This is a genomic window from Acidocella aquatica, from assembly GCF_030160635.1.
Lineage (GTDB): Bacteria > Pseudomonadota > Alphaproteobacteria > Acetobacterales > Acetobacteraceae > Acidocella > Acidocella aquatica.
The window spans coordinates 1-54,947 of the sequence record NZ_BSOS01000025.1 but is presented as its reverse complement, the minus strand read 5'-3'; the positions used below and the strand labels follow the sequence as shown (position 1 = coordinate 54,947).

The window sequence follows — 54,947 nt, the reverse complement described above, 5'->3', positions numbered from 1 at the left end:
CGCGCGAGGCGAGAAGAATGTCTGCCCGGCCGGAGGATTTCGACCTTTGGGGCGCGGTGCCGGACGTTGTGGGGGCCAGCAAGCGGCCGCCATTCCTGACGTATGGATGATCTCGCTCAGCCGGTGAATGTTGCGGCGGCATCAAGCGGGTTATTCGGTCATTATAAAACGCTCGTCTGCGCATCAGGATGGCCAAACAGGTATCCCTGCATTTCGTCGCAGCCGAGTTCCATGAGGCTGAAGGCCTGTTCCATGCGCTCCACGCCTTCCGCCGTTACCTGAGCGCCGAGTTTGTGCGCCAGGCTGATCAGCGAGCCGACGATGGCGTGGCCCCGCGTGTCCTCGGGCAATCCGGCAACGAAGCGGCTGTCGATTTTCATGCGGTCGAAGCTGAAGCGGTGCATCATGTCCAACGAGGCGGTGCCGGTGCCAAAATCATCCAGCGCGATCCGCACGCCGAGCTTTTTCAGCTGGTGGAGCGTTATCAGCGCACCTTCACTGTCGACGGCTGGCTTGCTCTCGGTAATTTCAAGCTCCAGGCGCCCGGCCGGCAGGCCGCTTGCGGTAAGCGCCGCGCACACCTCGGCGAGCAGCTTGTTCTCGACGAGTTGCAGCGGCGAGACATTGACCGTGGTGCGTACGCCGGGCGGCCATTGCATTGCGGTGGTGCAGGCCGCGCGCAGCACAAATTCACCAAATATGCCGATCAACCCGCTCTGTTCGGCGATAGGGATAAAGACCGCGGGGGGAACGGGGCCATAAAGCGGGTGTTCCCAGCGCAGCAGGGCTTCATAGCCGGTCAGTTCGCCGTCCGGCGGGTTCCATTGCGGCTGGTAGACCACATGCAGCTGGTGCCGCTCAAGCGCGTGGCGCAGGTCGGCGTGGAGTTGCCGGTTGGCGATAATCTCCAACCCCGGCTCGTAGGCCTGGTGGCCGTGCCGGCCGCCGCGTTTAACGCTGTACATGGCGATATCCGCCTGACGCAGCAGCTCTTCCGGCCCTGTGCCGGGGTTGGAAAAATGCGTGATACCGACCGATGCCGAAACCCGGGTTTGCGATTGCCGCAGTTGCACCGGCACGGCGACCACCTCGCAGATTTCGGCCGCCACCCGCCGCGCCGCGTCTTGCAGGTTGAGCCCGCCGCGCAGAAGGATCCCGAATTCATCGCCCCCCAGGCGCGCCACTGTGTCTGAGGCGCGGACAGCCTCGGTCAGCCGCGCCGCGATCACGCGCAGTAATTCGTCTCCCGCCTCATGGCCGTAGGCGTCGTTCACGGCCTTGAAGCCGTCAAGGTCGATGAGCAGCACCGCGATATTATCCAGCTCCCGGTTGCTGTGGCTTACGGCCTCGCGCAGCCGTTCCTGAAACAGGGTGCGGTTGGGCAGGCCGGTCAACATGTCGTGACGGGAGTGAAAATGGCTCCGCGCGGCGGCTTCGCGGTAGATTGTCACATCATGAATGGTGCCCACGATAAACAACGCGCCCAGCCCCGGCCCCGGGCCCAGCCGCAGCGGGGTTTTGCGGATAACCACCTGCCGGTGCTCTCCTTGCGCATTGGTCAGCCGTTCCTCGCTTTCCACCGTTTCCCCGCGCGCGAACACCAGGTCATCAGTGCTCTGGAAGGCAGCGGCCTCATCCGGCGGAAAAGCGTCGTAGTCGGATTTGCCGAGCAGCGCGCTGCGCGGCTGCCCGAGCGCATCCTCCATGGCCCCGTTCATCAATACCCAGCGATGCCCGGCATCTTTCACGAAAACCGGGCTGGGTATGATGTCGATGATTTTTTGTAAGGCCTCGGCCGAGCCCAGCAGGCGTTGATGAAGCATGTGTCTTCGTAACGGGGAGCGGTTAACAGGCGCATAACCATTATGCCCCATGCGTGAGGCTCATTGTTGCTTCGCCTCTTGTCATGAGGGGCAAAACATCCGATTTAGATTGCAACCGGACCGCACTGGTCCAGATTGGATCGAGAGCAAACACATGTTTATTGAGACCGAAGGCACGCCGAACCCCGCAACGCTGAAATTTCTCCCCGGGCGGGAGATTTTAGGCGAGCTTACCGCCGATTTCGCCGATGCCGATGCGGCGCTGCTCTCGCCCCTGGCGGATGCGTTGTTTGGTCTGCCCGGCGTGGCGCGCGTGTTCCTGGGGGGGGATTTCGTCACGGTCACCAAAACCGCCGATGCCGAATGGGTAGCGCTGAAGCCCCAGGTGCTTGGGTTGTTGATGGAGCACCTGCTCAACAATCGCCCGATCGTGAACGAACATGCGCAGCTGCTGGCCGAGGATGTTGATCCGGCGGATGCGGAGATTGTGGCGCAAATCAAGGAGTTGCTGGACACGAGGGTTCGCCCGGCGGTGGCCGGCGATGGCGGGGACATCATCTTCCGTGGTTTTCGTGATGGCGTGGTCAGCCTGAAGATGCAGGGGTCCTGCGCTGGTTGCCCGTCCTCGACCGCGACGCTCAAACACGGCATCGAGAACATGCTGAAACACTACATTCCTGAGGTGTTGTCTGTTACACAGGCGGCCTGAAGAATAAGGAGTGGTCATGGTTCTGGACGACAGCGCGCTCGATATCCTGTTTCGCGGCGCCCGCACCAAGTGGGAATTTACCGAGGAGCCGATAACCGATGATGAGCTGAGGGCGCTCTATGATCTGGTGAAAATGGGGCCGACCTCGGCCAACTCCTGCCCTGGGCGCTTTGTGTTTATCCGCACAGCGGAGGGCAAGGAGAAGCTGAAGCCCGCATTGAGCGCCGGGAATCTGGAGAAGACCATGGCCGCCCCGGTGACTGTGATCGTGGCGCAGGATGCGTTGTTCTACACGCAGCTGCCCAAGCTCTATCCGCCGGCCGATGCAAAAGGATGGTTTTCTGGCAATCCGGACCTGGCGGAGGAGACGGCTTTCCGTAACTCCACGCTGCAGGGCGCGTATCTCATCATGGCGGCGCGCGCGATGGGGATCGATTGCGGGCCGATGTCGGGCTTCGATAAAACCATCGTGAACCGTGCCTTTTTCAGCCAGAACAGCTGGAAGGCGAATTTCCTCATCAACCTAGGCCACGCCAAGCCCGGCGAACATCCGTTCCCGCGCCTGCCCAAGCTCGACTTTGACGAGGCCGCGATTTTCGCTTGAGCATGCTGGCAATTGACGCATCGGGCGAGCGCGCCGGGATCGCCGTGCTGGCTGAAGACGGCAGCGTGACAGTTAGGCTTTTTGCGCCCGGCCGCCCGGGGTTGATCGAGACATTGCCGGTGCTGCTGCAACAAGCGGTGGCTGGGCGGCATATTACGCAGCTTGCGGTCACCATAGGCCCCGGCAGCTTTACCGGCCTGCGCACCGCTATCTCTCTGGCGCACGGCTTTGCCGCGGCGGCCGGCGTGCCGTTGATTGGCGTTACGGTGGCGGAGAGTTATGCGGCGGCGTTTCCGGTGTTGCACCGGCCGCTCTGGGTGGCAATCCGGGCGCGCAAAAACCGGATTTTCCTGATCCGTGATGGGGTTGCGCAGGCATTCGCCGATGCGGACCTGCCCCGGACCAAAAGCCCCGTGGCGGTGGCGGGGGATGCCGCCAATGAGGTGGCGGCGCTTCTGGCCGCGGCCGGGGGGGATGTGATGCTGACCAATGCCAGACGGCTGGACCCGGTGTGGGTTGCTCACGCCGCCATGGCACGGCAGGCGGCGGGGTTGCCCGCCCATTGCGTGCAGCCGGTTTATGTCGACCCGCCGGAGGCGAAGCTGCCCGCCGCTGGCCTGCGGCCGCCGCCGGTTTAACCATGGATGTGATCGAGGCAGGCCCCGCCTATGCGGCTGTTCTGGCGCGCCTCCATGCGGGGGCGTTCCCTGGTGACCCCTGGGACGAGCGCAGCTTTGCGACTCTGCTCGGCCAGCCCGGCGTGGTTTGTTTCGTCGACGAACGAGGCGGGTTTTTGCTGCTGCGCACTGTGCTGGACGAGGCGGAGATCCTCACCATCGGCGTCACCGCGCCCCGGCAGGGCATTGGCGGGGCGTTGATGCGCCAGGCGATTCGCGCGGCGGGCTGGCAGGGGGTTCGGACAATCCATCTGGAGGTCGCGGCGGATAATGCCGCCGCCCGCGCGCTGTATGCGTCGCTGGGCTTTACGCAAACGGGGTTTCGCAAGGCCTATTACCCGGATGGCGGCGACGCGCTGACACTTTGCCTGAAGCTGATAGGCTGAGCGGACCCGATATGCGCTTTTTTTGCAACAGCTACGCGAAATCTTCAACGCGGCACCAGTATTCACTGGCCCGGCGCGGGAAAACCTTGGTAGGTGCGTGTCATCAGATCGTAAGAAAAAATTCGCTGATCTGTCTGGGAGACTATTTTTTGCTTCGCTTTTTGCGCGGCCTTTGGCTTTTGGCAACTTTGTTGTGTGGGGGGACCGCGGCGCTCGCCGCCAGCGCCTCGCCCACCCCGCCTATTGGCAATTGGTTAACCGCCGACCATTCCGCCGTGATTCAGGTGGGCCCTTGTGGCGGCCAGCTCTGCGGCCGGATCGTAGGCATTGCTCTCAAGCATCAGACTGACCCGATGCCGGTGGATTGGCGCGGCCAGCCGCAGTGTGGAGAGGCAATTTTGCAAACAGCCTTGGTGCTGAACAATAGCGGCGCCAGCGCCTGGGTGGGCACAGTGCTCGACCCACGCAACGGCAATGTCTACCAGGCCAGCATCGCGCTGGATATGAGCCATCATTTGCGGATGCGTGGTTATCTGGGGCTGCCGATCTTCGGCCAGACTCAGACTTGGCTTCCCTATAACGGGCAGATACCCGTGGGCTGCAAACTCCCGCGCGCGCCCGGTTAGCGCTGATCGCTTTAAGTGCGATCAGGCGCTAGATCAATAGGCTCGAATTGACGCAGGAGCATCAACCCGAGCGGGTTAACTTATTGATAAGAAACTAATCCCCGTCGATGCTGACAGCCGCCATGCGGAAATCCACCGTCACGATGATCTGATACGTCCGCCCGGCAAAACCAGGCGGCGGGGCAGGGTATTGCGCAATCCGCGCGTCTTGCAGCGCGGCCGAATCCAGTAACGGATACCCGCTCGATTGCGTCAGCGCGATATTCGTCACCACCCCGTTCAAATAGGTGAACGTCAGCTTCGGTGAACCTGCTTCATGAGCCATCTGCGCGGCCTGCGGATACACCTCGTTGGCATGCGCCTGTAGCGCGGCCTTTATCGAGGCGCTGAACACATCGACATCACCGGCACTCGGCGCGGGCGGCACCACCGGTTGCGGCGGCACTACCGGCTGCGGCTTCACGGCCGGCGGCGGTGGAACCGGCTTGGGCACAGGCACATGCTGCACAACATGATGCGGTGAGGGTTTTGGCGGCGGCGGGGTGACATGTTTGGGCACCGGGGGCGCAATGGGCGTGGGCGGCACAGGCACAGGCACCGGCGGCGGCGGCGCGGGTTTGGGCGGCGGCGGCACCATCGAGAGTTTTACCACAGAGGGGGTCAGCGCCGGTGTTTCCTTATGGGCCATAATCGGCAGCAGCACGCCAAGTGCGGCCAGTTCCAGCAACAGTCCCACGCCCATGGCGGCGGCGAAGCTCCGGTTGCCCGTGCTTTGGTTCATCCAGGGGGAGTTCATCGTTTCAGACATTCGTACCAGATCTATTTGTTTATCGTTCGGGCTTCTAACGCATCAAGGCCCGGCTTACGCCGGGCCTTGACTTGTTCAGCCGCAGTTTCTCTAAACTGTCACAAAGTTCAGAAGTTGATCGGCACCGAGAGTGACACAAAAGCCGAGGTCCCGCCCAGTACATAATACCAGGTCTGGCCCGCCGCATCGGTGCCGTTGTCGAAGATCGCCTGTTTCTGATTGGTGATGTTGTTCACGTTCAGCTTCACCTTGATCTGGCTCAGGTTCGGGCTGAGATGGTTGAACGTATAGCCCGCCGCGAGGTTGACGACGTTATACGGATTGTACCAGCCGCCCGGGGACTTGCCGCCGGCCGGGCTGTTGGCATAAGCGCCGATTCCGGTGGTGCCGGAATATTCACCGCCGGTCCACTGGTCCATCACCGAGGCATAGATGCCGTTCTTGTCGTAGATCGCGCCGAAGTTGGAGGTGAATTGCGGCGCCTGCGTAATGTTGAGGTTGGTTGAGGTCTGATACGCCTGGTTATAGCCGGCGTTCACAAACAGGCTGAGGCCGTTATCGAAGCTGTAGGTCGTATCGCCCTCGATACCGCGATAGATCACGCCGCCCTGGTTGTAGAAGATCTTGTTGGTGCCGGAACCAGTGTGGTTGATGTAGTTCTGGAAGTGGATGTGATAGATATCCCCGCCCATCGCCAGATGCGGCCCCTGATAGGCGAAGCCGGCCTGCAGGTTGACGGTGTTTTCAGGCTTCACGCTGTTGAACGTGATCTGGTTGGTATAGAAAGTGTTCAGGTTCGGCGCCAGAAACCCTTCCGCCGCCTGCCCATAAACCGAGAGGTTCGGGTTGACGTCGTATTTTGCCTCGAAAGAGGGGAGCATCTTGTCGTAATTATGCTCAAAGCCCTGCGGTGACTGCGTGGTCTGGTTGAACGGCGCCTTCAGCGCGCGCTTGAAGAAAGCGTATTTCAAACCGGCGGTCAGGGTCAGCCCGTCAATCGGCTTGTAATCCACCTGCCCATAGGGCTGGAAGGTATAGAGCTGGTTATACTGCAAACGGTCGATGGTGGGCGCGGTGCCGTTGGCCAGATAGTTCGGCACATTGCCTGAGTTCAGGATCACTTCCTGCTGGAAGCGGGTGTTCACCTGATGGTCGAACCACAGGCCGGTCTTGATATCGCCCCAGTCGAAATCCTTCTGCAAACGCTGGATGGTGCCGACCGAGCGGTAATCCATCTTCATCTGCTGGCCCGGAACACCGGTGACCGCCGCGCCGGTCGGCGTGTAGGCAACCAGATTTGGAACCGCGCCGGCTGGCAGCGGCTGCCCCGGCAGGCCCTGGCCGTTGGCATCCGCGCCGTTCAGGCCGTGATGATAATAGCCGTAGGTGTAAATTTTGCCGTCATAGAGCCAGCCATCGCCGAAGTTCGACTGCACGTCGATGTAGTTCATATCGGTTACGATATGGTCTGCGTTGTATTTGTAGTAGTTCTGCTGGGTCGGGTCGCTGCTGTTGGAATAGCTCGGGCCATAATACCCGATCTGGTCAGAGGTCGTGCCGGTGGCAAAATTCTGGTACAGTTTCTGGTAGTCGGTCATCAGCGTCACGGTGGTGTTGTCGCCCACCGGGATCACGATTTTGCCGAAGAAATTGGTGCGCTCCTGGCCGGTAAAGGTCAGGCCGCCGTTGCTCTGGATGTGTTCGGCATCAACTACCGCCGCGGTGCCGTTGGCGGACTGGATCGAGCCGGTATCATAACGGATGCCGCCCAGGTTGGTATCATAGCTGCCCCATTCGCCATACGGCGTGAAGGTGCGCGTCGCCGCCGGGTCGATGGTGCGCAGCGAGATGGTGCCGCCGAAGGTGGCATCGCCCACGGTTTCCGCCGTGCCGGGGCCGCGGTCCACAATGGTCTGGCCGATCTGGCTGGCGGTGAAGAAGGAGGTCGAGTGATGCGTGAAGTCGTTGGAGTCACCAAAGGGGATACCATCGAAGGTCACGTTGTATTGGCCATCGGAGAAGCCGCGGATGGTCGGGCCGTTGGCTTCCTGCAGGCCGGGGCCGTTCGGGCTGATCGCGGAGACCGAGGGCGTGAGCTTGGCGATGTCGGCGAAGCTCTGCGTCCCGATGAGCTGGTTCTCGATGGTCTTCTTGCTCACCACCGAGGTCGGCTGCGTCGAGTGCAGCGGCGTCAGCGACGGCGCTTCATTCGGCGCGGTGCCGGGTGTGCTGGCCAGCAGGGCGGTGTCGGCCGTGCCGGTGGCGAGCACGGCGCCGAGATCGAGGTTCACCGGCGCGGTGCTGGTTTGCGCGTGCGCGGTTGCGGTGGCCAAGGCCAGCCCGGCCAGGGCGAATGCCAATGCCCGGTGCGATGATGCCCGGCGCAAGGCGCGCCGGAACGTGTTTGCGGAATTCATTGTTTAAAGCCCCTGTTTTATAATCGCGCCCGTCCCAATGCGAGCGGCGTAGATACACGGGGAGGCCGATACCCTACCACGGGGTAAAAAGCGGTGTCAGTTTTGCGAACAATCCGTGACCCTTTTGTGTCACTCAAATCGCAACAAAAAACCCGCCGGACCAAACGGCCGGGCGGGTTTTTTTTAAGTCAGTAGCTCAACAAAACCTAACTTCCGCCAGGCACCGGCTGGGCGGCGATACCGATATCCGTAACCCCGGCCTTACGGGCGGCATCGATCACGCTCATGAAATCCTGAAACGGCGTGGTCTTGTCGGTGGCGATCGTCAGGTCGGTTTTGTCAGGCGCGCCGTCGGCCTGGAACATCGCCGTCAACTGGTCCGGCGTCATCACCTGGTCCTTCACCTTGATCGTCCCGTCGGGCAGCACGTTCACGGTGAATTTCGGATGCGGCAGTGTGTCGGCCTGGCTGGAGGTCGGCAGTTGCAGGTTCACCCCGGCGTCGGGGATCATCTGCAATGTCACGATGACAAAGAACACAAGCAGGAACAGCATCACGTCGATCATCGGAATGATCTCGATGCGCGCCTTGCGGCGCTCGAAATAACGCATTTTCATCGGTTCAGGCGTTCACCAGCCGCGGGCTGGTCTGGGGCTGGGCCGGCCTGCCGCGTGAGGGCACCATGGGAGAACCGTCGGTGCGGTTCACGATCATCATCTTCATCGAGTCGAGCTGGTGCACGATCAGCTGCACCTGGTTGCTCAGCGCGTTGAAGCCGGTGAGCCCCAGCATCGCGATGAAAATACCAAACGCGGTGGCGACGAGCGCATCGGCAACGCCGCCGGTCACTTCAGCCGGCGCGTGGCCGGGCTGGGCCAGCACGTTAAACGCATGGAACATGCCGATGATGGTGCCAAAGAGGCCGAGCAGGGGCGCCAGGGTCACCACGGTGTCGAGAATCCACAGGCGGCGGTCGAGCATGGGGGCGATCAGCATGATCGACTCGTCAAGCCGGTTGGCCATGCCCTCGGCATCAGCGGTGTCGAGATGGCGGATTGCGGTGTCCAGCAGGGCGGCTTCCGGCAGGTTGCCGGCGGTTTGCAGCAGGCCGGTGAGGTCCTGGTGCGAGAGCGCGGATTTCTCGGCGGTCGCGCGGATGATTGATTTGCCGCGCAAAATCGTGCTGCGCAATGACCAGGCGCGGTCGATCATAACCGCCAGCGCCACCATCAGCAGCGTTGCCAGGACATAGAGTACCCCATCCGAATAATCGGCGAGATAGATAATATATGCGATGCTCACTTTCTAACCCTCACAGTGTTCGGGTGGCCGATACAGCAACTTGGGTCCCCGCAGTGTGATAGATTTGTGTCAGTAACGATCGCCGGGACAAGCGCACCGGCGGCGCTTTGCCCCAGAGCCGCCCCCGAGCTAAGACCTCACCGTATGACTCACGCAACCGCCACCGAGGGGCGCGGCAAGATCCCTCCTGAACTGGTCCTGGTTTTTATCACCATGATCTGGGGTTTCACCTTTCTGGTCATCAAGCTTGGCCTGGCGCATGGCGGCGCCCTGGCGCTGGTTGGCCTGCGTTTTGCCATTGGCGCCGCGCTGCTCGCGGGCATCACCCGCCCGTCCTGGCCCCGCCTCGCCGAATGGCGCGCGGGTTTTTTCATCGGCACCTCGCTCTTCGCGGGTTACGCGCTGCAGGCCCAGGGGCTTACGGATATCGCCTCCAGCCGCTCGGCCTTTTTCACCGCGCTTTATGTGCCCCTGGTGCCGATGTTGCAGCTGCTGCTGTTTCGCAAGCCCCCGGGGTGGACCGGCCTTCTCGCCATCATCCTGGCCTTCGCCGGGCTCGCCCTGCTCGCGCACCCCAAGGGCGGCGTGTTCCAGCTTTCCCTGGGCGACTGGCTGACCCTCGCCGCCGCGCTTGCCTGCGCGCTCGAGATCATTCTGCTCAGCCGCTACGCCCCGCGCTGCAATCCGCTGCGCCTGGCGGTCGCGCAGATGAGCGTGGTGGCGGTGCTCAGCCTGGGCACCAACCTGCTTACCGGCGCTGCCGTGCCCTGGGCCTACCCGCCCTTTTGGTACAGCACCATCGGCCTGGGTGCCGCCACCAGCATCATCATGTTCGGTCAGGCCTGGGGGCAGGCGCGCGTTCCGGCGCTGCGGGCCAGTGTCATCTTTGCCATGGAGCCGGTCTGGGCGGGCGCCGTCGGCGCCGTGGCGGGCGACCCGATGGGCCTCGCCACCATCGCTGGCGCCGGCATGATCGTGACCGGCATTTTGACCGAGCCGTTCAGACGGTTTTTTTCCCGCAAAGCCGCTCCGCGCGCACCTGCTCCGGCGGCGCGCCAAACCAGCGGCGGCACGCCCGGCTGAACGGGCTCAGCTCGGCATAGCCCAGCAACTGGCCGATGCTCGAGATCGAGAGATGCGGCAGCGACAAATAGCTAAGCGCCAGCGCCTGGCGCACCTGCTGCACGGCATCCGAATAGCTGAGCCCCGCCTCCCCCAGCCGCCGCTGCAGGGTCCAGCGCGCCACGCCCAGCGCATCGGCCACCTCTTCCATGGGCGGATACCCATCGGGCAGCCGGGCGCGAATTTCCCCGCGCACCCGCTCCGCCAGCGGCACCGCCCCGCGCGGCAACCGGCGCATGCAGGCCTCGGCCAGCAGGCGCGAGAATTTCCCCGCATCCGCGCCAGGCATCGCCCGGTTCAAATCGCGCGGGCGGAAGGCAATGGCATTGGTGCACTGGCCAAAATACACCGGCGCGCCGAACGTCTCCTCATGCTCGCCGCAATGCCCTGGGTTCGGATGCTCAAAATGCACCTCCTCGGGCACAAACCCAGGCCCGAACGCATGCCGCAGCAGGTTCTGGAACATCGCGATGGTCAACTCCGCATCCTGGCGCCGGTCGAATATCCGCCAATCGAGAATCCGGTACTCCAGCCGCAGCAACCCGCCCTCGGCGCGCAAGCCGACCTGGCTGGCCTCCTGGTGCAGCGGGAACAAATCCACGAACTGGCGCAACGCGGCGCCGATGGTCGGCGCCGCCAGTGCGATATCGCCCACCAGCCCGTGGCTGGAGGCCGGAAACTGCCGCCCATAGCGCAGCCCGAAATTATCGCAGCGGGAAATTTTCGCCGCCCGCTCCATCATGTCCACATAGGCTGAAAGCGCCAGGCTGCCCTCGCTGGCGCCGTTCAGCCGGCTGGCATCAATCCCGGCCGGCCCCATCACCCGGCCGGCATCCGCACCAATTTCATCAAGAAACGGCAAAAGTCCCAAAGTCGCCACCAGGGCAACCTGTGCGCCCCGACTCTGTTCAGCCTGGGTCTGCTCAGCCAATCGGCTCATCATTTCAAACTCCGCCCTTCGCCCTGGGTGCGGTATGCGTGGTGTATCCCGAAGTTCGTAAGCTAAGCCGATAACGATCTAGCGCGCAACCCGCCCGGAATCGCCGATCAGTCTTTGCGCCAGCAACACCGGCACGGCGGTGAAGAGGATGATCGCGAACACCACGACATTCACCTCCGGCAGCTTCTGGCCCAGCCGGATGGCGCCAAAAATCCAAAGCGGCAGCGTATTCTGCGCGCCGGCCGTGAAGGTGGTCACGATCACCTCATCGAAGGAGAGCGCGAACGCCAGCAGCGCCCCGGCGCCGATGGCGCTTGCCATCATCGGCAGCATCACCCGCCGGAAGGTGAGGAACGCATCCGCGCCCAGATCCGCCGAGGCCTCCGCCAGCGAGCGCGGCAGCCGCCGCAGCCGCGCGATCACGTTGTTATACACAATCACCACGCAAAACGTCGCGTGCCCGGCCACGATGGTCCAATAGGAGAGGTTAAGCCCCCAGAACGCGAAATACGAGGCCAGCGCCATGCCGGTTAAAATGCCTGGCAGCGCGATCGGCAGCACCACCACGAAGCTGACAACCTCCTTGCCCACCGAGCGCATCCGCGCCACCGCCATCGCCGCCAGCGTGCCCAGCACCACCGCCATGCAGGTCGCCAGCGCGGCCACCTTAAGCGACAATATCAGCGCCTCGCGCACCTCGTCGTCGTTCCAGGTGTCGGCGAACCAGTGCAGCGCGAAACCGGTGAGGGGCCAGGCCGGAATCGGCGCGGCGGAGAAGGCATACACCACGATGATGACCACCGGGATGAACAAAAACGCCAGTATCGCGGCCACCGCCGCCCAGATCAGCCATTCGCCCCTAGAGTGCATCGAACGCTCCCAACTTGCGCGCCAGCAGCAGAAACACCGCCATCACCCCGAGCGGCAGCACCGCATACGCCGCCGCGAAGGGAATATTATTGGTCACGCCGACATTGGCGTAGACCACATTACCGATAAAGTCGGAGCCTTTGCCGCCGACCAGCATCGGCGTCACGAAATCCCCCAAGGTCAGCGAAAATGTGAAAATCGCCCCCGCCACCATGCCAGGCAGCGCCATCGGCAAAATCACCCGCCGGAAGGTCGCCATGCCGCGCTCGCCCAAATCAGCCGACGCCTCAAGCAGGCTGGGCGGAATCCGCTCCACCGCCGCGGCCAGGGGCAAGATCATGAACGGCAGCCACAGGTATGAAAACACGATCCACATCGCCCAGTTGCTGTAGCCGATCTGCATGTCGGGCAGGCCCAGCGCGTTCAGCGCCCAGTTCAGCACGCCGTCATGCGCCAAAATCAACCGCCACGCATAAACCCGCGCCAGATAGCTCGACCACAACGGCACCAGCACCAGCGCCATCAGCACCGCGCGCAATTTCGGCCCCGCGAGGCGCACCATCGCATAGGCAAACGGCCAGGCCAGCACCGCATCTGTCACCGTCACCGCGGCGGCGATGAAAATCGTCCGCACCGCGATTGTGCGGTAGATCGGGTCGCCCAGAAGCTGCTGGAAATTACTGAAGGAAAACCCAGGGATCAGGTTGCCGCTCAAATCGTCAACCGTCCAGAACGCGGTGACCAGCAGCGCCCCGATCGCCGCCAGATACAACGCCAGAAACCACACCGCCGGCAGGCCGAGCAGGGCCGCATTCGCCGCCCCCTCATGCCGCCAGCCGAACGCGGACAAGGCCGCGCGCCATGTCCGCTTCATCGCATCAGCCCTTTATGTTCTGCCATGCGCGCTGCCAGGCGGCATAGTCCAGGCAGTCATCCTTGCCGTTGCCGCATTGTTTCAGCGGGGTCTTCCAGAATTTGATCTGGTCGAAATACGAGGCCGGCGCATTGGCGTGATACTGCGCGCACGCGCCCGGCTGCTCCGCGTCCATTTCCTTGCAGGCCAGCGTGTTCGCTGGTGTCTCGCCGAAATAAATCGCCTGCTGTGCCTGCACCTTCGGCGTTGTCACCCAGTTGATCCACTCATACGCGCAGTTGGGGTGCGGCGCCTTGGCCGAGATCATCCAGGTATCCGCCCAGCCCGTCGCCCCTTCGGCCGGAATGGTATCGGCCACGGCCACCTTCGCCGCCTGCAGCGTGTTGGTCTGATAAGGCCATGCCGCTCCCACCACCGCGTCGCCCGAGGTGAACAGCTGGATTTCATCCGAGGCCAGCGCCCAGTATTTCTTGATCAGCTTCGCCTGCGCCTTGAGCAGCGTCACCGCCGCATCCATCTGCGTCTGGTTCAGCTCATACGGGTCGGTGATCCCCAGCGCCGGCTGTGTTTTGGAGAGATACAGCGCGGCATCGGCAATCTGGATCGGATTATCGGGCACCGTTATCTGCCCGGTGTATTTCGGGTCATAGATCACGCCCCACGAGGTGGGCGGGGTGGGGAAGGCCTTGGTGCTGTAGAGCAGCGTGTTTGGCCCCCATTCATAGGAGACCCCGTAGTGCACGCCACCAACGGTATTGAAATCCGGCCCCTTCAGCTGTGGGATGAAATCCTTCCATGCCGGGATCAGCGCCATGTTGATCGGCTGCACGGTATGGCCATAAATCAGCCGCAACGTCGCATCGCCCGAGGCCGACACCACATCATACTGGTCGCCGCCGCCAGAGCGCATCAGCGCCACCATCTCGTCGGAGGAGCCAGCATATTTGGCGTGTACCTGGCAGCCGGTCGCGGCCTCGAAGGGTTTCACCCAGTCATCCTGCGCGTAGCCTTCCCAGGCCACCACGTTGAGCGTGCCTTCGCCCTTGCCGATCGCCTGCAGCGGCTCCATCGCCGCGGCGCCCTGCACCATCGGTAGAAAAGTGGAAAGCCCAAGTGCCACTCTTGCGAGTTTTCTTTTCAGTCCTGTTGTCATCGAACCTCTCCCTTGTTGTTGATAGGCGCAAGTCTGGTTGCCGCCGAGCGCGGCCAGGCGGCCAGAACCTTATCTCCGGGGGTAAGCCGCAACCGGTCGCCAAGCGGCGTGGTATTCGCCTCCATCACCGCGAGCACGCCGCCATCGGCCAGCACCACCTGATAGCGCGTCACGGCGCCCAGATAGGTCGCCTCGCGCACCTGCGCCGGCTGTGCTTCATAGCCCTCCGGCGGCGCGGCCTGCGGCGGCAACAGCAATATTTTCTCCGGCCTGAGCAAAATCCCGTGCCCCGGGCCGATCAGGTTGGAGGAGCCGACAAAATCGGCGACAAAGGCCGAGTTAGGGCGCTCATAGAGGTCGAACGGCGTTCCCACCTGCTCGATGCGCCCCTGCGAGAACACCGCGATACGGTCGCTCATCGCCAGCGCCTCGTCCTGGTCGTGCGTCACATATATAAAGGTAATGCCGCTCTCATGCTGGAGCCGCTTCAGCTCCGTCTGCATCTGGTGGCGCAGCTTCAAATCCAGCGCGCCCAGCGGCTCGTCGAGCAGCAGCACGCGCGGCTGGTTGACCATGGCGCGCGCCAAGGCCACGCGCTGGCGCTGTCCGCCGGAAAGCTGGGCAGGCTTGCGCGCGCCGAAATCGCCCAGGCGCACCTTTTCCAGCGCGGCCTGCGCCTGCTCATGCGCCTCATTTTTGGGTACTTTGCGCGCCCGCAGCCCGTAGGCCACATTCTCCACCAGGGTGAGATGCGGAAACAGCGCGTAATCCTGGAACACGGTATTCACCGCCCGCGCGAACGGGGGCAGCGCCGCCACATCCTCGCCATCGAGCATGATCCGCCCGGTGTCGGGCCGTTCGAATCCCGCGATTAACCGCAATGTCGTGGTCTTGCCCGAGCCGGAAGGGCCGAGCAGCGTAAAAAATTCGCCCGCGTAAATCGTCAGGTCCAGCCGCGCCAGCGCCACCGCGCCGCCATACGCCTTGCTCACCCCCTCCAGCGAGACAATCAGTTGCCGCCCGGCAGCGGCATTCTGCTCCACGGGTTCACGCGCGAGTTGTTCCAGGATCATACCTCCTACCATAACACCGTGGCAGGATGGCACATGAGCAGCCGCTTCTGGTTGACCATGCAACACAGCCCACCCCGTTCATGGGGTTACCCGGCTTGTTACATGGGGTCATCACAGCCCGATTGAAGGTGCTCCCTTCAACCGGGCAAGGTCATTTTCGACTTTAATCGTCGTCGTCATCACCGCCGCCGCCAAAGCCGAACACAATCGCAGGCGGCGCATAATAGGCGGGCGGCGGGGCGTAATACGCCGGCGCCGGCGGTGCGTAATACTGCGGCCGCGGATAATACCCTCCGCCCCAGCCGGCCTGCCAATGGTCACGCTGGTCATCGCCGCCGCGTTGCTGGTGGTGCCAGCCGTCGCCGCCATGGTCATCCCAGCCGTCGGCTTTGGCCGTATGTGTCATGGCCAGGCCGATGCCCAGCGTCAAAGTGGCAAGCAGAAGTTTGGTGCGCGTCGAAACTGTTTTCATAAATCGGCCCTCCAGAGCTGATGTTTTCCATTATGCGGGAAAACAGGTCAGCCTCGGGGCGGCATCAAGGCGCAAAAAAGGCAGAGTGTTACAAAAGGTTTACGAAATTTCCGGTCCGCTCTCGCGTTCGCGCAGCAGCCACAGCAGCACGGGCAGCGCCAGCAGCACCATGGGGAATTGCACGAGCAGGCCGGAGATGATGGCGATGGCCAGCGGCTGCTGCATCCCCGCACCCTGGCCAAGGTCCAGCGCCAGGGGCAGCAGCGTGAGGATGGCCGCCAGCGTGGTCATGGCGATGGGCCGCAAACGGTTCACGCTGGCGGCGATCAGCGCCGCGCGGGTGTCCATGTCCTGCGCCAAATGCGTGTATTCGCTGACAAAGAAAATCGCCATTTCAGTGGCGATGCCCACGATCATCGTCATGCCCATCAGTGCCGTGATGTTCAGCTCGATCCCGGTGAGCCACAGCCCGGTGAACACCGCGGTGGTGGAGAGCAGCGAGGTGCCCATGATCGCGAACACCAGCGCAAACCGCTCATAGAGAAACAGCAGCAGCGCGAATTCCGCCAGCAATGCCGCGATGAACACGCGCACCAGCCCGGCGAAGGCAATCTGTTGCTGCTTATAGAGCCCGCCCAGCGTGTAGGTGACCCCCGGGCCGAGTACGCCGGGCCTGGCCAGTGCGGTCTTCACATCCGCGATCACGCTGCCGATCCCCCGCCCGGTGATCCGCCCCGTCACCGCGACAATCTGCTGCAGGTTCTCGCGCGTGATCTCGGGCTGCCCGGCAGCGATGGAGAAGCTGGCGATACTGCCAAGCGGCACCAGCGCCCCGCCCGGCGTGGCGATGGGGATCGCGCCCAGCGCATCGGTGTTCGCCTTGGCGCCGGGGGCCAGTTGCACCCGCACGCCGGTTTGCTGGTTCTCGCCCTCCAGCGTGGTCACCACGCTGCCGTTCAGCTGCGTATCCAGGCTGGCCGCCACGCTTGCCGGGTCCAGCCCCAGCATCGCAGCGCGCGCCGGGTCAACGTGGATTTCATACGCATCCCCCGCCGGGACGATGCCGTTCACCACCGAATTCACCCCCGCGATGCGGCCCAGCGCATCGGCCACCCGCAGCGCCGCCGGCCCAAGCTGAGCCGGGTCCGCCGCCGCCAATTTCACCTCGATGGGCTGCGGCACCCCGGTCAGATCGCCGATCTCATCGCCCATCAACTGATGCAAATCGGTATCCACGCCGGGAACCTTGGTGGTGATCTGTTCGCCGAGCCGCTGCATCACGGTATCGATCCCCGGCCGGGTGCCAACCGGGGTCAGCCGGACCACGATATCGCCCTGGTTCGGCTCGTTGAGGTCGCCGCCAAACCCCGCCCCGATCCGTGTCGAGAAGCTCTCCACCGCCGGGTCGGCGCGCAGAATCCCTTCCACCTGCGCGATCTCGCGCCGTGTCTCCCCCAGCGAGGTGCCGGGCGCGCTCTGGTAATCCAGCACGAACCCGCCCTCGTCGAGATTGGGCATGAAGCCGGTCTGCACATGGTTGAAGGAGAGCGCCCCCACCACCAGCAGCACCGCCACCGCGCCGCCGAGCAGGGCAGGGTGCCTGAACACCCGCGCCAGCAGCGCGCCATGGGTGCGTGTCAGCCAGCCGGGCTTGTCCATCTCCGGGTCGTGCCATTTTTTAAAATCGATCAACCGGCTCGCCAGCAGCGGCACCGCGAAGGCGGTGAGCAGCCAGGAGGCGAACAGCGTGGAGGCCATGGTGATGGAGAGCGCCTTGAAGAACGCCCCGGTCACGCCGGAGAGAAACCCCAGCGGCGCGAACACGATCAGCGTCGCCGCCGAGGAGCCGGTGAGCGGCGCCAGAAACTCCGCGCCATCCTCCAGCACGCGGTTGCGCACCGGCACCGACCCCGGCTCATGGTCCGCCGCATATTGCTCGCTGGCACGGCGCGCCAGATGCTCGATCATCACGATCACATCGTCGATCACCAGCCCGACCGATGCCGCCAGCCCGCCCAGGGTCATGATGTTGAAGCTCATCCCCAGCAGCGAGAGCACCAGCACCGCCGCCGCCAGCGAGGCCGGTACAATCAATACCGCCAGCAGCGTGATGCTCCAGCTGCGCAGGAAGAACAGCAGCACCAGCGCCGCCAGCCCCACCCCGATCAGGATCGCGTCGCGCACCGAACTCGCCGCCGCCACCACCAGCGTGCTCTGGTCATACCATTTGCTCAACCGCACGCCGGGCGGAATCTGCGGCGCGAACCCCGCCAGCGCCTGCTCCACCGCATGCGCGATCGCGACAGAGTTGCTGCCTGGCTGCTGGAACAGCAGCACGGTCACCGCCTGTTTGCCGTCCGCCGAGACCGCGAAATATTGAGGCGCCACGCCAGCGTGCACATTGGCGACATCCGAGAGCCGCAGCACGCCATCCGGCCCGCCGCGCACCACGATGTGCTTCACATCGTCCACCGTGCGCAGCGCATTGGCGTTCATCAGCAAATAGAGCAGGTCGTGGTCTTCCACCCTTCCCACTGATTGCAGCACATTCGCCGCCCCCACCGCCTTGGTCACATCCCCCAGCGTTAAATGAAACGCCGCCAGCAGATGCGGGTCGACATCAACTTCAACCTCCGCCGTGTCCCCGCCCTGCACCTGCACCCGCGCCACGCCGGGCAGCGCCGAGAGCAGCGGCACGATCTGGTATTGCGCCATATTCTGCAGCTTCACCTGGCTCACGCCGGGCGAGGTGAGGGCATAGGCCATGAAGGGGAACACCGTCGGGTCCATGCGCAGCACGGTATAGCTGGTGCTGGGCGGCAGGCTGGGCAGCAGCTGCGTCACCGCCGCGTTCACCCCCAGCGTGGCGGCGGTCATATCCGCCCCCCAGTTGAAATCGATAATCATCTGCGCCGACCCGCGCGAGGTCGTGGAGGTCACATCCACCACCCCCGGCACCGCGCGCACCGCCTGTTCCATCGGCTGCGTCACCTGCAGCATCATCTGCTGCGCCGGCTGGCTGCCGGTGCTGATATTCACCCGCACGCGCGGAAACGCCGTCTGCGGAAACAGGCTGATCGGCAGCGAGAGCGCGGACACGATGCCGCCAAAGGCCAGCACCGCCGCCGCCAGCAGCACCGAGCGGCTATGCCGGTTTAACCAGAGCGCAAACTTCAATTCCCGGCTCCGCCCGCCAGCCGCACCGCGGTACCGTCATCGAGCTGATACGCCCCAACGGTGACCAGCGGCAGCGCCGGATTCAGCCCCGCCGCCGCCAATACGCTCTGCCCGTCAGCGTTGCCCGTTATCTGCACAGCAACCCGGTGCGCGATGTTGCGCGCATCGAGTTGAAACACGTAACTCCCCTGGGCATCGCTCTGCACCGCGTCGCGCGGCACCACATAGCCGTTCAGCTGGCCGGTGGTGATCACCGCCTCCACCGGCGCGCCCAACGGCAGCGCGCCTTGCGGGGCAAGCGTCACATCCTGCAACCCGCTCTGCGGATTGGGCATCGCCGCCACCAGCGCCACTTGCCCGTCAACCACCGCCCCGCCATCGTTCAGCAGCGTGATTTTCGCCGCATCGCCAGGGGCGATGGCGCCCGCCTGCGCGGGGGTAACACCCGTTACCGCCACCATATGGCCGCTCTCGGCCAGCCGCAGCAACCCGCTGCCCGCCGGCTGGATACTCCCCGGCGCCACCAGCACGGCGGAAACAACACCCGCGAACGGCGCCACGATATTCCTCGTCCGCCCCGCCCCGGCCGCCTGCAACGCCTTGAGCGCGCCATCGGCATCCCCCACGGCCTGATCCGCCGCCGCCAGATCGGCGTTCGTCGCCAGATGGCTCGCCAGCAATGCCGCCACATGCGCCCGCGCCGCCTGCGCCGCCGCCACGGCGTCGCGCGCCTTGCGCAGCTCCGCGACCGAGGGCGCATCCGCCGCCAGCGTCGCCAGCACCTGCCCGGCGGCGACACTTTGCCCCAGACTCACCGCCACATTGCCGACCACGCCGCTGGCCTGCGTGGAGAGCGTCTGCTCCGCCCCCGGACCGGCGGCCACGCTGCCATAGGCCGTCACGGTGGCGGGCAGGCTGCCGGGTTCAAGCTTCATGGTGCTCACCAGCACGCTTGGCGCCGCCGCCACGTTTGCCACCGGGCCGGGGGCAAACACCCACCACGCCGCCCCCGCTAAAATCACCACGGCCAGGAGCATCCAGGGGCGAACAAACTTCATGCGGCAGGTTCCATCGGCGCGGCGGCGATCGGCGGCAGGCCAACCCCGGTTAAGGTTTCCAGCGAGAGCCGGGCGGTCAACAATTGCACCCGCAGGGCGATCGCCTCGCGCTCGCGGCTGGTGGCGGCGCTTTGCAGCCCGGCGGCGCTGCTTGCGTCCAGCGCCCCGCTGGCGAACGCGGCCCGCGCCTGCGCCGCGATTTTCACCGCCGCCGCCGCCTGGGTGTCAGCGGCGGCGCTCTCGTCCTGCAACAACGCTATGCGCGCCAGCAGCGCTCGCGCCCCGGCATCCGCGCTGGCCAGACTGGCCTGGAACTGTGCCGCCAACTGCGCCCGCGTCGCCTTTGCCTGCGCGATGGCGCCCCGGTTGCGGTTGAACAGCGGCAGGCTCAGGCTCACCTGCGGCCCGGCGCTCCACACATTGCTCGTATCCCGCCCGGCGGTCGCGCCGATGCTCACCGGCAGAAACTGCGACAATATCGCCCCGCGCAGCTTCGCATCCGCCTGTTCGTAGCCAAAGCGCAGTGCGATCAAATCCGGCCGCCGCTGCGCCAGCGAGTTGATGGCGTCCTCAACCGCCGCTGGGTTTAGCGGCTGCACCGGGCTCAGCGCCACCGCCACATCGGTGCCGGGCTGCAACCCCAGCAGCGCGTCAAGCTGGTCGCGGTCCTGGCCGCGCGTCTGCACCGCCGTGTTCAGCGCCGTGTCCACCGCCGCCAGATCCGCCATGCTGACCGACTCCGCCGCCACGGTGAGGTTATGCGCCGCCACCTGCGCCAGCGTCGCGTTGTTCACCTGCGCCAGCGCGTCATGGTCCGCCCGCAGCGTGGCCAGGCTTTGCGCATCGCCGTCCAGCATGATGCAAAGCTGCTCCGCCTGGCTGGCCACCTGCCATTCCTGCCACAATATCTGCGCGTTCACCTGCGCCAGCCCGGCCTTGGCCGCGCGGACATTCACCCGGTAGGTCACCAGCGCCGATACATCCTGGCTCAACCCCCCGGCCAGTGCCGGCATGCTCCCCGGCCCGCTGAGCAGTGCCGCAAACCCGGCGCTCAGCGAAGGGTCTGGCACCAGCCCCGCGCTCAGCAAATCCGCCTCGCCCACGCCCCGCTGCGCCCGCGCCGCCACCAGATCCGGGTCATTCAACACCGCCAGCGCCGCCACATCCGGCAGGCTCAACGCCCCGCCCAGGGCCACCGCGCCGCCGCCCGGCAACTGGTTGCGCAAACCGGCAACCGAGGCCTGCAGCGGATCATGCAGAGCAAGCGGCGCCGGATGATAAACCGCGCAACCGGCCAATCCAAAAAACAAGCCCGTTTTAAGGGCAATCAGGCAGTATCGCGGCAAGCTCATATGGTCAGTATGCCTCAAGGTTCTCACCCACCCTAACCCACCCCCCGCGCGCTTGTCACTTATGACGGAACTGTCATCCAGCCCGGCCCTTGCGCCGCCGCACGGTCTGCGCTTGAAGCCCTTCTCCTTGAAAACTGGGCGTGTGAATGACAAAGCTGATCGGTATTGATTTTGGCACCACCAACAGCGTGGTGGCCGTGCTCTCGCCCGATGGCAGCGTGCAGACCCGGCGCTTCGCCCTTGGCGCGGCGGAGTTTGACGTTTTTCGCACGGTGCTGTGCTTCTGGAGCGAACAATCCAACGGCCGCAGCCATATGCACCATGCCGCCGGGCCGAAGGCCATCGAGGCCTATCTGGATGACCCGCTCGACAGCCGGTTGATTATGTCGATGAAAACCTATCTCGCCCAGCACAGTTTCACCCAGACCAATATTTTTGGCCGCATCTTCACCCTGGAGCAGATGGTCTCGCTGTTTCTGCGCGCGTTGCTCGGCACCGGCCATGCCGGCGCGCATATCACCGCCGGGCGGCCCGTGCGCTTCGCCGGAGATTTCGCCGATGACGATTTCGGCGAGGCCCGCCTGCGCGCCAGCTACGCCGCCGCCGGTTTCCCCGCGATCGACGTGGCGCTTGAACCCCAGGCCGCCGGTTATCGCTTCACGCGCGGCCTCTCCGCCCCCGCCACCGTGCTGGTGGGTGATTTTGGCGGCGGCACCAGCGATTTTTCGCTCCTCCGCTTCACCCCCGGCGCCGCGCATCCGGTGGTCTCGCTTGGCCACAGCGGCATCGGCATCGCGGGTGACACGTTCGACTACCGTATCATCGACAACGTGGTCTCCCCGCTGCTCGGTAAGGGCGGCACCTATAAGGTCATGGGCACCGACCTGCCGGTGCCTGTCGAATATTTCACCGGCTTCGCGCGCTGGCATCGCCTCTCGCTCATGCGCACGCCCCGCATCCTGCGCGACATCGAGGAAGTCGCCCGCGCCAGCGCCGACCCCTCGCGGCTGCGCAACCTCATCGCCCTGGTGCGCGATGAAGCCGGTTATCAGCTCTACCAGACTGTCAGCGCGCTAAAAGCCCAGCTTTCCAAAGCGCCAACGGCGCTGTTGCGCTTCGAGCATGAGAAACTGGTGATCGAGCGTGAAATCTCCCGCGCTGATTTCGAATCCTGGATCGCCCCTGATGTCCAGCGCCTGGCCGCAACCGTCGATCAGGCGCTGGAGCGCGCGGGGGTCACGGTTGAGGAGGTCGACCGCGTCTTCCTCACCGGCGGTACATCGTTTGTCCCGGCGGTGCGGCGCATTTTCACCGAGCGTTTCGGTACGCAGCGCATCTCGGCGGGCGGTGAATTCGTCTCGGTGGCCGAAGGGCTGGCGCTGATCGGCCGCGACCGGATGGCCGCCGCGGCCTGACCTTACCCAAGGTCTGGCCGTGCCTTATACGACATGCTGCAGGAAATCGCGCAACCTTTCGCTGGGCGGGCTGAGCAACAGCTCATTGGGCTTGCCGTCGTGAACGATCTTGCCGCCCTCCATGAACAGCAGCCGCGTTCCGGCCTTGCGGGCAAACTCGATCTCATGCGTCACGATGACCATGGTCATGCCCTCCTCCGCCAGCGTCTGCATCACCTTCAACACCTCCTGGCGCAATTCAGGGTCCAGCGCCGAGGTCGGCTCGTCGAACAGCATCAGCTTCGGGCGGATGGCCAGCGCCCGCGCAATGGCGACACGCTGCTGCTGCCCGCCTGACAGTTCGGCGGGATAATGATTGGCGCGCTCCGAGAGGCCAACCTTCTCCAGCAAGGCCAACGCCAGTTCGCGCGCCTCGCGCCGGGTCGCCTTGCGCACGCGCATTGGGCCGAACATCACATTTTCGAGCGCGGTCATCTGCGGGAACAGGTTGAACTGCTGAAACACCATCCCCGCCTCGAGGCGGATATTGCGGATATCGTTGCGCCCGCCTTTCACGCTGAAACCATCCACCCGGATATCGCCGCCCTCAATGGACTCAAGGGCGTTAATGCACCGCAAAAGCGTCGATTTTCCCGAGCCTGAAGGGCCAATCACAACTACCACCTCACGCGGCATGATCTCGAGGTTTATGCCGTTGAAGATTTTGTGCGGACCAAAGCTTTTCTCAACATTGGAGAATTTGACGATGCTCATGGGGCTGGCCTCATAGGATCGGCATCCTTCTTTCAACATACTGCCAGAACAGCCCGACGGCACTGAGCATCACAAAATAGATCACCGCGACCGCCGACCATATTTCAACAGCCCTGAAATTATCGGCAATAATTTCCTGGCCGGTAAACGTCAGCTCACTCACGCCGATGACCAGCAGCAGCGAGGTATCCTTCAGGCTGGTGATGCACTGGTTGCCCAAAGGCGGAATAAGCCGCCGGAAGGCCAGCGGCCCCGTTATGAATACCAGCACCTTCCAAAATGGCAGCCCCATCGCCAACCCGGCCTCCGTCAGCCCCTTGGAGATTGAGAGCAGCGAGCCCCGGACAATCTCGGCGACATAGGCGGAGGAGTTCACGGCAATCGCGATAATCCCCGCGGGCACGGCCTGAATCCTGATATGCATGAGAATCGGCAAGGCGAAATAAATGAACATGATCTGCACGATCAGGGGTGTGCCGCGGATAAAGGCGACATAAACCAGTGCGGCGGCATTGACCGGCGCCGGACCAAAGGCGCGCACCATGCCGAGCAGAACACCAACTGATATACCGGCGATCAACCCGATGCCCGCGATAAAAACGGTGAGTTCAGCCCCCTGCAGCAACTGCGGAAACGCCGCGATGACAGCCGACCAATCAAAGGACATTGGGCTTTTTCCCTGATAAAAACACTAAATCCAGATTAACCGGACAGCCAGTTGCCTGGCTGTCCGGCCAAAGTGTTATTTGGGCTCAAACGTCGGCGCGATCCCGAACCATTTGATATAAGTCGCCTTATAAAACCCGTTCGCCGAAAGTTTCGACAGCTCGGCATTGATCTGAGGGATCAACGGGCTGCCCTGCGGGAAGGCCATGCCGTAATACTCACCGCTTTCCATCGGCGGCGTCAGCACCCGCACCAGCCCCTTGCCGGCGGTGTTGGCATAATAGATCACATTCGGCGTATCATGAATCACAGCGTCAACCCGCCCCGCCTGCAGCGCCAGCAAGGCATCGTCGATATTGGGGAAGCTCACCATCTGAGCGTCCTTCACATTGGTCTTCACCCAATCGACGGTGGCGGTGCCTGTTTTAACGCCGATCTTTTTGCCCGCGAGGCCGGCCGGCGAGGTGATCGCCTTGTCGTTTTCGGCAACAACAGCCGTCAGCCCGCTCGCATAATAGGGTTCGGAGAAGTCGATCACCTGCGCCCGCGCCGGTGTGATGGTTATGCCCGATATCGCAAGGTCAATATTTTTGGTTTGCAGGGCGGGGATAATGCCGCTGAAGTCCATCGGCTGCCATTTGAACTGCAGGCCAAGATCACTGGCAACCTTGGTCCAAAGATCGATATCAAATCCTTGTGTTTTTCCATTTTGGCTGAATTCAAATGGCATAAAGGAAACATCCGTGCCAACGACGAGCACTTTGCTGTCCGCGAAGGAGGCTTTCGCGCCACCGGACAAGGCAAGTGCTGCGGTGAAAATTCCGAGGAGAAGCCGACGACGCATTTTAGTATCCTTCCTGATGAATGTAACAGAGCTGTTCAATGTCGTGCAGCAGCGCCAGCGGCGTTGAACGGCCGCCAGATGAGACGGCCAGAAATCCCGGATAAACCAACTCACCCGCCACCGCTGCGCCTGCCGCCATTTAACGCGCCAAAGCCGGCCAACTCGCGCCGCGCGGGCATTTCTTCAAGGCATTACTCTGCGTAAATTGCCAAACTCTGTCAAAAACTTTTTGCGGTGACATGTCATAATCTTCATGACCCTTACCCGAGGCTGAGAGATATTGCCGGCAATCGAAATTCACGTTCACACAATGGGGCAGAATCAATGGGGTATGTCAACGGGAGCACCGCCCGCCGCCACCGGGGGCGATTCATTCCGTTTTCGGCACAAACGCCCGCAAATTGGGGATAAGTAAAAAATTAATCAACCCAAACAATTGGTTAGAATAAAAATCAGACAACCGCTTCATGTGAAGCCATCTATTTCAGCAGCCCCAGCCGGGGGATATCGATCGCCGGACAGCGGTTCATCACCACCGCCAGCCCGGCGGCGCGGGCCTTGGCCGCCACCTCCTCGTTCACAATGCCCAGCTGCATCCATATCGTCTTCGCCCCCAGCCTTATGGCATCCTCCACCGGTGCTGCCACGTCCGCCGCCTTGCGAAACAGCTCCACCATCTCCAGCGGCGCCGCGTCATCCAGCGTGGCGGCCACCTTGCGCCCCAAAATCTCCCGCCCCGCCAGCCCGGGATTCACCGGCGTCACATCGTATCCCTGGCCCAGCAAAAAGCGCATCACCTCGTATGATGCGCGCTCCGGCTTGGCCGAAGCCCCCACCAGCGCGATGCGCTTCGTGCTGGTCAAAATCTGGCGGATTGTATCGTCGGACATCTCTCTTCCCCAGTTGCGGCGCTCCGGCTAAGTCTGCGCCATGAAAAAATCTCTTTTCGCCTGTCTGGCCCTGAGCCTTCTCACCTTTCTCCTGTGGAAGGCGCCGAATCAACCCCAGGCCGGCGATGTGACCATGACATCGGGAAAATTCAACTCCCTTTCCTATGCGCCCTACCGCTCCTGGCAATCGCCGCAGGACAAAACCTACCCCACCACTGCGGAAATCTCTCAGGACCTGGCGCTCGTCGCCACCCATGCCGAGGGTATCCGCACCTATTCCTCGGTTGAAGGCACGCTCCCCACCACGCTGGCCGCGATCCGCAACGGCACCGATATTGTGGGCTTGGCTCAAAAGGCGGGGCTTAAAGTCTGGCTCGGCATCTGGCTCAGTTCCAACCCGGCGGATAATGCCAAGGAGATCGCGGCCGGCGTCGCCGAGGCCAGCGCCTACCCCAGCACCGTTACCCGCGTCGTCGTCGGCAATGAGGTGCTGCTGCGCCGCGATCTTCCGGTGGATGGCCTGATCGCCGATATCGACGCCGTCCGTGCCCAGGTGAAACAACCCGTCGCCTACGCCGATGTTACCGATTTCTGGAAACAATTCCCCCAGGTCGCCCCGCATGTGAACATCGTGATGATCCACTTCCTCCCCTATTGGGAGAATACGCCGCTGAGCGTTGATGCTGCTATCGCCAGCATCAAATCCACGACCGATGAATTTAAGGCGCTCTTCCCCGGCAAGCAGATCTCCATCGGTGAAACCGGCTGGCCCTCGCGCGGCCGCGCGCGTGGTGCGGCCGTGCCCTCGCGTGTAAACGAGGCCGTCTTCCTGCGTAAATTCGTCACCCTGGCGAACCAGGAGGGCGTGGACTACAATCTGATCGAAGCCTTCGACCAGCCCTGGAAATATGAGGACGAGGGGGTGGCCGGCGCTAACTGGGGCATCTGGAACACCAACCGCATCCAGAAATTCCCCCTCAACGGCCCGGTGGTCGAACATCCCGGCTGGCCCTGGTACGCTCTGCTCGCGGCACTCTCCGGCTGCCTGCTGTTTTGGGCCGCGGGCTTTAAAAATCTGCGCCTCGCCGTGGCCGCCTTCGCGCTGGGCAACGGTTTCGCCATTGCCTGCATCGGCACGCTGCCCATGCTCTATGACAACTGGCTGCGTCTCGACGCCCTGGTTAACCTGCCCCTGCAAGCCGCCTTCGCCGTATTGGCCATCCGCCGCGCGGGCGCCGTGCTCTCGGGCGCGGCCCTGCCGCCGGTTGCCGCCGGCGCGCAAACCCTGGCCGCCCTGCGCCGGGGAAAATTTGCGCTCACCTATGATTCCCTCTGGTTCATCTTCCTGGCCAGCGCCGCCATCTTCGAGGTCATGCTGGTATTCGGCGGGCGCTACCGCGATGCGCCGATGCCGGTGTTCATCATCCCGGTCATCGCCGCCGCGATCCGCCTCTGGACCCGCGACAAACCCCAGAAAATCTCCTGGGAGGAAATCCTCGCGGCCAACACCCTGGCCATATTCGCCGTGTTGGATACCCTCATTGAAGGTGGCAATAACCTGGACTTTGTAGCCTGGAGCATCGCCGCGCTGGTCATGGCGGCCCCGGTCATCCTGGCGCAGGAAGGCAAACGCGCCGTGCGCAAGGGGAAATTAAAGTAAGGCCAAGGGGGTGCCGGCAAATAGCATTACTCGACCATTGGCAGGGTGAACGGCGCCGCCTGGCGGCGGATTATCGTTTTGGTGCCCTGGCGGCGTTTTTTATGAGCGCGTTCTGAGCCGCAGCCACACTGCAAATGTGCCCTCGTTCATGCCACCCGTCGCCAGGCTGACCACAGCCTCGACAGCGTCTTGCGGTAAAACTTGCAGCTCGATGCCGTTTATTTTCAAAAAAAGCACGCAGCACGCCCAGGCGGTGCGCTTGTTACCATCCAGAAACGCATGGTTTTTCGCAATCCCGAACGCATACGCCGCCCCCAGCGCTGTCCAGTCCACCGCCGGATCATAACCAAACTTGTCCACCGGCCGGTTGAGCGCGCTGCTCAGCAACGCCTCATCGCGCAGGCCATGATACCCGCCATATTCGCGGATCGACTGGTCATGCAGAAACAAAACCGCATCCGGCTCCAAAAACGCCGGGCCGCTCACCGCTTCGCCAGCTCGGCCAGGGCATCAGCCTGTTCGCGCAAAACCTCCCGCGCCGCCGCCAGCTGCTTCTCCAGCGCCAGATTTCGTTTTACCAGCTTGATCCCATCCGCCAGCTCCACCAGCGTCAACTCCTGCCCGACCTCAAACCCCATCCGCACCCGCGTCTCCGCCGGAATCGCCACGCCGACGGAGTTGCCTTGTTTGCGTACGGTTACGGTGTCCATGGGGTTGCTCCGGATGTATGACGAAGCGTCATACTAGACGTGAAGTGCAAGAAAGTCGAGCTTTCGATGGCGACCTCCACGAGGACGGAAAATTCTCCAAATTGGGTCTGTCAGGCTGCACGAGAACATTGCAAAACGTTAATGTAAAATTCCCCGCACGAAAATTGACATTCCCCGCAACGGGGAACTATAAATACTCACCGCCGGCAGTCGCTTCAACATCCGCCGGCGGCAAGTATCCCAATAGAAAGGAATTACCAATGTCTATCGAGACCCTTAATATAACCATTCCCGTGCCTTGTGTGCAGGGGAAATTTGGCAGTCGCCTTGCGACTTATTCAACTCAGATTAGTCCGCTTCAAATCAGAAAAATCCTCGGTCATGACCCCCGCTCTCGGTTTTGGAAAAATCTGCCTCCAGAGATTAAAACGATTTATGAGCGGGTGCAGCGTCCCACCGTTAAGAGCAGGAGAGACGGCATTGCCGGTTACATTGAGGATCGTCTCACGCGTAACATCATTGGCGCATTTCCTGCGATCTCAATTGGAATAACGACCCCCATGGCCTTTCGGTCATTCGAAGGCCCCGGAATGTCGAAGGCAATCGGGAATTTAGAAATTGATGAAGAAGGTATTCGCATTTTGTTGGATGGCTTAGGTCGACTTAGTGGAGCCTTGGATTTAGCAGAAGAAGGCCCCGAAGGGATGAAGTTGGTAAATCAATTTGTGTTCCCTGTGACATTCTACACTCCAACAGTTGAGGCGGGGCCTTTGTCAGTCGAAGATCTTGGTCAGCTATTCATGGATTTCAATTTCCGAGTAAATCCTGTTCCAGCGCGCCTGGCGATCGCTTTAGATCAGAGTGATATTTATATCTCTCTTGCAAACAAGCTAGCTAAAGAACCGTTCATCGCGGACAATGGTGGCATGGAAATGAAGACTAAGAGTTTGGGTAAAAAATCCACGGCTCTCGTTGTTCAATCTGTTTTGCTTCGAGCAGTTCGAGGTGCTTGTGAAGGTCGAGATTTCCAGGAGGCCAATTTGTCAATGGCGGCCGACCCGAACCTTACTAATGATACCTTTGATCAGGAACTTGAATCAATAGCTGAATTTTTCACAGAGATTGCTCAGCGGATGGGGCATGATCGGTGGAAAAATCGTGAAAGCTTGCATTTGACGGCACCGGGATGGCAAGCACTTGGAGTTATTCACCATGATATTAATCATAGTGGATTGGACTTGTCTGATGCCCAACGATCATCGATTTACAATGTAATCGCGGGCATAGACTGGAGTAGAAAAAATCAGGAGTGGGCTGATGAAGCGAAACTCGGACTTTTCCAAAATGGGGAGTTGGTGATTCTCGGTGCAGGCCGAAACAATACTCAGGCAATCATTACCTATGTCCGTCAAAAGACAGGTTTGGCGGCTAAACTTGAAAGCCTCAGCAATGCATCTAAAGATAGTCTAGCTGCGGCCTAAGTAATTTTCTGGCCTAGGCCCTAATGCCTAGGCCAGAAACATTGTGTCGCAAAAGGTCAAGGCTATTCCGCTCAAGTTATGCCTGGAAGGAATCGCCCCTCACTCAATCGCCACCTTCCCCCGTGCAATCGCCGCCACCCCTGTCCGGCTCACCTCAGCCAGCCCCAGCGGGCGCATCAAATCCAAAAACGCGTCCAATTTATCCGTCGCCCCGGTCAGCTCAAATATAAAACTTTCCGTCGACGCATCAATCACCCGCGCCCTAAAAGCATCAGCCAGCCGAAGCGCCTCCTGGCGCGCATTGCCCGTGCCCACCACTTTAATCAGCGCCAGCTCGCGCGCCAGATGCGGACCCTCCTTGGAGAGATCAGCCACCTTATAAACCGGCACCAGCCGGCCGAGCTGCGCTTTGATCTGCTCGATCACCATCTCCGTGCCCGAGGTCACGATGGTGATCCGGCTCTTGCTGCCGTCGCGCTCCACGGGCGCCACCGTCAAACTGTCAATATTATAGCCCCGGCCCGAGAAAAGCCCGATCACCCGCGCCAAAACACCGGACTCATTCTCCACCAGCACTGAAATCGTCGCGGACCGCATTTTTGTGTCAGACATTATACCAGCGCCAATCCTGCATCGGTTACACCGGGGTTGCCGCCATTTTTATGTTCCGGCCCCAGCAACATTTCATTATGCGCGGCCCCCGAGGGTATCATCGGGAACACGTTTTCCTTCTCATCCACGCAGATATCGGCGATCACCGGCTTGTCCACAGCGAGCATCTCGGCAATCACCCGGTCGAGGTCTTCCACCTTCTCCGCGCGCAGGCCGACTGCGTGGAAACTCTCCGCCAGTTTCACGAAATCGGGCAACGCCTCGGAGTAGCTTTCAGAATAGCGGTTGCCGTGCAGCAACTCCTGCCACTGGCGCACCATGCCCATGTATTTGTTGTTCAGAATGAAAATCTTCACCGGCAGCCGGTATTGCGCCAGCGTGCCCATCTCCTGGATGTTCATTAAAATGCTGGCCTCGCCTGCAATGTCGATCACCAGCGCATCCGGGTGCGCCACCTGAACGCCCATCGCCGCCGGTAGGCCATAGCCCATGGTGCCCAGCCCGCCAGAGGTCATCCAATGGTTTGGCTTGTCAAACTTGAAGTGCTGTGCGGCCCACATCTGGTGCTGCCCAACCTCGGTGGTAACGAACGTATCGCGCCCGCGCGTGGCTTTATAAAGCTGCTCGATCGCGTATTGCGGTTTGATGATGCTGCCGCGCTCGCGGTTTTGCGTAAAACGCAACGAATCCTTCGAGCGCCAGAAGTCGATCTGCTGCCACCATTTGGCAATCGCCGCGCGGTCCTGCTGTGCGGGGTCCTGCTTCCATGCCGCGATCAGCGCGCGCAGAGTCGCCGCCGCGTCGCCGATAATCGCGACATCCACCGCGACTGATTTATTGATGCTGGAGGGGTCGATATCGGCATGGATTTTCTTCGAGCCGGGTGAGAACGCGTTCAACCGCCCGGTCACCCGGTCATCGAAGCGCGCGCCCAGGTTCAGCATCACATCCGCGCCGTGCATCACCAAATTGGCTTCATAAGTGCCGTGCATGCCCAGCATGCCGACAAACTGCGGATCGGAGGCCGGATAAGCCCCCAGCCCCATTAACGTGGTGGTGCAGGGGAAGCCGGTCAGCCGCACGAATTCAGTCAATAGTTTCGAGGCCTCAGGCCCGGCGTTGATAATCCCGCCGCCGGCGTAAACAATTGGCCGCTCGCTGCGCTTGAGCAAGGCGATCGCCTCGGCGATGCGCGCCGGGTCTGGCTCGGTGCGGGGCCGGTAGCTGCGGTGCTGCGCCGTGCTTGCCTCGTTATAGGGCGCGGGGTTGATGAGAATATCCTTCGGCAGATCGATCAGCACCGGCCCCGGCCGCCCGGTTTTGGCGACATGGAACGCCTCGTGCACCACGCGCGTCAGATCCTCCGAGCGCTTCACCAGATAGTTATGCTTGGTCGCCTGGCGGGTGATGCCGGTGGTGTCGGCCTCCTGGAAGGCGTCATTGCCGATCAGATGCGTTGGCACCTGGCCGGTCAGGCAGACCAGGGGGATGCTGTCCATCAGCGCGTCCACCAGCCCGGTCACCGCGTTGGTCGCGCCGGGGCCGGAGGTTACCAGCACCACGCCGACCTTGCCGGTGGAGCGCGCATAGCCCTCGGCGGCATGCACGGCGGCCTGCTCATGGCGCACCAGAATATGGCGGATCGCGTTCTGCTGGAAAATGGCGTCATAGATGGGCAGCACCGCGCCGCCGGGATAGCCGAAAATAACGTCCACCCCCTGCGCCTTCAGCGCCCGGAGCAGCGCTTGCGCGCCTGATGCCATTATCTCTGTCGTGGTGCTCATGCCGTCCATAACGATCCTGCCGCCTGCCATTGCCTAAAGGCGCACCGCTACAGGCTCAGCCCTGGCTGGTCAACCGTGCCATTTATAAAATTAACCAAACCGCCAATAAAACTTTCCGAAAGTTGCGTGAAACTGCTGATTCTTGTTTGTATTATTTGCATATCAGGGCTGTCGACAAGTTTCTGGTGCCGGAACCAGGTCATCTGCCGCTTGGTGTACTGGTGGGTCGCCAGCACCACCCGCGCTGTGGCCTCGCCCAACGTGATTTCGCCGCGCAGATACGCCCCCAGCTCCGGCACCCCATGCGCGCGCATCAGCGGCAGGCTGGCATCCAGCCCCAGGCTGAGGAAATTTCTCACCTCCTCAACCGCCCCGGCGGCCAGCATCGCGGCGAACCGCGCCGCAATCGCCTCGCGCAATACCTCGCGCGGCGGGTCCAGCAAAATCATCCGCACCCGCCAGCCTTCCAGCCGGTGCGTCGTGAGGCGCTGCCACGCCGCCAGCCCCTGGCCGGTGCCGAGCAGCACCTCATAGGCCCGCGCCACCCGCTGGCTGTCATTGGGTTTCAGCCGCAAGGCCGTCTCGCCGTCCAGCAGCGCATGCAGCGCCGGTGCGCCAAGCTCCGCGAGCAGGCGCCGCGCCTCGGTGCGGGCCTGCGCCCCGGGTTCTGGCACCTGCGCGATGCCGTTGATCAGCGCCGAGAAATACATCCCGGTGCCGCCGCAGAGAATCGGCAAGCCGCAGTTGTTCATCTCCGCCAGCGCCGCGCCGCGCCACCAGGCTGCATTGGCCGGCTCCGCCGCCGCGCGCACCCCGTAGAGCCGGTGCGGCGCCAGCGCCTCATCCTCGGGCGAAGGCCGCGCCGTGATCAGCCGCAATTCACGGTAACACTGCATCGCATCGGCGTTGATGACCGTGCCCCCCAGCGCGCGCGCCAGCGCTAAGGCCAGCGCCGATTTGCCGCTCGCGGTCGGTCCGGCCACCAAAACGAGTGTCCTGTTTTGGCGCGCGGCCGCCCCACCAGCCCCGCGCGCTGCGTCCCTTGCCCATCCACCGTTCTCTGTCCTACCAGTCTCGCCCATGTCCTATATCGTCATTTTGGTAGCCAACCGGCAAGCCGGTCCCCTCACTCAAGCCATGGCCGAGCGCGCGCGCGATTTTTGCGCCGGTCAGCATCTCAACTGGCTCAGCCCCGCGCAAGCGGCGGAATTCATCGTCAAAAACCCGCCTGACATCGCCCAGCTCCAGATGGTGCTGGAGCACAAGGCGCTGGATGTGTTCGTCACCAAATTCCGCGGCCGCCGCAAGGCTGTGCTGGTGGCGGATATGGACAGCACCATCATCACCGCCGAAACCCTGGACGAAATCGCCGCCTTTGCCGGGCTGAAAGAGCAGATCGCCGCCATCACCGCGCGTTCCATGAACGGCGAGATCGATTTCGCCACGGCCCTGCGTGAGCGGGTCGCCATGCTCAAGGGGCTGGACATTTCCGCGCTGGAGCGCACCTGGAGCGCCATCGAGTTCTGCCCAGGTGCGCGCACGCTGATTGCCACCATGCGCAGCTTTGGCGCCACCACGGCGCTGGTCTCGGGCGGTTTCACCTATTTCACCGCCCGCGTCGCCGCCGAGCTGGGGTTTGACATTCACCGCGCCAACACCCTGCTGGACAATGGCTCAACCCTCACCGGCGAGGTCGCCGAGCCGATTCTCGACCGCGACGCCAAGCTCGCCACGCTGACCGAGCTGGCGGAGAAACGCGGGGTGAAGCTCGCCGCCACCATGGCGGTGGGCGATGGCGCCAACGATCTTGCCATGCTTCAGGCCGCCGGGCTGGGGGTGGCGTATTTTCCAAAGCCGGTCGTCGCCGCCCAGGTGAGCAACCGTATTGAACATACCGGCCTTACCTCTCTATTGTTTGCTCAAGGCTATCCGGCATCGGCATTCAAGGGAGACACAGAATCATGAAAACACGCGCAGCCGTGGCACGGGCGGCGGGCCAGCCGCTCTCGCTCGAAATCATTGACATCGAAGGGCCTAAATTCGGTGAGGTGATGGTGGAGGTCAAAGCCACCGGCATCTGCCACACTGATGACTACACCCTCTCCGGCGCCGACCCTGAAGGCATTTTCCCCGCGGTCCTGGGGCATGAGGGTGCCGGCATCGTGGTCGAGGTCGGCCCTGGCGTCACCTCGCTCAAAAAGGGCGATCACGTCATCCCGCTCTACACGCCTGAATGCCGCAACTGTAAATCCTGCCTCTCGCGCAAAACCAATCTCTGCACCGCCATCCGCACCACCCAGGGCAAGGGTGTGATGCCCGACGGCACATCGCGGTTTTCCTGCGACGGCGCGCCGGTGATGCACTATATGGGCTGCTCCACCTTCGCCAATTTCACCGTTTTGCCCGAAATCGCGCTGGCGAAAGTGCGTGAGGACGCGCCGTTTGATAAAATCTGCTACATCGGCTGCGGCGTCACCACCGGCATTGGCGCCGTGTTCAACACCGCCAAGGTGCAACCGGGCGATAACGTGGTGATCTTCGGCCTCGGCGGCATCGGCCTGAATGTCATCCAGGGGGCGCGCATCGCGGGTGCTGACAAGATCATCGGCGTCGACCTCAACAACGGCCGCAAGGCCATGGCCGAGAAATTCGGCATGACGCATTTCGTGAACCCGGCTGAAATTGGGGAAGACCTGGTGCCATATCTGGTCAACTTGACCGATGGCGGCGCGGATTACTCCTTTGAGTGCATCGGCAATGTGAAGGTGATGCGCCAGGCGCTGGAATGCTGCCATCGTGGCTGGGGCACCTCCATCATCATCGGCGTCGCGGGCGCGGGACAGGAGATTTCCACCCGGCCGTTCCAGCTTGTCACCGGGCGCAGCTGGAAGGGCACGGCCTTTGGCGGCGCGCGCGGACGCACCGATGTGCCGAAAATCGTTGACTGGTACATGGACGGCAAGATCAACATCGATGATCTGATCACCCATGTTATGCCCTTCGAGAAAATTAACGAAGGTTTCGAGCTGATGCGCCGCGGCGAGAGCATCCGCTCGGTGGTGACATACTGAAACAGCGCTGCCTGAAACAGCACCGCACGGATGCTTCACCTGAAACGTCCGTGCGGAAAGCGCTGTAACCAACTGTTGGATATTTGTTTTTTACATGCGCCCTAATTCATGCGGGGGTCATGCCGGGAAAACAATTTATCACTGCCCGTAGCGTCCCAGGATCGTGCGCAGCGGATTGGCGCCGGGGTTGGCGCCCTGGCCGTCCACGACGATCTGCCGGGCGTCGAGCTGCTGCCCGTAATAGGCTTGCTCCACACCGGCATCGTTTGAGAGCACCGAGCCGGAGAGCGAGATCCCGCCGTAGAGCCCCTGGGCTTTCGAGAAGGTGAGGATATCGGCATTGATGGCGGTGGACATGGCGCCGTTGACGCCTGCCCCCAGCGTCGCCACGGCGAGGCCGGCATCGGCGCCGATCTTGAACTGGCTGTTGAGCATGGCGTTCAACCCGCCATCGGTCATGATGAGCATCATCACCTCGGCGTTCTGCACGCCGATCTGCAGGCCGAAGCTGCCGCTGCCCAGGTTGTAGAAGGCCGGATAGGACCAGCTGCCGTCAGCGGTGCGCGAGGACATGACACAACCGCCGCCCTCGCCGCCGATGAAGAAGCCGGCGCGGAAAATATCCGGGCAGACCACCACGGCCTTGGCCTTGCGCAGGAATATCTGCGCCTGGCTGCCCTCGGTGCCGCCCATCATGTCCTCGACCGCGAGGGTCGCGCTGTCAACCAGATGTTGGGGCGTGCCCGCGATCGCGGCGGCGGGGGCCGCGAGGGTGGCCGCGGTGATGGCCAGGCCGAGGAAGAGGGATTTCATGCGGAGGCTCCTTGGTTTTGTTTCGGATGGCGGCTGATGTCTTCATTTGAGGGCGGCAATGGAGTTGCGCAAGCCATGGTGGAGAGGTGTTCATTAACCGACAAGATTCGCCAGCCGTGGCGGTTATACTCCAGCCGGGTGAGGGAGATGTTGTCCACCGAGAGGCAGAGCGCCTGATGCGCGGTGAGGCCAAGCGCATAGGCGCACATCGCGCGGATGGCCCCGCCATGCGAGACGATGATGGTGTCGTGTTCCGGCGCCGCCAGCAGCCGTTCCAGCCCGGCGCCGGTGCGCGCGATCATGGTCTCGAAATTCTCGCCCTCCGGCGGGGTTTCCTGCGCGTGGATCGGCCAGAACGGATGGCGCTCGGCGGTGGAACGGGCATCGAAGGTGGAGATCGGCTGGCCCTGGAAGGCGCCGAAATTCTGCTCGACGAAGGCGGGGTCGATCAGCGGGGTCTCATCTGGGTAGCCGGCGCGGATCAGCGCGGCGGCGGTGAGCTGGGTGCGGGTGAGGGGCGTGCAGATCAGCCGCGCGGGGCGGGGCAGGCGGGCGGCGAGTGCTGCGTAGCGCGGGGCGTCGGCGGCCATGGTCTCGTCGCAAATCGGCACGTCGTTGGTGCCGTAGAGATGCTGCATCGAGCCGGGATGGACGAGCGCGTGACGGATGAGCCAGAAGCGTTGGATCAAGACTATTCCCCAATTGAGATGAGCGCGCCACGAATGCGTGCGCGGCGGAATTCGGCGCTGAAAACCACGATGGCCAGCAGCATCCAGGCGAGGTTGAGGGCGCAGGCCGAGGCCAGGTCCGGCCAGTCGGCGGCGTGTTGAAACAGGCCCGCGCGCATGCCGGCGAACACATGCGCGGCCGGCAGCGCCATGGCCACGGGTTGCAGCCAGACCGGCAGCGCCGAGGCCGGATAGTAGACGCAGGCAACCGGGGTGATGCCGAAGGCGATGGTCCAGGCCAGCGCCTCGGCGCCCGCGCCGTAGCGGAAGAGCAGCGAGACGATGCCCAAGGCGATCCACCAGCCCATGAACAGAAGGTTAACAAAAAACAGCAACAGCACCGGCCCCAGTAGCAAGATGTTGTAGTGATAGAGCAGGTAGGCGATGATTGTGGCAGGAAACAGGCCGGCCAGCGTGCGCAGCAGCGAAACCGAGAGCAGGGCCGCCAGCAGCTCCGCCGGGCGCAGGGGGCTCACGAATATATGCCCCAGGTTGCGCGACCAGATCTCCTCCAGAAACCCCAGCGTGACGCCAAGCTGCCCGCGCAGGGTGATCTCCCACAGCAATACCCCGGCGATGAGCGCGCCGCCGGTCTGCACCCCGGGCGCGCCGCGCAGATGCGCGATATAGCTGGCGGTGAAGCCCCAGATCAGCAGGTTGAGCGTCGGCCAGTAGGCGATCTCGGCGACGCGCGGCCAGGAGCGGCGGTATACGGCAAGGTGGCGGTAGATCATCGCCCAGATACGGCGCAGGGAGGTTTTCATGGTTCTTCCCGCCGCGCGATATCAAGAAACACCTGCTCGAGGTCCTCGCGCCCATAGCGGGCGATCAGCGCATCGGGCGTGCCCTGGTCGACGATTTTGCCGGCTTTGAGCATCAGCACCGTATCGCACAGGCGCTCGACCTCGGCCATGTTGTGCGAGGCGAGCAGAATGGCGGCGTTGGTCTCGGCCCGGTAGGCTTCCAGCATGGTGCGCACGTAGTCGCCGGTGTCGGGGTCGAGGCTGGCGGTGGGTTCGTCGAGCAGCAGCAGGTCCGGCTTGTTGATGAGTGATTTGGCCAGCGCCACGCGGGTTTTCTGCCCGGCGGAGAGTTCCCCGGCGGGGCGCGCGAGCAAGGCGCCGAGGTGGAACTGCCCGGTCAGCTCTGCGATGCGCCGGCGCAGGTTGGGCACGTTATAGAGATGCCCATAGACGCGCAGGTTCTCCTCCACCGAGAGCCGGGCGGGCAGGGCGATATAGGGCGAGGAGAAATTCATCCGCTCCAGCGCCTTGAAGCGGTCGCGGGCGATGTCGTGGCCCAGCACGGTGATCTGCCCGGAGGTTGGGACCAGCAGGCCGAGCAGCATGGAGATGGTGGTGGTCTTGCCCGCCCCGTTGCCGCCGAGCAGGCCGAGCACGCCGCCCTGGGGCAGGGTGAAGGAGATATCGTCCACCGCCAGCGTGTGCGGGTAGCGCTTGACCAGGTTGGTTACGGTGATGGCGTCCATGGTTTTGGATAGGCGGAGAGATTGGCGTATGTCCAGGCGATGGACCCGCTTGCCCTCTATATTCACTGGCCGTTTTGCCTGAGCAAATGCCCGTATTGCGACTTTAACTCCCATGTCCGCGAGAAAATCCCGCAGGCGCGCATGGTGGCGGCGCTGCGGCGCGAGCTGGCGCATGAGGCGGCGCGCATCGGCCCCCGGCGGCTGACCTCGATTTTTTTTGGCGGCGGCACGCCGAGCCTGCTCGACCCGGAGAATGTCGCGGCGCTGATCGGCGATGCCGCGGCGCTGTTTAGCCCGGCGGCGGATATCGAGATCACGCTGGAGGCGAACCCGACCAGTATCGAGGCCGGGCGCTTTGCCGGATATCGCGATGCGGGGGTGAACCGGGTTTCCATCGGGGTGCAGAGTTTCGAGCCCGAGGCGCTGAAATTTTTAGGGCGGGAGCATTCGGCGGGGCAGGCGGTTGATGCCATCGAGCTGGCGCGGAAAATTTTTCCGCGATTGTCGTTTGACCTGATTTTCGCGCGGCCGGGGCAGAGCGTGGCGGCGTGGCGGGAAGAGGTGCGGTTCGCGCTGGGGTTGGCGGCGGACCATTTGTCGCTCTACCAGCTCACCATCGAGGAAGGCACCAAATTCCACACGCTTTATGCGCGCGGGGCGTTCGAGATGCCGGGCGAGGAGCTGGCGGCGGCGCTGTATGACGCCACCGCCGAGGAGGCGGCGCGCTTCGGGCTGCTGCCGTATGAGATTTCCAACTACGCCAGGCCGGGCGGCGAGAGCCGGCATAATCTGAGCTATTGGCGCTATGATGATTACGCCGGGATCGGCCCTGGCGCGCATGGCAGGTTGACCCTGGGAGGGGGGCTGGTGGCGGGCGCGAAGCATCGCGGGCCGGAGGCGTGGGCGGAACTGGTGGAGACCACCGGCAGCGGGACGGCGCGCGAGGAGGTGGTGAACACCCGCGATCGCGCCCGCGAGGCGCTGCTGATGGGGTTGCGGCTGGCCGAGGGCATAGGTTTTGAGCATTTTTTCGCGCGCACCGGCACGGCGCTGCCCGACGCGGTGGAGCCGGTGATTTTGGCGGCCTGCGTCGAGGAGGGGTATCTGGTCCAGACCTCGACGCATCTGGCGGCGACGGCGGAGGGCCGCAAGCGGCTGGACGCATTGCTGCCAGCCTTGGCCCGATAGTATAGCCACAGCACCATTGGAGAGATTTATGCGTTACGTATCCACACGGGGTCAGGCTGAGGGTAAGGATTTTGCGGACGTGCTGCTGGCGGGGCTGGCCGATGACGGCGGGTTGTATATGCCCGAGAGCTGGCCACGGTTTTCCGCCGCCGAATTAAGGGCGTTGCGCGGCCTGCCCTATGCGGAGCTGGCGGCGCGGGTGATGGCGCCGTTTGTGGGCGAAGCGATTGATTTTGCTGATTTACAGGCGATGTGCCGCCGCGCCTATGCCGGGTTCTCGCACCCCGCCGTGGTGCCGCTGGTGCAGCTTGATACCGGCATCTTCGCGCTGGAGCTTTTTCATGGGCCGACGCTGGCCTTCAAGGATCTGGCGCTGCAACTGGCCGGGCATTTGTTTGAGCATGTGCTGGCGGCACGGGGCGGGCGGGTTTGCATCGCCGGCGCCACCTCGGGCGATACCGGCTCGGCGGCGATCGAGGCGATGGCCGGGCGCAGCCGGGTGGATATTGTTATTTTGCACCCCGAAGGGCGCACCAGCGAGGTGCAGCGCCGCCAGATGACCACGGTGACCGCGCCGAACGTGATGAACATCGCGCTGAAGGGCAATTTTGACGATTGCCAGGACATGGTGAAGGCGATGTTCGCCGATGTGCCGCTGCGCACCGCGATCAGCCTCTCAGCGGTCAATTCCATCAATTTCGCGCGGATCGCGGCGCAGATACCGTATTATTTCGCGGCCGCGCTGGCGCTGGGCGCGCCGGAGCGCGAGGTTGCTGTCGCGGTGCCGACGGGCAATTTCGGCAATGTGCTGGCCGCCTGGGCCGCCAAGCAGATGGGCGTGCCGATCGGCAAATTCATCGTGGCGAGCAACCGCAACGATATTTTGAGCCGGTTTCTGGCGAGCAACGACATGAGCCTGCGCCCGGTGGAGGAAAGCCTGTCGCCTTCCATGGACATTGGTGTCAGCTCCAATTTCGAGCGGCTGCTCCATGAGTTCCTGGGCCGTGACGCGCAGGCCACGGCGCGGACCATGGCGGATTTCCGCGCCACCGGGAAAATGAGCGTGGCGGAGGATGTGTGGCGCGCGATCCGGCGTGATTTCACGGGCTTCCGGCTCAGCGACGAGGCGACGCTGGCGGAGGTCGCCCGCACCTGGCGCGAGGCGCAATATCTGGCTGACCCGCATACGGCCATCGGCCTGGCGGCGGCGCGGGCCTGCGCGCCGGTGGGGCTGCCGGTGATCGTGGCGGCGACGGCGCATCCGGCCAAATTCCCCGATGCCATCGAAAAGGCCGTTGGTTTCCGCCCGGCCTTACCACCGCATTTATCCGGCCTATATGAGAGACAAGAGCGTTATGTGACCGCCCCGAACGATTTTGAGCAGGTTAAGGGGTTGGTGCGGAATTTTGCGAACAGGAATATTTGATGACTGAACAGGTTAAGATTACCACCCTGCCCTCGGGCCTGACGGTGCTGACGGAGCGGATGGAGCGGGTGGAGACGGTCTCCTTCGGGGCGTATATCGGGGCGGGGACGCGCCATGAGATGGCGGCGGAAAACGGCGTCGCGCATTTTCTGGAGCATATGGCGTTCAAGGGCACCACGAGCCGCTCGGCCATCGACATCGCCGAGGCGATTGAGAATGTCGGCGGGCATATCAACGCCTATACCTCGCGCGAGCAGACGGCCTATTATGTCAAGCTGCTCAAGGAGGACCTGGGGCTTGGCGTTGATATCATCGGCGATATTCTCTGCCATTCCACTTTTGAGGTGGAGGAGCTGGAGCGCGAGCGGGGCGTGATTTTGCAGGAGATCGGCCAGGCGAATGACACGCCCGACGATATTGTGTTCGACCATTTCCAGTCGGCCGCGTATCCCTCGCAGCCGATGGGGCGGCCGGTACTGGGGACCGAGGCAATCATCAAAGGCATGAAGCGCGATGCGCTGCCGGGGTTCATGGCCGCGCATTATACACCAGAGAACATGGTCATCGCCGCCTGCGGCAATCTGGAGCATGAGCGGCTGGTGGATATGGTGGCGCGCCACTTTGCCGACCTGCCCAAGGCCGAGCGGCATGAGCCGATGGCGGCGGATTACACGGGCGGCGAATACCGGGAGTCGCGCGAGCTGGACCAGGCGCATATCGTGCTGGGGTTTGATGCGCCGGCTTACGGCGAGCCGGATTATTACCCCTCGATGCTGCTCTCGACTCTGCTGGGCGGGGGCATGTCTTCACGGTTGTTCCAGGAAATCCGCGAGAAGCGGGGGCTGGTTTATTCCATCTACAGCTTCACCGCGCCGGCCGAGGATGGCGGGTTGTTCGGGATTTACGCGGGGACTGGTGAGTCCGAGGCGGCCGAGCTGATGCCGGTGACGCTGGAGGAGCTGGCGAAGGTGCAGCTGGCGGTGAGCGAGGCGGAGCTGAACCGGGCGCGGGCGCAGCTCAAGGCCGGGTTGCTGATGAGCCTGGAGTCAACCGGGAGCCGCTGCGAACAGCTGGCGCGCCAGTGGCAGATTTTTGGCCGGGTGATCCCCGCCGCCGAGACGGTGGCCAAGATCGAGGCGGTGACGCAGGCGGATGTGTGCGCGGCGGCGGCGAAGATTTTCAAATCCCGGCCGACGCTGGCGACCATCGGGCCGATCGGGCAGGTGCCGAAACTCTCATCCATCATTGATAGTCTGGCGGCTTGAACATGCGCGAAAACCAGGAGCTGTTGGGCCAGGCGCAGGAATTTTTGCGCGCGGCGAAGGCCGCCGGGGCGGATGTGGCGGAAGTGGGCCTGAGTGCCGGCACCTCGATTTCGGTGCAGCGGCGGCTTGGCAAAATCGAGGAAACCGAGCGCGCGGAATCCCGCGAGTTGGGGCTGCGGGTGTTTGTCGGCAAATGCAGCGCCTCGATTTCGGCCAGCTCGATTGATCCGGCGGCGTTTGCGCGCCTTGCTGAGCAGGCGGTGGCGATGGCCCGGGTGGTGCCGGAAGACCCTTATGCGGAAATCCCCGAAGCGCCGCCGCCGATGGATGCGGCGCTGCTGGATCTGGATGATCCGCTGGAGCCCGGCATGGCGGTGCTGATCGCCCGCGCCGCCGCCGCCGAGGATGCGGCACTGGCGGTGCCGGGGATCACCAATTCGGAGGGAGCATCGGCCAGCTGGTCGCGCAGCTATGTGTTGCGGGCGACCAGCCTGGGGTTTGCGGGCATGTATCCGCGCTCCTACCACGGGGTTTCCGCCACCGCGATCGCGGGGACGGGGACAGGGATGCAGCGCGATTATGACTCCTCATCCGCCGGGCATGGCGCTGACCTGGAGGACCCGGCGGTGCTGGGCCGCAGGGCGGCGGAGCAGGCGCTGGCGCGGCTCAACCCGGTGCGGCCAAAAACCGGCAAGCTGCCGGTGCTGTTCCATCCGCGCGTGGCGGGAAGTTTTCTCGGGCATCTCGCCGGGGCGATCAACGGTGCGGCGATTGCGCGCAAAACCTCGTTCCTGAAGGATGCGCTGGGGCAGGCGGTGTTCGCGCCGGGGATACGCATTATCGATGATCCGCTGCGCGTGCGCGGGCGGCGCTCGCGCCCGTTCGACCGCGAAGGCCAGCCCGGCGGGCGGCGCGCGTTTATCGGCGATGGCGTTCTGACAAGTTGGATTTTGGACACGCGCAGCGCCAACCAGCTTGGCCTGAAGACCACGGGGAACGCGGGCGGGGTCAGTAATTTTTACATGGAGCCGGGGGCGATGAGCCCGCGGGAGCTGATGGCGGATATCGGCGAGGGGCTGTTCGTAACCGAGTTGATCGGCATGGGCGTGAACGGCATTACCGGCGATTATTCGCGCGGGGCGGCGGGGTTCATGATCCGTGACGGCCAGTTGGCCGAGCCGGTGGCGGAGTTTACCATCGCGGGGAACCTGCGCGACATGTTCGCGGCGCTGCGGCCCGCCAACGATTTGGAGTTCAAGCGCGGCACCGACGCGCCGACGCTGCGGATCGACGGGATGATGCTGGCTGGTTCATAACGCGGAGAGGTTGAACCCCAGGGCGGCGGCGCTGCGATATAGCATGTAGACGGCGACGGCGAAGATCAGCCCGGCGAAGACTGTGTTGAGGCGCCCGGCGGTGCCGGAGAGAAACCGGGCGGTGCGCATGCCAAAGAAGCTGCCGAGGAAGCCCCCGAGGATGAAGACGATGGCCAGGGGCCAGTCGACCAGGCCGGAGAGGGCGTAGTTGAAGGCGGTTGTCAGCCCGAAGGCGGTGACGGCGATCAGGGATGTGCCGATGGCGTTGAGCACGGGCATGCCGGTTGAGATAAGCAGGCCGGGGACGATGAGAAAGCCGCCGCCAATGCCGAAGAAACCAGAGAACAGACCCGTGGCGAGGCCGATGCTCAGCACTTTCGGGGCGTTCTGGCGTTTGCACTCGGCGGCATCGTTGCCGGTGTTGCGGCGTCTGCGCAGCATCAGGATGCCGACCGCGATCATCAGCAAAGCGAACAGGAAGAGGAGCTTCTGGCCGTCGAACGCCTTGCCGGCGCTGCTGCCGAACAAAGCGCCGAGGACGCCCGCGACAGCGAACATGCCGCCGCATTGCCAGCGCACGGTGCCCGCGCGGTGGTGGTTGAAGAGGCCGGTCGCGGCATTGGCGGCGACGGCCAGCGCGCTGGTGCCGATGGCGATGTGCGGGTTTTTGATGCCGACGACATAGAGCATGAGCGGCACCGCCAGGATGGAGCCGCCGCCGCCGACCAGCCCGAGGGTGAAGCCGACGAGTGTGCCCGAAAACCCGCCGAGGCCGAGTTGGAGAGGTGTGAGAATCATAACAGGTTCAGCGGAAGCTTGAGGTAGCTGGTGCCGTTATCCTCGGGGGGAGGCAGCCGGCCGCCGCGGATGTTGACCTGCACCGAGGGCAGAATGAGCTTGGGCATGCCCAATGTCGCGTCGCGCGCGGTGCGCATGGCGTGGAAGGCATCCTCGCTGACGCCGTCCTGGATATGGACATTGCCGCGTTCGGCTTCGATGGTGGTTTCCCAGGCGTAGGTGTCGCGGCCGGGGGCTTTATAGTCGTGGCAGAGAAACACCCGCGTGGCGGCGGGCAGGGTGAGCAGGCGGCGGATGGAGCGGTAGAGCTGGCGGGCGTCGCCGCCGGGGAAATCGGCGCGCGCGGTGCCGTAGTCGGGCATGAACATCGTGTCGCCGATGAAGGCGGCTTCGCCGATGATATAGGCCATGTCCGCCGGGGTGTGGCCGGGGACGTGCAGGGCGATGACGGGGATGCCGCCGAGCGCGAAGGCTGCGCCGTCATCGAACAGATGGCCGAACTGCGAGCCGTCGCGCGTGAATTCATCGCCGAGGTTGAAGATTTTGCCAAAGACGTTCTGCACGGTGAGGATACCGCGCCCGATCGCGATCTGGCCGCCGCAATGCTGCTGGATATAGGGCGCGGCGGAGAGATGGTCGGCGTGGGCGTGGGTTTCGAGCAGCCAGTCCAGCGTGATGCCGGTGGCGCGGATATAGGCGATGATCGCGTCCGCCGAGACGGTGGTGGTGCGCCCGGCGGCGGTGTCGAAATCCAGCACGCAGTCAATCACCGCGCCGCGTCTGGTTGCGGGGTCGTGCACGACGTGGCTCGCGGTGAAGGTGGCTTCGTCGAAGAATGTTTTTACCTCAAGGCGCGGTGATTGCCGCGCCTTGAGGATCTGCCGCGTGGCCTGGGCGAGATGCGGATCGGGGGGGTTATTGTGCGTCATGGGGCCGTCCATCGTCACGCAGAACCACGTAGACAGCCGGAATAACCAGCAAGGTCAGCAGCGTTGATGACGCCAGACCGAATAACAACGAGGTGGCGAGGCCCTGGAAGATCGGGTCTGAGAGGATGGTGAAGGCGCTGATCATCGCGGCGATGGCGGTGAGCAGGATGGGCTTGGCGCGGATGGCCCCGGCTTCCAGCAGGATTGTGCGCAGCGGACGGCCCGAGCCCTGCCGGTAGCGGATGAAATCCACCAGCAGGATGGAGTTGCGCACGATGATGCCGGCGAGCGCGATGAAGCCGATCATCGAGGTGGCGGTGAAATCGGCGCCCAGCAGCCAGTGGCCGAGCATGATGCCGATGAGGGTGAGCGGGATGGGGGTGAGTACCACCAGCGGCAGTTTGAAACTGCCGAACTGCGCCACCACCAGCACATAGATGCCCAGGATGGCGACACCGAAGGCGATACCCATGTCGCGGAAGGTGACATAGGTGATCTGCCATTCGCCGTCCCACAGCAGGGAGGGTTTGGACTCATTGGTGGGCTGGCCGACGAAGCGGATATCGGGTTTGGGCAGGCTGCCCCAGTTGGCGTTTTCGATTGCTTTATCAACGGCGAACATGCCGTAGATCGGCGCCTCGAACTGGCCTGCCAGCTCGCCCGTCACCATGTCGGCGTAATGACCGTCGCGGCGGTAGATGGCCCGCGAGCCGAGGGTGTTCTGCACGTTTACCACCTGGCCGAGTTCCACCACGCCGCGCGCGCCGGGCAGTGCGTTGGCGGGAATCGGGGTGTCAGCGACCGACTGGTTCCAGGTGAGGCCGGATTTGGGCAGGCCGATGGCGATTTCCAGCGGTGGCCGGTCAATGCCGCGATAGGAATAGCCTATGCCGTTGCCGGAGAAGAGGTCTTTCAACGTGGCGTTCACGTCGCTTTGCTGGACGTGGAAATATTCCAGCTCGTCCTGGTCGACGGTGATGTTCAGGCGCGGGGGTGGCAGGCCGTAGCTATCATCGACATCGACGATGAAGGGGATGGATTTGAAGATGGACTTGACGCGCTGCGCGACAGCGAGGCGCGTGGCCTGATCGGGGCCGTAGATTTCAGCCAGCAGCGAGGCAATGACCGGCGGGCCGGGGGGGACTTCCACCACTTTGATGACGCCGCCGGGCGGGAGGGTGAGGCCGGAGTCGAGTTGTTGGCGCAGCGCGATGGCGATGGCGTGGCTCTCGCGCGAGCGCTTGGTCTTGTCGACCAGGACGATGTGCAGCTCACCCAGCTCGGGTGACTGGCGGGCGTAGTAGTGGCGGACCAGACCGTTGAAATCAAAAGGGGCCGGTGTGCCGGCATAAACCTGCATGGAGGTGACCTCCTTCGTGGCGCCGGCGATTTTGGCGGCGGCGAAGAGGGAGCGTTCGGTATCCTCCAGCGTGGCGCCGGGCGGCAGGTTGAGCACCACGTCCAGCTCCGATTTATTGTCGAACGGCAGGAGTTTGACCTTCACCAGCTCGAAATAGAACATCGAGCAGGCCAGGATGGTCGCGGCGCCGACGATGAGCAGAAACCGCAGGGCGCGTTTGCGGGTTTTGAGCACTGGCGTGGCGATGCGCAGGTAGATGCTTGCCAGCCTTCCGCCGTGGTGCGCGCCATGCCCGCCGGGCGGTGTTTTGCCCGGTTTGACAAATTTGAGCATCAGCCAGGGAACCACGGTCACGGCGACAAAAAAGGAGAAGACCATGGCCGCCGAGGCGACCGCGGGGATCGGCGCCATGTAGGGGCCCATGAGGCCGCTGACGAAGAGCATCGGCAGCAGCGCCATGACCACGGTGAGGGTGGCGAAAATGGTCGGGTTGCCGACCTCGGCCACCGCCTCGATGGCGGCCTGCAGGCGCGAGCGGTTATCGTGCATCTCCCAATGGCGGGTGATGTTCTCGATGACCACGATCGCGTCGTCGACCAATATGCCGATGGAGAAGATGAGCGCGAACAGGCTGACCCGGTTGATCGTGTAGCCCATCATCTCGGCGGCGAAGATGGCGAGCAGGATGGTGGTGGGGATAACCACCGCGGTGACGGCGGCTTCGCGCCAGCCAAGGGTGAAGCCGATGAGCAGCACGATGGAGATGGTGGCCAGCGCCAGGTGGAAGAGCAGCTCATTGGCTTTTTGCGTGGCGGTCTGGCCGTAGTCACGGGTGACCTGCACGTTGATGTCGCCGGGGATCAGCTGGCCTTGCAGGGTTTTGACCTGCGCCAGAACGGCTTGCGCCACGGTGACGGCATTGGCGCCGCTGACCTTGGCGACGGCCAGGGTCACGGCGGGGGATTGGGTCCAGCCGGTTTTGCCGCGGTTGAGCGCCCAGACCTGCTGCTCCAGCGGTTTGGGGCCGAAGACGACTTTTGCCACGTCGCGGACATAGACGGGGCGGTTGTCGCGCGTGGTGACCAGCAGCAGGCCGATGTCGGGCACGCCGGAGAGGGTATGGCCAACGTCCACGCCCTGCATCTGCTCGTTGTCGCGGATGGAGCCGGCGCTGAAGGTCTGGTTGGCCTCCTGCACGCGCGCCACCAGCTGTTGCAGGGTGACGCCGTAGAGCATCAGTTTTTCCGGGTCCGGCTCGATGCGGATTTGCTCCGGGTCCTCACCCGCGATGTAGGTGAGGCCGACGCTGGGGATTTTGATGAGCTCGCCCTGGAGTTTCTGCGCGAGCTGGGTCAGCCCGGCTTCATCCCACTGGTTGGCGGCGTCTGGTTTGGGGGTGAGGGTGAGGGTGACGATGGCGACATCGTCAATCCCGCGGCCAACCACCAGCGGCTCGGGGATGCCGATGGGGATGCGGTCCAGATTGGCGCGGATTTTGTCGTTGACGCGCAGGACCGCGCTGTCCTCGTTGGTGCCGACGACGAAGCGGGCGGTGACGGTGACATGGTTGTCAACGCTTGTGCTGTAGATGTGCTCAACGCCGGGGATGGCGCGCAGGATGGTCTCCAGCGGTTTGGTGACAAGCTCAACGCCGTCGCCGGCCTTCAGGCCGTCGGTGTTGACCATCACGTCAACCATTGGGACATGGATTTGCGGGTCTTCCTCGCGCGGGATGGTGATGAGCGCGATCATCCCGGCCATGAGGGCGGCGATGAGGAAGAGCGGCGAGAGGGGCGAGCGGATGAAGCGCTTGGTCAGCGCGCCAGAGAGGCCGAGGTTCATGGCGCGGCCGGGGCGATGAGGACGTTGCCGGGCTGCAAGCCGGAGAGGATCTCGACGCCATCAGGCATGGAGGGGCTTGGCTGCGGCGCGCCGCGCTGCACCGGAATCGCGGTAGGCTGGCCGCCGGGGGTTTGCAGCTCGACGTAATCAAGGCCGAAGCGCGATTCGATGTAGGAGGCGGGGATCACTAGGCCGGGGCGCTGGCCGGCGGAGATCCACACCTGAATGCGCTGGCCGACGAAATAATCGCCAAGACCGGGGGCGGTTGCATCGGCCTCGACATCGCCGTTCTGGATCTGCGGATAAACCAGGGTGATTTTGCCGAATACGGGGGTGGGGGAGGCATTATCGATGCGGACCAGATCGCCCACATGCATGATGCTGGAATGATATTCCGGCACTTCCAGACGCAGGACGTAATCTTGCTCGGCGATGGTGGCGATGGTGTCGCCGCCGACCACCACACTGCCTTGGGTGACGGGCCGGTGCAGCACGCGGCCGGAGACAGGGGCCAGCACGGCGCCGTTGGCGATTTGCTCGGCCAGGGCGTTGCGCGCGGCGATCTGTGATTTCAGGCTGCTGGTGGCGACGTTCTGCGCGGTTTGCGCCTGGTCCAGCGTGGAGCGGGCGATGGCGCCGCTGCCGATGAGCCGCTGGGCGCGGGTGAGGTCTATGTTGGCTTGCGCCAACTGCGCGCGCAGGCCGGCGATGCTGGCGTCCAGCGATTGCAACTGCTGCGCCATCGCGGAGTCGGCGACGATGGCGATGGTCTGCCCGGCGGTGACGGCGTCACCATCGCGCACCGAGAGGGCGACGATGGTGCCGCCGAGCCGGGTGCGGGCGGGAACCACATGCGCGCTCTCCACTGTGGCGAAGACTGCCTTCTGGTCGGCGATCAGCCCGGTGGCGACGGTGAAGGCCGCGGGGGGCTGGGCGGCGATGGCCGCAACGGGGCTGGCGGCGAGGCAGGCTGACAGGGCCAGGGCGGAGAGGCGCATGTGGTTTTTCCTAGCTGGGAAAGATTAAGCGCGGTCGACGGTTTTTCCCGAGGCGGGGTCTACCGTGACGACGGGCAGGCCGGCCTGTAGCCAGGCGGTGAGGCCGCCTGCGAGGTGGCCCGCGATTTCAACTCCCGCCTTGCGGCAGAGATCGGCCGCGGCCTGTGAGCGGCGGCCGATGCCGCAGTGCAGGACGATGGGTTTGGCCGGGTCGTGCGGGAGGGCCTGCGGGTCAAAGCTTGACAAGGGGAAGAGCACCGAGCCGTGGATGCGCGCGGCGGCGAATTCGCCGGGTTCGCGCACATCCACCAGCGTTACCGCGTGGCGGGCCAGGGCATCATGCAGCTCGGCCGGGGTGAAGTCGCGCAGGTCTGATTTTTTTTTGTTGAAGAACATGGGGTTAGCCTTTCAGTGGGAGCGTTTGGGTGGGGGTGGCGCAAAAGCCGCCGGTGGCTTGGGGGGTATCGTTACGCGGCGCGCAGTAAAGTTCAAACAATGTTTCAAGAATTTTTTTTGCGGGCGTGCTGGCGATGCCGTACCATATTGTCTGGCCCTCCCGCCGGGAGGCAACCAGGGCATCGCGGCGCAGCAGCGCCAGATGCTGGGAAACGGTGGAACTGCGCAGATCCAGAAAGGCCGCGAGATCGCCGACGGAACGTTCGCCTTCGAGCAACTGGCAAAGAATCATCAACCGGTGCGGGTTTGCCAGCGACTTTAACATCTCGCTAGCTTGTCCGGCGGCACTATGCATGAGACTGGCATCTATTTTCATAGTTGCGTATATACGAATAAACGAATATATACGCAACGGCAAAATCACACGGGGACTCAATCCATGGCTGAGATCGTAATTTTAGGCGCCGGATTAGGCGGAACTTTGATGGCATATGAAATGTCGGATCAGTTGCGGCCCGATGACCGGATTACCCTCATCGGCAAGGGCTCGCTGTATCAGTTCTACCCATCCAACCCCTGGGTGGGGGTGGGCTGGCGCGAGCGCAAGGATATTGAGGTTGATCTGACAAAGGTGATGAAGAAGAAGAAAATTCGCTTCATCACCGAGGGGGCGGAGCGCGTTGTGCCGGAGGAAAATCTGGTCAAGATGGCCGGTGGCGCCACGATACCCTATGATTACCTGATTATCGCCACCGGGCCGGAGCTGGCGTTTGACGAAATTCCGGGGCTTGGGCCGAAGGCGCATACGCAGTCGATCTGCGAGACCGGCCATGCCGAGCAGGCTTTCGCGGCGTTCGAGGAATTCTGCAAAAATCCCGGCCCGATTGTGATCGGCGCGGCGCAGGGGGTTTCCTGCTTCGGCCCCGCCTATGAGTTTGCGTTCATCGTTGATACCGAACTGCGCAAGCGCGGCATCCGCAACAGGGTGCCGATGACCTACATAACCCCTGAACCATATATCGGGCATCTCGGGCTCGATGGCGTGGGTGACACCAAGGGGATGATGGAAAGCGAGCTGCGCAACCGGCATATCAAATGGATTACCAATGCGCGGGTGAAGGAGATAAACGCCGGGCAGATGGTGGTGGAGGAGCTGGCCGAGGATGCCAGCCTCAAGGCCACGCATACGTTGGATTTTGGCTACAGCATGCTGATGCCGCCGTTCCGCGGTGTGCCGGCGGTGTTTGGCGTGGCAGGGCTGACCAATCCGCGCGGGTTTATTCTGGCCGATGCGTATCAGCGTAACCCGACCTACCGGAATGTGTTCTCCATCGGCGTTTGTGTCGCGATTCCGCCGATTGGTAAAACCCCGGTGCCGCTGGGCGTGCCAAAAACCGGTTTCATGATCGAGTCGATGGTCACCTCGACGGCGCATAACATCGGTGCGCTGCTGCGCGGCGGGGATGCCACCATCAAGCCGACGTGGAACGCGATCTGCCTGGCGGATTTCGGCGACGGTGGTGTTGCCTTTGTGGCGCAGCCGCAGTTGCCGCCGCGCAATGCCAACTGGTCGGCCAAGGGTAAATGGGTGCATCTGGCGAAGATCGGGTTCGAGCGGTATTTTTTACGTAAAATCCGCATTGGCAAGAGCGAGCCGTTTTATGAGCGGTATCTGATGAAGAAGATGAAAATTCATAAAATTGAGCATAAGCCGCACTAGAAACTTTTTTAAAAAGGAGAGGTCTATGGCGATCACTCTGGTTTGCCCGGCCTGTGGCGCGGTTAACCGTCTCCCGGCGGAAAAACTGGGGGCGGCGCCGCGGTGCGGGGAGTGCCATAAGCCGTTGTTTGACGGGCATCCGGCGAATGTGGATGAGGCCGGGCTGGCGCGCCATTTGAAGAATGATGGTGTGCCGGTGTTGATTGACATCTGGGCGCCGTGGTGCGGGCCTTGCCGCTCGATGGCGCCGCATTATGAACAGGCGGCGGCGCAGCTTGAGCCGCGGATGCGGCTGTTGAAACTGAACGGCGACGACGCGCCGGGAACCATGACCCGCTATGGCGTGCGGGCGATTCCCACTCTGTTGCTGTTTAAGGATGGCGTGCTGGTGAAACAGAACGCCGGGGCGATGACGGCTGAACAGATCGTGCGCTGGGCACGCCAGGCCGTTGGATAATTGAAAAGGAAAAGCTGATGACAATTGATAGAGCCGTGTTCTCTTTCGCCGGTGCCATGGTGCTGCTGAGCCTGGCGCTGACACTCTGGGTGAGCCAGTGGTTTCTGCTGTTCACCGCATTTGTCGGGTTGAACCTGTTGCAGACGGGGTTCACCGGGGTTTGCCCTGCGGCATTTGTGTTCAAGAAACTTGGTCTGCCGGTGGGCTGCGCTTTTAAATAAGGGAGGCCCCCATGATTGAGGACTGGAAAGACCTGATCGCCAATATGAATGGCGGTGTGAAGAACCTGCGCCAGGGCGCGCCGGACGTGATGAAAAGCTTTGCCGATATGGCCAAGGCCGCGCATGGCGGCGGCGCGCTGGACGGGAAAACAAAGGAGCTGATCGCGCTGGCGATTGGCGTGGCGACGCGTTGCGCGCCCTGCATTGCCTACCATGCCGAAGGTGCTGTTAAGTCTGGCGCCACGCGCGAGGAAGTGACCGAAACGATGGGCATGGCGATCTACATGGGCGCGGGGCCTTCGGTGATGTATGCCGCGCAGGCGTTGGAAGCGTTCGACCAGCTCTCTCCGGCCGCCGAAGTGGTTTGATGACCCAGACGGGCGGGGAGTCCGCCCGTCTCATGTTTCATGCCGGTCACCGTCTGGTCCGGCAAACGCAAAGTGCCGTGGGCAGTGGTGATCGCGCCACGGCTGGGGCGCCGCACGGCTGCTGAACTGAGCGGTGGCGCCGGCCAATTTATTTGCCCTTTCAGTGTCATTCCTGCAAAGCATAAATGTTGACCAAAGCGCAAAACGTATTCATAAGAAGTACAAACTTTAACCATTAAGAAATTCGTCCGCTTTCAGACCAGCCAAAAACAGGCCGTTTACACCAAAAATAATGTTGGCATAGCATTTGCTTACCTAAACGGAGGGTGTTGGTCTGGGCCGGAAGGCGAGTTCAAAGCCGCGTTCCAGGTTATTATAAACTGTGGGGGTAATAATGAGCGATATAACGGCAGAAACCGGCGTAGCGATCGGAGAGGCGGGTACGTTACGCCGCTCCATCGACTGGAAGGGGGCGTTCTGGGTTGCCAGCGGTGTTCCGGCATTGGTGCTATTTTCGATAGGCGGGATTTCCGGAATGGTCGGAAATCTCGCCTTTTTAATTTGGACGGCCTCGATGCTCATGGGCTTCATCCAGTCGTTCACCTACGCTGAAATTGCCGGCCTGTTTCCAAATAAATCAGGTGGGGCTTCAATCTATGGCGCCGCCGCGTGGATCCGTTACAGCAAGTTTATCGCGCCGCTCTCGGTCTGGTGCAACTGGTTTGCTTGGTCGCCGGTACTCTCGCTGGGCTGCACCATTGCGGCCGGGTATATCCTGAACGCCTTCGCGCCCATCCCGGCCGCCAATTCGCCTGTGGTTCTGCAATGGATCGCGCAACATGGCGCTGGCATTGCCGGTGGCCAATCTGCCCAGGTCAGCGCTGCCATAGCGGCGCTAACCCCCAGCCTGCAAACCTGGACATTGTTCAGCGGCAGGCTTGGCGCGGTCGGGTTCTCGTTGAATTCGACTTTTTTTATCGGCGCGATTCTGATGCTGGTGACTTTTGCGATTCAGCACCGGGGCATTCTCGGAACCGCAAATGTCCAGAAATACATTGGGCTTCTGGTAATTATTCCGATGCTCATCGTCGGCGTGGTGCCACTTTTAAATGGTGCTGTGCATTATAACTCCAGCTATTGGCCGCTGGTTCCCCTCGCCAGCGCCGGTGCGCCGGGGTTGGGGATGTGGAACATGTCTGGCTGGACCCTTGTGCTGGGCGCCATGTTCATTGCCGCCTGGTCCACCTATGGTTTTGAAACGGCCGTTTGTTATACAAGCGAGTTTAAAAACCCTGGGACGGATACGTTCAAGGCGATTTTCTATTCCGGCCTGCTTTGTTTGTTGCTCTTCATCCTTGTGCCCTTCACCTTTCAGGGCGCACTTGGGCTGACGGGCATGCTGGACCCCTCGATTGCCGCTGGCACCGGGGTCGCGTCAGCCATGGCGGATATGGTCGGCGGCGGTGCGTTGATCCATTCCGTTATGGTCATGCTGATGATATTGGCGTTGATCCTCTCCATCATGACGGCGATGGCGGGTTCATCGCGGACTCTTTATCAAGGCTCGGTCGATGGCTGGCTGCCGAAATACCTCACGCATGTTAACGCGCACGGTGCGCCGACGCGGGCGATGTGGACTGACCTTTGCGCCAACCTGCTCGTTCTGGCGGTCGCCTCAACGGATGCCACCAGCTTCTTCTTCATTCTGGCGGTTTCAAATTGTGGTTATATTATCTTCAACTTCCTGAATCTGAATGCGGGGTGGATTCACCGGATGGACTCAGGGAAAACCGCTCGCCCCTACCGCGCGCCGACCTGGCTTCTGGGGCTGGGCAGCGTGTTTGCTTTCGTCAATGCCGTATTCATGGGGGCTGGCGCGAAAACCTGGAATCCTGATGCGCTTTGGGCCGGTTTGATTTTTGCATCTTTAATTATTCCGGTATTCTGCTTCCGCCATTTCATTCAGGATGGTGGAAAATTCCCCGCAAATATGCTGGAGGATTTGCATGTCGGCGGGTCAGGCGACGTCTCCACCAAGCGGGCTGGGATTCTGCCGTATGTCACGCTGGTTGGAGGGGTTGCCGTGGTGCTGCTCTCTAACTGGATATTCTCCGGCTGACAAAACGACGCAAAGGTATAATGGGCAAAGCCAGGAGATTTCCTGGCTTTGCCGTTTTTCATTATTTGCCATGGGTTTTTATAAAATGAAAATAGGTGAAGGCGCGTAAAATCTAATTGTTCCGGTTCTGGTGTTTGACAGGCTTGTCATTCCCCTACATAATTGTGTTTAACTCACAGGAATAA

Annotated in this window: 55 protein-coding genes (1 of these 55 running past the window's edge); 21 read left to right on the top strand and 34 right to left on the bottom strand. The window is 62.8% G+C overall.

Annotation, left to right across the window (positions count from 1 at the left end):
- On the top strand, window positions 1-110 hold the 3' end of the coding sequence (locus QQJ84_RS06195; RefSeq protein ID WP_348522668.1) for a VOC family protein. The gene continues 796 nt to the left of window position 1, outside the view; only the last 110 of its 906 coding nucleotides appear in the window; its start codon lies off the left edge, out of view; it ends in the stop codon at window positions 108-110.
- Between the two features lie 51 nt (window positions 111-161).
- On the opposite strand, the gene QQJ84_RS06190 is transcribed toward QQJ84_RS06195, so the two are convergent.
- Window positions 162-1,823: a putative bifunctional diguanylate cyclase/phosphodiesterase gene (locus tag QQJ84_RS06190; protein WP_284257246.1), complete on the bottom strand. Its 1,662-nt coding sequence runs from the start codon at window positions 1,821-1,823 to the stop codon at window positions 162-164.
- Window positions 1,824-1,977: 154 nt separating this feature from the next.
- Here QQJ84_RS06190 and QQJ84_RS06185 point away from each other — a divergent pair, with 154 nt between their 5' ends.
- The 5 genes from QQJ84_RS06185 (at window position 1,978) to QQJ84_RS06165 (ending at window position 4,825) form a co-directional block, all read left to right on the top strand.
- Window positions 1,978-2,532, top strand: coding sequence for a NifU family protein (locus QQJ84_RS06185; RefSeq protein WP_284257245.1), 555 nt, complete (start codon window positions 1,978-1,980; stop codon window positions 2,530-2,532).
- A 16-nt stretch (window positions 2,533-2,548) separates the two neighbouring features.
- Window positions 2,549-3,136: a malonic semialdehyde reductase gene (locus QQJ84_RS06180; RefSeq protein ID WP_284257244.1), complete on the top strand. Its 588-nt coding sequence runs from the start codon at window positions 2,549-2,551 to the stop codon at window positions 3,134-3,136.
- Window positions 3,137-3,138: 2 nt separating this feature from the next.
- Window positions 3,139-3,774, top strand: a complete 636-nt coding sequence (tsaB, locus tag QQJ84_RS06175; RefSeq protein ID WP_284257257.1) for a tRNA (adenosine(37)-N6)-threonylcarbamoyltransferase complex dimerization subunit type 1 TsaB — start codon at window positions 3,139-3,141, stop codon at window positions 3,772-3,774.
- A 2-nt stretch (window positions 3,775-3,776) separates the two neighbouring features.
- A complete protein-coding gene (locus QQJ84_RS06170) occupies window positions 3,777-4,199 on the top strand; it encodes a GNAT family N-acetyltransferase (RefSeq protein ID WP_284257243.1) in 423 nt (140 codons plus the stop codon).
- Between the two features lie 191 nt (window positions 4,200-4,390).
- The gene (locus QQJ84_RS06165) at window positions 4,391-4,825 is read left to right on the top strand and encodes a DUF2147 domain-containing protein (RefSeq protein ID WP_284257242.1); all 435 of its coding nucleotides are present in this window, start codon (window positions 4,391-4,393) and stop codon (window positions 4,823-4,825) included.
- Between the two features lie 94 nt (window positions 4,826-4,919).
- Here the strand turns inward: QQJ84_RS06165 and QQJ84_RS06160 are convergent, their stop codons facing one another.
- The 4 genes from QQJ84_RS06160 to QQJ84_RS06145 all read right to left on the bottom strand — a co-directional run bounded on the left by QQJ84_RS06160 (window position 4,920) and on the right by QQJ84_RS06145 (window position 9,352).
- Window positions 4,920-5,633 carry an energy transducer TonB gene (locus QQJ84_RS06160; RefSeq protein ID WP_284257241.1) on the bottom strand — a complete coding sequence of 238 codons (714 nt, stop codon included), beginning with the start codon at window positions 5,631-5,633 and terminating at the stop codon, window positions 4,920-4,922.
- A gap of 107 nt (window positions 5,634-5,740) precedes the next feature.
- Window positions 5,741-8,050 carry a TonB-dependent receptor gene (locus QQJ84_RS06155; RefSeq protein WP_284257240.1) on the bottom strand — a complete coding sequence of 770 codons (2,310 nt, stop codon included), beginning with the start codon at window positions 8,048-8,050 and terminating at the stop codon, window positions 5,741-5,743.
- Between the two features lie 206 nt (window positions 8,051-8,256).
- A complete protein-coding gene (locus QQJ84_RS06150; protein WP_284257239.1) occupies window positions 8,257-8,667 on the bottom strand; it encodes an ExbD/TolR family protein in 411 nt (136 codons plus the stop codon).
- A gap of 4 nt (window positions 8,668-8,671) precedes the next feature.
- Window positions 8,672-9,352: a MotA/TolQ/ExbB proton channel family protein gene (locus tag QQJ84_RS06145; RefSeq protein ID WP_284257238.1), complete on the bottom strand. Its 681-nt coding sequence runs from the start codon at window positions 9,350-9,352 to the stop codon at window positions 8,672-8,674.
- A gap of 144 nt (window positions 9,353-9,496) precedes the next feature.
- Here QQJ84_RS06145 and QQJ84_RS06140 point away from each other — a divergent pair, with 144 nt between their 5' ends.
- Complete coding sequence (locus tag QQJ84_RS06140; protein ID WP_284257237.1) at window positions 9,497-10,435, top strand: DMT family transporter; 939 nt, start codon at window positions 9,497-9,499, stop codon at window positions 10,433-10,435.
- On the opposite strand, the gene qhpR is transcribed toward QQJ84_RS06140, so the two are convergent.
- The 9 genes from qhpR to QQJ84_RS06095 all read right to left on the bottom strand — a co-directional run bounded on the left by qhpR (window position 10,353) and on the right by QQJ84_RS06095 (window position 21,443).
- Window positions 10,353-11,417, bottom strand: coding sequence for an AraC-like transcriptional regulator QhpR (gene qhpR / locus QQJ84_RS06135; RefSeq protein ID WP_284257236.1), 1,065 nt, complete (start codon window positions 11,415-11,417; stop codon window positions 10,353-10,355). The genes QQJ84_RS06140 and qhpR overlap by 83 nt on opposite strands.
- Window positions 11,418-11,492: 75 nt before the next feature.
- A complete protein-coding gene (locus QQJ84_RS06130) occupies window positions 11,493-12,284 on the bottom strand; it encodes an ABC transporter permease (protein WP_284257235.1) in 792 nt (263 codons plus the stop codon).
- Window positions 12,274-13,158 carry an ABC transporter permease gene (locus QQJ84_RS06125; protein ID WP_284257234.1) on the bottom strand — a complete coding sequence of 295 codons (885 nt, stop codon included), beginning with the start codon at window positions 13,156-13,158 and terminating at the stop codon, window positions 12,274-12,276. Before QQJ84_RS06125 ends, QQJ84_RS06130 begins: the two co-directional genes overlap by 11 nt.
- A 4-nt stretch (window positions 13,159-13,162) precedes the next feature.
- Window positions 13,163-14,311 carry an ABC transporter substrate-binding protein gene (locus QQJ84_RS06120; RefSeq protein ID WP_284257233.1) on the bottom strand — a complete coding sequence of 383 codons (1,149 nt, stop codon included), beginning with the start codon at window positions 14,309-14,311 and terminating at the stop codon, window positions 13,163-13,165.
- Complete coding sequence (locus QQJ84_RS06115; RefSeq protein ID WP_284257231.1) at window positions 14,308-15,384, bottom strand: ABC transporter ATP-binding protein; 1,077 nt, start codon at window positions 15,382-15,384, stop codon at window positions 14,308-14,310. Before QQJ84_RS06115 ends, QQJ84_RS06120 begins: the two co-directional genes overlap by 4 nt.
- A 163-nt stretch (window positions 15,385-15,547) precedes the next feature.
- The gene (locus QQJ84_RS06110; protein ID WP_284257230.1) at window positions 15,548-15,856 is read right to left on the bottom strand and encodes a hypothetical protein; all 309 of its coding nucleotides are present in this window, start codon (window positions 15,854-15,856) and stop codon (window positions 15,548-15,550) included.
- A gap of 99 nt (window positions 15,857-15,955) precedes the next feature.
- Entirely contained in the window at window positions 15,956-19,033 is a 3,078-nt protein-coding gene (locus QQJ84_RS06105) for an efflux RND transporter permease subunit (protein WP_284257229.1), read from the bottom strand.
- Complete coding sequence (locus QQJ84_RS06100) at window positions 19,030-20,091, bottom strand: efflux RND transporter periplasmic adaptor subunit (protein WP_284257228.1); 1,062 nt, start codon at window positions 20,089-20,091, stop codon at window positions 19,030-19,032. Before QQJ84_RS06100 ends, QQJ84_RS06105 begins: the two co-directional genes overlap by 4 nt.
- Window positions 20,088-21,443, bottom strand: coding sequence for a TolC family protein (locus QQJ84_RS06095; RefSeq protein ID WP_284257227.1), 1,356 nt, complete (start codon window positions 21,441-21,443; stop codon window positions 20,088-20,090). The genes QQJ84_RS06100 and QQJ84_RS06095 overlap by 4 nt, the downstream gene beginning before the upstream one ends.
- 146 nt (window positions 21,444-21,589) lie before the next feature.
- Between QQJ84_RS06095 and QQJ84_RS06090 the strand changes: the two genes are divergently transcribed.
- Window positions 21,590-22,858, top strand: coding sequence for an Hsp70 family protein (locus QQJ84_RS06090; protein WP_284257226.1), 1,269 nt, complete (start codon window positions 21,590-21,592; stop codon window positions 22,856-22,858).
- Window positions 22,859-22,882: 24 nt separating this feature from the next.
- Here QQJ84_RS06090 and glnQ read toward each other — a convergent pair whose 3' ends face one another.
- The 5 genes from glnQ to QQJ84_RS06065 all read right to left on the bottom strand — a co-directional run bounded on the left by glnQ (window position 22,883) and on the right by QQJ84_RS06065 (window position 26,011).
- Window positions 22,883-23,611, bottom strand: a complete 729-nt coding sequence (gene glnQ / locus QQJ84_RS06085) for a glutamine ABC transporter ATP-binding protein GlnQ (RefSeq protein ID WP_284257225.1) — start codon at window positions 23,609-23,611, stop codon at window positions 22,883-22,885.
- A gap of 10 nt (window positions 23,612-23,621) precedes the next feature.
- A complete protein-coding gene (gene glnP / locus QQJ84_RS06080; protein WP_284257224.1) occupies window positions 23,622-24,278 on the bottom strand; it encodes a glutamine ABC transporter permease GlnP in 657 nt (218 codons plus the stop codon).
- Between the two features lie 75 nt (window positions 24,279-24,353).
- On the bottom strand, window positions 24,354-25,121 hold the full coding sequence (gene glnH / locus QQJ84_RS06075) for a glutamine ABC transporter substrate-binding protein GlnH (protein WP_284257223.1): 768 nt from the start codon (window positions 25,119-25,121) through the stop codon (window positions 24,354-24,356).
- A 1-nt stretch (window position 25,122) separates the two neighbouring features.
- Entirely contained in the window at window positions 25,123-25,260 is a 138-nt protein-coding gene (locus QQJ84_RS06070) for a hypothetical protein (RefSeq protein WP_284257222.1), read from the bottom strand.
- 340 nt (window positions 25,261-25,600) lie between these two features.
- Window positions 25,601-26,011 carry a CoA-binding protein gene (locus QQJ84_RS06065; protein WP_284257221.1) on the bottom strand — a complete coding sequence of 137 codons (411 nt, stop codon included), beginning with the start codon at window positions 26,009-26,011 and terminating at the stop codon, window positions 25,601-25,603.
- A gap of 40 nt (window positions 26,012-26,051) precedes the next feature.
- Here QQJ84_RS06065 and QQJ84_RS06060 point away from each other — a divergent pair, with 40 nt between their 5' ends.
- Window positions 26,052-27,671 (top strand): glycoside hydrolase family 17 protein, encoded by a 1,620-nt coding sequence (locus QQJ84_RS06060; protein ID WP_284257220.1) that lies wholly within the window; start codon window positions 26,052-26,054, stop codon window positions 27,669-27,671.
- Between the two features lie 99 nt (window positions 27,672-27,770).
- On the opposite strand, the gene QQJ84_RS06055 is transcribed toward QQJ84_RS06060, so the two are convergent.
- Together QQJ84_RS06055 and QQJ84_RS06050 are read right to left on the bottom strand one after the other, a co-directional pair.
- Complete coding sequence (locus QQJ84_RS06055) at window positions 27,771-28,157, bottom strand: type II toxin-antitoxin system death-on-curing family toxin (protein ID WP_284257219.1); 387 nt, start codon at window positions 28,155-28,157, stop codon at window positions 27,771-27,773.
- The gene (locus QQJ84_RS06050; RefSeq protein WP_284257218.1) at window positions 28,154-28,381 is read right to left on the bottom strand and encodes an AbrB/MazE/SpoVT family DNA-binding domain-containing protein; all 228 of its coding nucleotides are present in this window, start codon (window positions 28,379-28,381) and stop codon (window positions 28,154-28,156) included. Before QQJ84_RS06050 ends, QQJ84_RS06055 begins: the two co-directional genes overlap by 4 nt.
- Before the next feature lie 260 nt (window positions 28,382-28,641).
- On the opposite strand from QQJ84_RS06050, the gene QQJ84_RS06045 reads away from it, so the two are divergent.
- Window positions 28,642-29,862 (top strand): DNA sulfur modification protein DndB, encoded by a 1,221-nt coding sequence (locus QQJ84_RS06045; RefSeq protein WP_284257217.1) that lies wholly within the window; start codon window positions 28,642-28,644, stop codon window positions 29,860-29,862.
- A gap of 99 nt (window positions 29,863-29,961) precedes the next feature.
- Here QQJ84_RS06045 and ilvN read toward each other — a convergent pair whose 3' ends face one another.
- Genes ilvN through miaA form a run of 3 tightly spaced genes read right to left on the bottom strand, consistent with a single transcriptional unit; the run spans window position 29,962 to window position 33,244 of the window.
- The gene (ilvN, locus tag QQJ84_RS06040) at window positions 29,962-30,474 is read right to left on the bottom strand and encodes an acetolactate synthase small subunit (protein ID WP_284257216.1); all 513 of its coding nucleotides are present in this window, start codon (window positions 30,472-30,474) and stop codon (window positions 29,962-29,964) included.
- Window positions 30,474-32,258, bottom strand: coding sequence for an acetolactate synthase 3 large subunit (locus QQJ84_RS06035; protein ID WP_408861843.1), 1,785 nt, complete (start codon window positions 32,256-32,258; stop codon window positions 30,474-30,476). The genes ilvN and QQJ84_RS06035 overlap by 1 nt, the downstream gene beginning before the upstream one ends.
- 47 nt (window positions 32,259-32,305) lie before the next feature.
- A complete protein-coding gene (gene miaA / locus QQJ84_RS06030; RefSeq protein WP_408861841.1) occupies window positions 32,306-33,244 on the bottom strand; it encodes a tRNA (adenosine(37)-N6)-dimethylallyltransferase MiaA in 939 nt (312 codons plus the stop codon).
- 94 nt (window positions 33,245-33,338) lie between these two features.
- Between miaA and serB the strand changes: the two genes are divergently transcribed.
- Both serB and QQJ84_RS06020 read left to right on the top strand, forming a co-directional pair.
- Window positions 33,339-34,223: a phosphoserine phosphatase SerB gene (gene serB, locus QQJ84_RS06025; RefSeq protein WP_284257213.1), complete on the top strand. Its 885-nt coding sequence runs from the start codon at window positions 33,339-33,341 to the stop codon at window positions 34,221-34,223.
- Window positions 34,220-35,329, top strand: coding sequence for an S-(hydroxymethyl)glutathione dehydrogenase/class III alcohol dehydrogenase (locus QQJ84_RS06020; RefSeq protein ID WP_284257212.1), 1,110 nt, complete (start codon window positions 34,220-34,222; stop codon window positions 35,327-35,329). The genes serB and QQJ84_RS06020 overlap by 4 nt, the downstream gene beginning before the upstream one ends.
- A 138-nt stretch (window positions 35,330-35,467) precedes the next feature.
- Here the strand turns inward: QQJ84_RS06020 and QQJ84_RS06015 are convergent, their stop codons facing one another.
- From QQJ84_RS06015 to QQJ84_RS06000, 4 genes are read right to left on the bottom strand one after another with little or no spacing between them, the layout of a single operon-like run.
- A complete protein-coding gene (locus QQJ84_RS06015) occupies window positions 35,468-36,142 on the bottom strand; it encodes a lipid-binding SYLF domain-containing protein (RefSeq protein ID WP_284257210.1) in 675 nt (224 codons plus the stop codon).
- Window positions 36,139-36,831 (bottom strand): histidine phosphatase family protein, encoded by a 693-nt coding sequence (locus QQJ84_RS06010; RefSeq protein WP_284257209.1) that lies wholly within the window; start codon window positions 36,829-36,831, stop codon window positions 36,139-36,141. Before QQJ84_RS06010 ends, QQJ84_RS06015 begins: the two co-directional genes overlap by 4 nt.
- Window positions 36,832-36,833: 2 nt before the next feature.
- The gene (locus QQJ84_RS06005; RefSeq protein WP_284257208.1) at window positions 36,834-37,634 is read right to left on the bottom strand and encodes an ABC transporter permease; all 801 of its coding nucleotides are present in this window, start codon (window positions 37,632-37,634) and stop codon (window positions 36,834-36,836) included.
- On the bottom strand, window positions 37,631-38,359 hold the full coding sequence (locus QQJ84_RS06000; protein WP_284257207.1) for an ABC transporter ATP-binding protein: 729 nt from the start codon (window positions 38,357-38,359) through the stop codon (window positions 37,631-37,633). Before QQJ84_RS06000 ends, QQJ84_RS06005 begins: the two co-directional genes overlap by 4 nt.
- A 39-nt stretch (window positions 38,360-38,398) precedes the next feature.
- Between QQJ84_RS06000 and hemW the strand changes: the two genes are divergently transcribed.
- From hemW to QQJ84_RS05980, 4 genes are read left to right on the top strand one after another with little or no spacing between them, the layout of a single operon-like run.
- The gene (hemW, locus tag QQJ84_RS05995) at window positions 38,399-39,547 is read left to right on the top strand and encodes a radical SAM family heme chaperone HemW (protein ID WP_284257256.1); all 1,149 of its coding nucleotides are present in this window, start codon (window positions 38,399-38,401) and stop codon (window positions 39,545-39,547) included.
- A 28-nt stretch (window positions 39,548-39,575) separates the two neighbouring features.
- Window positions 39,576-40,973, top strand: coding sequence for a threonine synthase (gene thrC, locus QQJ84_RS05990; protein WP_284257206.1), 1,398 nt, complete (start codon window positions 39,576-39,578; stop codon window positions 40,971-40,973).
- Entirely contained in the window at window positions 40,973-42,238 is a 1,266-nt protein-coding gene (locus tag QQJ84_RS05985; protein WP_284257205.1) for a M16 family metallopeptidase, read from the top strand. The genes thrC and QQJ84_RS05985 overlap by 1 nt, the downstream gene beginning before the upstream one ends.
- Before the next feature lie 2 nt (window positions 42,239-42,240).
- On the top strand, window positions 42,241-43,554 hold the full coding sequence (locus tag QQJ84_RS05980) for a TldD/PmbA family protein (protein WP_284257204.1): 1,314 nt from the start codon (window positions 42,241-42,243) through the stop codon (window positions 43,552-43,554).
- Here the strand turns inward: QQJ84_RS05980 and QQJ84_RS05975 are convergent.
- The 6 genes from QQJ84_RS05975 to QQJ84_RS05950 are packed head-to-tail and all read right to left on the bottom strand — an operon-like array spanning window position 43,549 to window position 50,301.
- Entirely contained in the window at window positions 43,549-44,352 is an 804-nt protein-coding gene (locus QQJ84_RS05975; RefSeq protein ID WP_284257203.1) for a sulfite exporter TauE/SafE family protein, read from the bottom strand. The two genes, QQJ84_RS05980 and QQJ84_RS05975, sit on opposite strands and share 6 nt — an antisense overlap.
- Window positions 44,349-45,281, bottom strand: a complete 933-nt coding sequence (locus QQJ84_RS05970) for an MBL fold metallo-hydrolase (protein ID WP_284257202.1) — start codon at window positions 45,279-45,281, stop codon at window positions 44,349-44,351. The genes QQJ84_RS05975 and QQJ84_RS05970 overlap by 4 nt, the downstream gene beginning before the upstream one ends.
- On the bottom strand, window positions 45,268-48,483 hold the full coding sequence (locus QQJ84_RS05965) for an efflux RND transporter permease subunit (protein ID WP_284257201.1): 3,216 nt from the start codon (window positions 48,481-48,483) through the stop codon (window positions 45,268-45,270). Before QQJ84_RS05965 ends, QQJ84_RS05970 begins: the two co-directional genes overlap by 14 nt.
- Window positions 48,480-49,481 (bottom strand): efflux RND transporter periplasmic adaptor subunit, encoded by a 1,002-nt coding sequence (locus tag QQJ84_RS05960; protein WP_284257200.1) that lies wholly within the window; start codon window positions 49,479-49,481, stop codon window positions 48,480-48,482. The genes QQJ84_RS05965 and QQJ84_RS05960 overlap by 4 nt, the downstream gene beginning before the upstream one ends.
- 24 nt (window positions 49,482-49,505) lie before the next feature.
- Window positions 49,506-49,877, bottom strand: coding sequence for a rhodanese-like domain-containing protein (locus QQJ84_RS05955; RefSeq protein WP_284257199.1), 372 nt, complete (start codon window positions 49,875-49,877; stop codon window positions 49,506-49,508).
- 4 nt (window positions 49,878-49,881) lie between these two features.
- Window positions 49,882-50,301: an ArsR/SmtB family transcription factor gene (locus QQJ84_RS05950; protein ID WP_348522667.1), complete on the bottom strand. Its 420-nt coding sequence runs from the start codon at window positions 50,299-50,301 to the stop codon at window positions 49,882-49,884.
- A 15-nt stretch (window positions 50,302-50,316) separates the two neighbouring features.
- Between QQJ84_RS05950 and QQJ84_RS05945 the strand changes: the two genes are divergently transcribed.
- The 5 genes from QQJ84_RS05945 to QQJ84_RS05925 all read left to right on the top strand — a co-directional run bounded on the left by QQJ84_RS05945 (window position 50,317) and on the right by QQJ84_RS05925 (window position 54,762).
- On the top strand, window positions 50,317-51,597 hold the full coding sequence (locus QQJ84_RS05945) for an NAD(P)/FAD-dependent oxidoreductase (RefSeq protein WP_284257198.1): 1,281 nt from the start codon (window positions 50,317-50,319) through the stop codon (window positions 51,595-51,597).
- Between the two features lie 25 nt (window positions 51,598-51,622).
- Window positions 51,623-52,054 (top strand): thioredoxin TrxC, encoded by a 432-nt coding sequence (gene trxC, locus QQJ84_RS05940; RefSeq protein WP_284257197.1) that lies wholly within the window; start codon window positions 51,623-51,625, stop codon window positions 52,052-52,054.
- Window positions 52,055-52,071: 17 nt separating this feature from the next.
- Entirely contained in the window at window positions 52,072-52,275 is a 204-nt protein-coding gene (locus QQJ84_RS05935) for a YgaP family membrane protein (protein ID WP_284257196.1), read from the top strand.
- A gap of 11 nt (window positions 52,276-52,286) precedes the next feature.
- Window positions 52,287-52,643 carry a carboxymuconolactone decarboxylase family protein gene (locus tag QQJ84_RS05930; protein ID WP_284257195.1) on the top strand — a complete coding sequence of 119 codons (357 nt, stop codon included), beginning with the start codon at window positions 52,287-52,289 and terminating at the stop codon, window positions 52,641-52,643.
- Window positions 52,644-53,037: 394 nt separating this feature from the next.
- Complete coding sequence (locus QQJ84_RS05925; protein ID WP_284257194.1) at window positions 53,038-54,762, top strand: APC family permease; 1,725 nt, start codon at window positions 53,038-53,040, stop codon at window positions 54,760-54,762.
- Window positions 54,763-54,947 lie beyond the last annotated feature (185 nt).

What these genes read in the sequence shown, in the direction of transcription:
- QQJ84_RS06005 (WP_284257208.1), bottom strand. Translation starts at nt 37,634, where the DNA reads ATGAAAACCTCCCTGCGCCGTATCTGGGCGATGATCTACCGCCACCTT.
- thrC (WP_284257206.1), top strand. Translation starts at nt 39,576, where the DNA reads ATGCGTTACGTATCCACACGGGGTCAGGCTGAGGGTAAGGATTTTGCG.
- qhpR (WP_284257236.1), bottom strand. Translation starts at nt 11,417, where the DNA reads ATGATGAGCCGATTGGCTGAGCAGACCCAGGCTGAACAGAGTCGGGGC.
- QQJ84_RS06065 (WP_284257221.1), bottom strand. Translation starts at nt 26,011, where the DNA reads ATGTCCGACGATACAATCCGCCAGATTTTGACCAGCACGAAGCGCATC.
- QQJ84_RS06140 (WP_284257237.1), top strand. Translation starts at nt 9,497, where the DNA reads ATGACTCACGCAACCGCCACCGAGGGGCGCGGCAAGATCCCTCCTGAA.
- QQJ84_RS06130 (WP_284257235.1), bottom strand. Translation starts at nt 12,284, where the DNA reads ATGCACTCTAGGGGCGAATGGCTGATCTGGGCGGCGGTGGCCGCGATA.
- QQJ84_RS05975 (WP_284257203.1), bottom strand. Translation starts at nt 44,352, where the DNA reads ATGATTCTCACACCTCTCCAACTCGGCCTCGGCGGGTTTTCGGGCACA.
- QQJ84_RS06015 (WP_284257210.1), bottom strand. Translation starts at nt 36,142, where the DNA reads ATGAAATCCCTCTTCCTCGGCCTGGCCATCACCGCGGCCACCCTCGCG.
- trxC (WP_284257197.1), top strand. Translation starts at nt 51,623, where the DNA reads ATGGCGATCACTCTGGTTTGCCCGGCCTGTGGCGCGGTTAACCGTCTC.
- QQJ84_RS06000 (WP_284257207.1), bottom strand. Translation starts at nt 38,359, where the DNA reads ATGGACGCCATCACCGTAACCAACCTGGTCAAGCGCTACCCGCACACG.
- glnP (WP_284257224.1), bottom strand. Translation starts at nt 24,278, where the DNA reads ATGTCCTTTGATTGGTCGGCTGTCATCGCGGCGTTTCCGCAGTTGCTG.
- QQJ84_RS06095 (WP_284257227.1), bottom strand. Translation starts at nt 21,443, where the DNA reads ATGAGCTTGCCGCGATACTGCCTGATTGCCCTTAAAACGGGCTTGTTT.
- QQJ84_RS05945 (WP_284257198.1), top strand. Translation starts at nt 50,317, where the DNA reads ATGGCTGAGATCGTAATTTTAGGCGCCGGATTAGGCGGAACTTTGATG.
- QQJ84_RS06180 (WP_284257244.1), top strand. Translation starts at nt 2,549, where the DNA reads ATGGTTCTGGACGACAGCGCGCTCGATATCCTGTTTCGCGGCGCCCGC.
- QQJ84_RS06100 (WP_284257228.1), bottom strand. Translation starts at nt 20,091, where the DNA reads ATGAAGTTTGTTCGCCCCTGGATGCTCCTGGCCGTGGTGATTTTAGCG.
- QQJ84_RS06170 (WP_284257243.1), top strand. Translation starts at nt 3,777, where the DNA reads ATGGATGTGATCGAGGCAGGCCCCGCCTATGCGGCTGTTCTGGCGCGC.
- QQJ84_RS05970 (WP_284257202.1), bottom strand. Translation starts at nt 45,281, where the DNA reads ATGACGCACAATAACCCCCCCGATCCGCATCTCGCCCAGGCCACGCGG.
- QQJ84_RS05925 (WP_284257194.1), top strand. Translation starts at nt 53,038, where the DNA reads ATGAGCGATATAACGGCAGAAACCGGCGTAGCGATCGGAGAGGCGGGT.
- glnH (WP_284257223.1), bottom strand. Translation starts at nt 25,121, where the DNA reads ATGCGTCGTCGGCTTCTCCTCGGAATTTTCACCGCAGCACTTGCCTTG.
- tsaB (WP_284257257.1), top strand. Translation starts at nt 3,139, where the DNA reads ATGCTGGCAATTGACGCATCGGGCGAGCGCGCCGGGATCGCCGTGCTG.
- hemW (WP_284257256.1), top strand. Translation starts at nt 38,399, where the DNA reads ATGGACCCGCTTGCCCTCTATATTCACTGGCCGTTTTGCCTGAGCAAA.
- QQJ84_RS06120 (WP_284257233.1), bottom strand. Translation starts at nt 14,311, where the DNA reads ATGACAACAGGACTGAAAAGAAAACTCGCAAGAGTGGCACTTGGGCTT.
- QQJ84_RS05930 (WP_284257195.1), top strand. Translation starts at nt 52,287, where the DNA reads ATGATTGAGGACTGGAAAGACCTGATCGCCAATATGAATGGCGGTGTG.
- QQJ84_RS05960 (WP_284257200.1), bottom strand. Translation starts at nt 49,481, where the DNA reads ATGCGCCTCTCCGCCCTGGCCCTGTCAGCCTGCCTCGCCGCCAGCCCC.
- ilvN (WP_284257216.1), bottom strand. Translation starts at nt 30,474, where the DNA reads ATGTCTGACACAAAAATGCGGTCCGCGACGATTTCAGTGCTGGTGGAG.
- QQJ84_RS05980 (WP_284257204.1), top strand. Translation starts at nt 42,241, where the DNA reads ATGCGCGAAAACCAGGAGCTGTTGGGCCAGGCGCAGGAATTTTTGCGC.
- QQJ84_RS06035 (WP_408861843.1), bottom strand. Translation starts at nt 32,258, where the DNA reads ATGAGCACCACGACAGAGATAATGGCATCAGGCGCGCAAGCGCTGCTC.
- QQJ84_RS06115 (WP_284257231.1), bottom strand. Translation starts at nt 15,384, where the DNA reads ATGATCCTGGAACAACTCGCGCGTGAACCCGTGGAGCAGAATGCCGCT.
- QQJ84_RS06190 (WP_284257246.1), bottom strand. Translation starts at nt 1,823, where the DNA reads ATGCTTCATCAACGCCTGCTGGGCTCGGCCGAGGCCTTACAAAAAATC.
- QQJ84_RS06070 (WP_284257222.1), bottom strand. Translation starts at nt 25,260, where the DNA reads ATGGCGGCAGGCGCAGCGGTGGCGGGTGAGTTGGTTTATCCGGGATTT.
- QQJ84_RS06050 (WP_284257218.1), bottom strand. Translation starts at nt 28,381, where the DNA reads ATGGACACCGTAACCGTACGCAAACAAGGCAACTCCGTCGGCGTGGCG.
- QQJ84_RS05935 (WP_284257196.1), top strand. Translation starts at nt 52,072, where the DNA reads ATGACAATTGATAGAGCCGTGTTCTCTTTCGCCGGTGCCATGGTGCTG.
- QQJ84_RS06125 (WP_284257234.1), bottom strand. Translation starts at nt 13,158, where the DNA reads ATGAAGCGGACATGGCGCGCGGCCTTGTCCGCGTTCGGCTGGCGGCAT.
- QQJ84_RS06160 (WP_284257241.1), bottom strand. Translation starts at nt 5,633, where the DNA reads ATGTCTGAAACGATGAACTCCCCCTGGATGAACCAAAGCACGGGCAAC.
- QQJ84_RS06045 (WP_284257217.1), top strand. Translation starts at nt 28,642, where the DNA reads ATGTCTATCGAGACCCTTAATATAACCATTCCCGTGCCTTGTGTGCAG.
- QQJ84_RS06110 (WP_284257230.1), bottom strand. Translation starts at nt 15,856, where the DNA reads ATGAAAACAGTTTCGACGCGCACCAAACTTCTGCTTGCCACTTTGACG.
- glnQ (WP_284257225.1), bottom strand. Translation starts at nt 23,611, where the DNA reads ATGAGCATCGTCAAATTCTCCAATGTTGAGAAAAGCTTTGGTCCGCAC.
- QQJ84_RS05985 (WP_284257205.1), top strand. Translation starts at nt 40,973, where the DNA reads ATGACTGAACAGGTTAAGATTACCACCCTGCCCTCGGGCCTGACGGTG.
- QQJ84_RS06060 (WP_284257220.1), top strand. Translation starts at nt 26,052, where the DNA reads ATGAAAAAATCTCTTTTCGCCTGTCTGGCCCTGAGCCTTCTCACCTTT.
- serB (WP_284257213.1), top strand. Translation starts at nt 33,339, where the DNA reads ATGTCCTATATCGTCATTTTGGTAGCCAACCGGCAAGCCGGTCCCCTC.
- QQJ84_RS05955 (WP_284257199.1), bottom strand. Translation starts at nt 49,877, where the DNA reads ATGTTCTTCAACAAAAAAAAATCAGACCTGCGCGACTTCACCCCGGCC.
- QQJ84_RS06155 (WP_284257240.1), bottom strand. Translation starts at nt 8,050, where the DNA reads ATGAATTCCGCAAACACGTTCCGGCGCGCCTTGCGCCGGGCATCATCG.
- QQJ84_RS06020 (WP_284257212.1), top strand. Translation starts at nt 34,220, where the DNA reads ATGAAAACACGCGCAGCCGTGGCACGGGCGGCGGGCCAGCCGCTCTCG.
- QQJ84_RS06185 (WP_284257245.1), top strand. Translation starts at nt 1,978, where the DNA reads ATGTTTATTGAGACCGAAGGCACGCCGAACCCCGCAACGCTGAAATTT.
- QQJ84_RS06150 (WP_284257239.1), bottom strand. Translation starts at nt 8,667, where the DNA reads ATGAAAATGCGTTATTTCGAGCGCCGCAAGGCGCGCATCGAGATCATT.
- QQJ84_RS05965 (WP_284257201.1), bottom strand. Translation starts at nt 48,483, where the DNA reads ATGAACCTCGGCCTCTCTGGCGCGCTGACCAAGCGCTTCATCCGCTCG.
- QQJ84_RS06090 (WP_284257226.1), top strand. Translation starts at nt 21,590, where the DNA reads ATGACAAAGCTGATCGGTATTGATTTTGGCACCACCAACAGCGTGGTG.